This window comes from Dactylosporangium sp. NPDC049140, from assembly GCF_040648435.1.
Genome location: NZ_JBEZDS010000001.1, coordinates 1 through 42516 on the forward strand (window position 1 = coordinate 1; position 42516 = coordinate 42516).

A 42516-nucleotide genomic window follows, 5' to 3' on the forward strand; every position below is an offset into this window, starting at 1 on the left:
TCGACGATGAGGATGTAGGGGTCGTCGAGGACGGCCTCCATCCGGTCGCTGTCGGTGGCGAAGTACGGGGAGATGTACCCCTTGTCGAAGCGCATACCCTCGGTGAGCTCGAGCTCGAGGCCGAAGGTGTTGCTCTCCTCGACGGTGATGACGCCTTCCTTGCCGACCTTGTCCATCGCCTCGGCGATGATCTCGCCGACGGTGTTGTCACCCGCGGAGATGGAGGCGGTGGAGGCGATCTGCTCCTTGGTCTCCACGTCCTTGGCGAGGTTGGCCAGCTCGTCGGCGACGGCGGCGACAGCCGCCTCGATGCCGCGCTTGAGGGCCATCGGGTTCGCGCCGGCCGCGACGTTGCGCAGGCCCTCACGGACCAGCGCCTGCGCGAGCACGGTGGCCGTCGTCGTGCCGTCACCGGCAACGTCGTCGGTCTTCTTCGCGACCTCCTTGACCAGCTCGGCGCCGATCTTCTCGTAGGGGTCCTCGAGCTCGATCTCCTTGGCGATGCTCACACCATCGTTGGTGATGGTGGGCGCGCCCCACTTCTTCTCGAGCACGACATTGCGGCCCTTGGGCCCGAGAGTCACCTTGACGGCGTCGGCGAGCTGGTTCATGCCCCGCTCGAGACCGCGGCGGGCCTCTTCGTCGAACGCGATAATCTTGGCCATTCGGCGTTGTCCTCCTGGACACTCACGATTCGCCACGACCCACGCGGGGCCGGCGGCGCACCGCCTGCTTGCGCACCTTCGAGGACCCAGTCGGGATCCCCGGCGGTCGGGCCGGATAGCCCGCGACGACCAGCCTCTCGATGGTTGCCCACCGGAGGACTGCACCGTCCCGACCTTGGCACTCACCGGTTGCGAGTGCCAAGTCCTTGTTTAGCACTCTGGCCCGGCGAGTGCAAGCAATCAGGCAACCTCGGGAGGTGAATCCGAAGGCGACGCCCGCCGTGCGCTGCGCCGCACCTCATCGACCAGTTCGGCGGTGTGCAGCACGGCCGGATCGGGCTCGTGGCGGCCCTCGCGCACCTGCGCCGCGAAGGCCGCGCAGGCCTGCCGGAACTGGTCGTCGGCGGGCAGGCGCTCCTCGTGCTCGCCGAGGGCGTCGGTGATGCGCACCACGGGCTCCAGCGTGGCTGGGGCCGTGAACGCCCGGTCGAGCAGCAGCCGGCCGGTGGAGCCCCAGGCCGAGTACCACGACCCGTAGGCGTGCTCCATGCCGAACCGGACCGTCACCATCACCCCGCCGCCGGCGAGCAGCAGCGCACTGCCCGCCACGTCGACGCCGGTCCGCGGGTCCTCCCGCAGGGTGGCCCCGACGAGGGTGAGCTCGCCGAAAAGGTCCTGGGCGGCCCGGATCAGGTACACCCCGAGATCCAGCAGCGCCCCGCCGCCGAGCCGCGGCGAGTAGCGGATGTCGGTCGCGGGCAGCGGCGGGATGCAGAACACGGCGTCGAACGAGCGCGGTGACCCGATCCGCCCGCCGGCCAGCAGTTCCCGGACCGCGCGGTGCTGGGCGTGGTACGGGAAGACGAAGTTCTCCCGCAGCACGAGCCCGCGCCGCTCGGCCAGCTCGAGCAGGTCGCGGGTGTCCGCGGCCGAGGCGGTCAGCGGCTTCTCCGCGAGCACGTGCTTGCCGGCCTCCAACGCGGCCCGCGTCCACTCGTGGTGCAGGCCGGTCGGCAGGGCAAGGTAGATCGCGTCCACGCCCGGGTGGGTGAGCAGATCCTCGTAGCCCACCGGTTCGCCGCCGAACTCGGAGGCGTACCGCGCCGCCTTGTCCTTGTCCCGGCTGGCGATCGCCGCCACGACCGTGTCGGGGCCGGCGACCAGGGCCGGCAGCGCCTTGCGTTGAGCGATGCTGCCGCAGCCCAGCACGCCGACCCGCAGCGGGGCGCTCACCAGGCCCCCCGCAGGCCGGTCACGAGCGTGCGGGCCTGCACGTTGACGTAGTGGCTGTGGCGCAGCAGGTCGGCGAGCTGGTCCAGGGTCATCCAGCGGTGGTCCGGGGTCTCCTCGAGCTCGATGTCGTCGGCCGGCTCGACCACGACGTAGCGGCTCTCCGCGCGATGGAAGCGGCCGCCCTCCTCCGACAGGACGGTGTCGTACCGGATGCTCTCCGGCGGCGCGCCGAGCACCACGTCGAGGTAGGCCGGGCGCTCCTGCGCGGGGCGGTGCCCGTAGCTGTCCGGGGTGCACTGCACCGTCGGGGCGAGCTCGACCACGTCCAGGTAGCCGGGCTCGACGCGGGCGTTGACCAGCACGTGGAGCACGTCGTCGATCCGGCGCGCCAGGAACGCGGCCAGGCCGTGCCCGTGCGGCTCCAGCAATGGCTGGCGCCACGCGGCGATCTCGCGGCCGCGGGCCTCGACGTCGACCGCGATGACGCTGAAGTACCGCCCCTCCTCGTGCGAGATCGCGTCGTCGGTGCGGTGCCACTGCTCGACCTGGTTGAGCGGGACCAGCCGGGTGACGACCTCGTGCCGGCTCTGGCAGTCGGTGATCCAGCTCATGATCTCGCCGGTGGTGTGGCGGGCCCGCTCGCCGGTCAGCGAGTGCACGATGGCCGCGGCCCAGTCGTCGTCGGCGTGCGAGAACACGCCCTCCAGGCCGGGCCCGGAGAAGGGCAGGCAGGACAGTACCGTGCGGGAGTCCATATTGATCATGTTGTCCACGGCGAGCAGCCGGTGCAGCTGGCCGATCGTGACCCAGCGGAAGTCGTCGCCGAGCGGCACGTCCTCGTCGACCTCGACGATCATGTTGCGGTTGCGCTTGCGGAAGAACCACGAGCCCTGCTCGGACTGCAGCACGTCGGCGACGACCTGCTCCGGGCGGGCCTCGCGGAAGTACTGCAGGTAGGGCACCGCCCGCCCGCCGTGGACCTGCATGTAGTTGCTCCGGGTGGCCTGCACCGTCGGCGAGAGCTGCAGATCGTTGCAGTTGCCCGGCTCGGTCTTGGCCTGCATCAGGCAATGCAGCACCCCGTCGAACTCGCGCACCAGGATGCCCAGGATGCCGATCTCGGGCTGGTGGATGATCGGCTGGCTCCACTGCCCGACCGGGCCGTAGTCGCTGCGCACGTGCAGGCCCTCGATGAGGAAGTACTTGCCGCTGGCGTGGCCGAGGTTGCCGGTGGTCGCGTCGAAGGACCACTGCCCGAGCTCGGCGAAGGGAATCCGGCGTACCTCCTGGCGCAGGGCGGCCGAACGGCCGGCCCACCAGGCGTGGAACTCGTCGTTGGGGGTGACGCGGCTGTCCAGGGCGATCGCCGAGCGGGCGATGCGCTCGGCGAGCGAGACCCGCAGGTCCCGGACGCCGGTTGCGGTGTTCATGGTTGGTCTCCGATCCGTTGACTGGTCAGCGCCTCGATGCGGCGCAGGACTTCGGTCGGGTCAGGGGCGGCCGCGGACTCGTCGCGCAACACCGCGGCGCGGGCGGCGAAGCCGGGGCCGGCGAGCAGGTGCTCCACGGCGTCGCGCAGCTCCTGGTCGCCGGGGTCGGGGCCGCCGAGGTCGAGCCCGGCACCGGCCTTCGCGAGCTGGGCGGCGTTGAGCCGCTGGTCGGGTACACCCGGGCAGATCACCTGCGGCACGCCCAGCACCACGGCGGTCATGAAGGTGCCGCCGCCGCCCGGCGAGACGATCGCCGCGCACCCGGGCAGGAGCTGGGCCAGCGGCGCGTGCTCCAGCAGCACGACATTGTCGGGTACGGCGCCGAAGCCGGCCCGGTCCCGCTCGGCCACCGTGACGACCACGTCGGCGTCGAGCTTGGCGAGCGCGCCGACCACCCGGGCCGCGTCGCTGCCGCCGCCGCCGTAGCGGCCGAGGACCGAGCCCCACGTCACGCAGACCCGCGGCCGGTCCGTGGCGCGCGGCAGCGGTCCCGGCCAGATGGCGTCGCGGTTGTACGGCACGTGCCGCACCGCCTGCCGCGGGCCGTCCGGGTCCAGCTGCAGGCCGGGCGGGCAGGGGTCGACGGTGAACGCGCCGCGCGGGTCCGGCACCGCGACCCCGGCCTTCGCGGCCAGCGGGGCCAGGGCCTCGGCCTCCCAGCCGCGCAGGGTCTGCGGGAAGTCGATGCCCCACAGGTGGCGCACGTGCGGCAGGCCGAAGCGGGCGGCCACGATCGGGGCGGCGTACGTGGTCGGCTCGTGCACGATGACGTCCGGCCGCCACGCCTCGACCAGCTCGGTCAGGCCGGGCAGCATCGCCCCGGCCATCGCCGTGAAGATCGACAGCGGGTGTCCGGCCGGGCGCCCGGCGGCGCGCGCCCGCGCCGGCCCGCCGGGCATGTTCGGGATGAGGGCCGCCAGGTCCACGTCGGTGCCGATGCGCGCGGCCGGCAGCCCCGCCGCGCAGATCTCGGGCACGATGGCGGGCTGGCCGGCGACCAGGACGTCGTGCCCGGCGAGCCGGGCCGCCCAGGCCAGCGGGATCATCGGGTGCAGGTGGGACGGCCACGCCCAGCTGGTGAAGAGGATGCGCATCAGCGGGCGCCCGCCCGGCCGAGGACCCGCCCGGGGTGCACGGGCAGCGCGAGCGGGGCCCGCACGATGGGGCTGTGCTGCCAGCGAACCTCCCGCGGCGGTACCGCCAGCGTCAGCTCCGGGCACCGGGCGGCCAGCGCGGCCAGGCCGGCGCTCGCCTCGACCCGGGCCAGCGGCGCGCCGAGGCAGTAGTGGGGCCCGTGCCCGAAGGCCAGGTGCCGCGCGTCGGAGCGGCCCAGCAGCAGCCGGTCGGGCTCGGCGTTGGCGGCCGGGTCCCGGTTGGCGGCGGCGAAGGAGACCATCACCGGGTCACCCGGGAGCAGCTCCACGCCGGCGATCCGCACCGGCTCGGTGGGGAACATCCAGAACGACGTCTTGACCGATCCGTCGTACCGCAGCAGTTCCTCGACGGCGTCCCCGCAGCGCCCGGGCTCGGCGTGCAGCGCGCGCCAGCGGCCCGGGTCGGCCAGCAGGTGCAGCACGCTGGTGGCCAGGAACCCCAGCGTGGTCTCGTAGCCGCCGATGAGCAGCACGAACAGCATCGAGCGCAGCTCGGGCTCGCTGAGCCGGTCGCCATCGGCCGCCTCGGCCGCGAGGGTCGAGACGAGCCCCTCCCCCGGCGCCCGGCGGGCCTCGGCGATGAGCCGGTCGAAGTACGCGAACAGGTTGCCGACCGCGGCCTGGCGCCGCCGGGCCGACTCCTCGGGGCCGGCCCGGGTGTCGTCGGCGACGACGGCCCGGATCCAGCCGCGGAACTGCTCGCGGTCGCCCTCGGGCACGCCCAGCAGCTCGCAGATAACCATCGCCGGCAGCGGCTCGGCGAACGCGGTCACCAGGTCGGTCTCGTCCCGCCCGGCGAGGGCGTCGACGAGGCCGTGGGCGAGCCGGTCGACGTGGGCGCGCATCGCCCGGACCGGCCCGGGCGCGAAGACGCCGGACACCAGCCGGCGCAGCCGCGCGTGGTCGGCGCCGTCGGTGATGCCGACGTGGGGCGCCATGACCCCCGGGTCCGCGGTCGGGTTGGCCCGGTTGGCGGCGAGCCAGTCGGCGCCGGCGTTGCGCGGGTCGCGGCTCATGCGCGGGTCGGCGAGCAGGGCCCGGGCCTCCGCATACCGGGTGACGAACCAGACCCACCGCCCGTCGCCGGTGCGGGCACGGTGCACCGGCGCGGCTTCGCGCAGCCCGGCGAGGTACGCGTACGGGTCGGCATCGTGCTCATTCGCAAACGGATCGGGCAACAGGTCGACGGCGGTCATGCCGGCACCCCCGCGAAAGCCGCAAACGGACCGGGCCGCAGGTCGACGACGGTCATGCCGGCACCCCCGCGAGCGCCCGCGCCTCCAGTGCCGGCACCAGGGCCGGAGGCGCCGGGGCGGCGGCGTTGTCCGCCGCGAGGCGGGCCGCGGCCGGCCGCGCGGCGGGATCGTCGAGCAGCTCCCGCACCGCGGCCCGCACCGCAGCCGGCTCGGCCTCGGCGCCGGGCAGGCAGCGCCCCGCGCCGGCCGCGGCCACCCGCTCGCCGTGGTCGAAGTTGTCGTTGACGAACGGCAGCGCCAGCTGCGGCACGCCGTGCGCGGCGCAGGTCATCGTGGTGCCGGCCCCGCCGTGGTGGACCGCCACCGCGGCGCGCGGCAGCACCTGGTCGAGCGAGAGCCAGCCGGCCGCGACGACGTGCGCCGGTAGCGGCCCCAGCTGCTCGCGCACGGCCGGGTCGACGGCGAGGGCGACCGCGAGGCCGAGGCCGCCGAGGTCCGCGACGATCCCGCGCAGCAGCTCCTGCACCGCGGGCGCGCGGCCGAGGAAGGACCCGGCGGTCACCACGGCGAGCGGGCGGCCCGGATCGGGGATGTCCGCGGTGACGTCGGCGGCGCCGTTGTAGGGCACGTAGCGCATCCGGACGCCGGCCGGCTGGTCGGGCAGCTGCAGCTGCGCGGGGCAGACGTCGAGGTACAGCGACTCGCGGGGCCGTCCGGCGAGGCCGAAGCGGGCGTACACCGGCGCCAGCTCCGCGTGCGCGGCCTCGTGCAGTTCGCGGCGGCTGGCGATGCCGTAGGTCTGGATCGCGTACGGCACCCCGTGCGCGGCCGCGGCGATCGGCCCGGCGTACTCCGTCGGCTCGGTCAGCAGCAGGTCCGGCCGCCAGCGTCCGACCAGCCCGGCGAGGCCGTCGACGGTCCGGGCGGCGAGCCGGCCGAAACCGCGGCCGGTGCCGGTCAGCAGCTCCAGCCGGTCCGTCGCCGGCTCCGGGCGCATGACGGCCCGCGGGTCGAAGGGGTCGGTCGCGGCCACGACCGGCAGGCCGGCGGTGGCGGCGTAGGCGACGAACGGCTCCGGCGTGGCCACCAGCACGTCGTGGCCGGCCGCGCGCAACGACCAGCACAGGGGGACGAGGGGCAGGAAGTGTCCGTGCGCCGGACACGTGGTCACGAGCACTCGCATGCGAAAACTCCAATGCGAACCGGGGGTGCGGGCCCGCGGCCCCGTCGGGGGACCGGCCGCGGGCCCGGAGCGGGGCGGGTCGGGTCAGGCCCGCTCGGCGACCAGCACGTGGAACGGCAGCCCGGGCACCTGCCGCTGGACGATGTTCGTGAAGCCCGCGGCGGTGATCATGTCGTGGTGGGCCTGCTGCGAGTGCACCTCGCCGGCGGCCGTCCACGACAGCATGAGGATCGAGAAGAGGTACGGCTCCGGGTCCTCGGCCGGCGAGCCGTCGCGCACGAAGCTCACCACGCCGAGCCGGCCGCCGGGCCGGAGCGCCTGCGCGGCCCGGGTCAGCAGCTCGGTGCAGCGCTGCTCGTCGAAGTGGTGCAGCACGTTGGTGACCAGCACCAGGTCGTGCGGGCCCTGATAGTCCACCTCGAACATGTCGCCGGCGATGAACCCGGCCCGGTCGTGCACCCCGAGCTCGACCGCGTGCTTCTCGGTGATCGGCAGGACGTTGTCCCAGTCCAGGCCGGTCACCCGGGCCTGCTGGAAGCGCCGGGCCAGGGTGAAGCCGTAGAGGCCGTGCCCGCAGGCCACGTCGAGGATCGACAGCGGGTCGTACCCGGCCGCCCACGGCTCGAGCAGGTCGCCCATGACCGCCGCGGTCGGCAGGGTGACGGCGGAGGCGAACTCCGCAAACGTCTCCCAGTAGGCGAAGCCCGGCGTCTCGGCGTTCTGCTCCTCGACGGTGCCGCCGTTGCGCACGGCATCGGCGAGCCGGCCCAGCGAGTCCCACTCGAAGCGGCTGACCACCACCCGGGTCATGTCGCCGAGGTAGCCGGGGGCGGAGCTGACCAGCACGTCGGCCGCGCCCTCGGCCAGGGCGTAGCGCTCCCCGTCCGCGGTGAGCAGCCCGACCGCGGCCAGCGCGTCGAGCAGGATGCGCATGCCGCGCGGGTCGGCCCCGGCGCGTTCGGCCACCGCCGCGGCGGTGCCGGCGCCCTCGTGCACGGCGTCGAAGACCCCGAGCTCGACGGCGGTACGCAGCAGGCTGGTCCTCTTGTAGGCGCGCATCATCTCGTTGACGCTCGCGCGAGTCACGGTCATGGCTACTCCGCCGACCATTCGTAGAACGGCTTCGCCTCGGCGTCGCGCATCGTCGGCCACTGCGGGTCGTACGGCGTGATGAGCGTCGACATCTGCCGGTTCACCTCCTGGAACAAGGGGTGTTCACGGTTCTCGTACAGCCGCTGCCGGAACTCGCCGTCGGCCTCGACCAGGTGCAGGTAGAGGCCGCGGAAGCCGTACAGGGTCCGGCGTTGCGCGCCGATCTGGCGGGGCAGGTCGGTGCCGTCGTGCGCCCCGAACACCTCGGCGATCTTGGGCTCGTTGCCGTCCGGCAGGCGGCCGATCATCAGAATCTTGTGCTTCACGCCGCCATCGTGGCAGCGGCGCATGGAGCATCGATTGACTCCGACCGGACCGGGCGGCTCAAGGACGGCTCCAGAGTCGTCAAGGAATACTCCAGGGCCGCCATTTACGTTCCGCACATGGCCATTACCGCTTTCGATCGGCCCGGTTCCGGCCGGGCCGGGTCGCGTCCACCCGATGTCCCGGACGGCTGCGGAGCCCTGCGCGCGGCGGCCCGGGAGCCGGTGGCCGCCGTGCTCGCCGCCGCCCTGCTGGAGCCCCTCGCCGAGTCGGCCCGGCGGCGCTGCGACGCGGCCCTGGACGGCATCGTCGCGGCCGGTCCCCCGGCCGACCTCCGGGACCGGCTGGGCCTGCCGCTGGCCGCCGGCACCGTCGCCGACCTGCTCGGTGCCCCGGCCCACCGGCAGGCCCCGCTGCTCGCCTGGGTCCGCGGCGACCTGTCCGGCGAGGAGCTGCTGGCCGCGCTGCGCCACCTGATCGCCTCGCCCGACGTGCTCGACAACGGCCTGCTCATCCACTGCATCCGCGGCATCCGGGCCGGCGCCCTCGACGCCGAGGAGCTCGTGCGGGCCGCGACGGCCCTGCTGGCCACCGCGCCCGCGCTGGCGGACCGGCTCATCGCCGCCCTGACCGAGGCCGCACCGACCAGGACGGGCGGCCCCGAGGAGCTGCTCGGCGCGGCGCCGGTGCGGCTGGTCACGGAGATCGCCGGGCGGGCCACCGCGCGGCGCCTGCCCGGGCTCGCGCCGGTCCCCGGCGACGGGCGGCTGGTGACGTGGGCGGAGGCGCGGCGATGACCCCGGAGACCGACTGCTGCGTGGTCGGCGGCGGACCGGCGGGCCTGTTCCTCGGCCTGCTGCTGGCCCGCTGCGGCGTGCGGGTCACGGTGCTGGAGAAGCACGGCGACTTCCTGCGCGACTTCCGCGGCGACACCGTGCACGCCTCGACGCTGCGCCTGCTCGACGAGCTGGGCCTCGGCGAGCGGTTCCAGAAGATCCCGCACCAGCGGCTGGACCGGGTGCGGGTCCAGCTCGACGGGGGCACGTTCGTGATGCCCGACTTCACGCGCCTGCCGCCGCCGTACTCGTACCTGGCCATGGCCCCGCAGTGGGACCTGCTGAACCTGCTCGCCGAGGCGGGCGCGGCCGAGCCCACGTTCCGGCTGGTCATGCGGGCCTCGGTGACCGGGCTGTGGGAGGACGGCGGGCGGGTGGCCGGCGTCGAGTACACCGACGCGGACGGGCAGACGCACCGGCTCGCGGCCGCGCTGACCGTGGCCTGCGACGGGCGCTCGTCGACCGTGCGGCGGCTGGCCGGGCTCGACGGGTACCGGCAGAACTTCGGCGCCCCCGAGGACACCCTGTGGTTCCGGCTGCCCCGCTTCCCGGACGACCCGACCGGGCTGGTGATCCGCTTCTCCAACGGCCGGGGCATGGTGCTCGTCGACCGGGGCGACTACTGGCAGGTCGCGTACCTGATCCAGAAGGGCTCCTACGAGCGGCTGCGCACCCAGGACGTCGACGTGGTGCGGCGCACGGCCGTGGCCCTGCTGCCGTGGCTGGCGGGCCGGATGGGCGAGCTGGCCTCGTGGGACGACGTGCGCGTGCTCGACGTGCGCATCGACCGCCTGCGCCGGTGGTACACCCCGGGCGTGCTCTGCATCGGCGACGCCGCGCACGCCATGTCGCCGATCGCCGGCGTCGGCATCAACCTCGCCGTGCAGGACGCGGTGGCCACGGCCCGCATGCTCAGCGGGCCGCTCGCCGCCGGCCGGGTCCCGACCGTGCGGCAGCTCGCCGCGGTCCAGCGCCGCCGCTGGTGGCCGACGGTCGTCGTGCAGGGCCTGCAGCGGGTGATCCAGCGCGACGTGTACCCGGCCGACACCCCCGACGCCGAGCAGAACATCGGGCGCACCAATGCCCGGCCCGCGCCGCCGATGCGGCTCATGCAGCGCTTCCCGGCGCTGGGCGGCCCGCCGGCCCGGCTGGTCGGGCTCGGCCTGGTGCGCGAACGCCCGCCGCAGTCGGCACTGCGGACGCCATGAACCAACCAGCCGCCATGAACCAACCAGCAGCAGAAGGAGATCGCATGACGGAACAGGAGACGGTCGAGGCGTTGATCCTCGCCGTGGGCGGCCGCCCGGACGACGTGCGCGCCGCCGTCGACCGCCTCGGGGCCGGGCCGGTCGCCGAGGCGGTCGTGGCGGAGCTCCGCTTCCGCGCCGCGCCCCCGGCGGACCTGCCCGAGGTCAACGTCCAGCTCGACCTGGTGCACGGCGACCGCACGCTCGGGTTCGTCGTCACCCTGTCCGGCAAGGGCGCCACCGCCGACGCCGGGCAGGACCCGGACGCGCCGATGTGGGTGTCGTACGAGCTGGCCGACCTCGTGCGCGCGGTCTACGGCCCGTCCGGCGGCCGGGCCGGGCACACGCGGCGGGTGGAGCTGCGGCTCGGGCGCGACGAGTCCGGGCCGCCGAACCCGAAGGCGTACCTCGTGAAGCTCGAGCCGGTCTCGCGGGCCGTGCACGCGCTCTTCGGCGCCGTCGACCCGGCCGAGCCCGACCTCGGCGACCTGGCGGTGCGTTACGCCACCGACAAGTGGGGCGGCCTGCACTGGTTCACCCCGCACTACCAGCGCCACTTCAGCGAGCTGCGGGACGAGCCGGTCCGGCTGCTCGAGATCGGCATCGGCGGCTACGAGCAGCCCCACCTGGGCGGCGGCTCGCTGCGCACGTGGAAGCGGTACTTCCGCCGGGGCCTGATCTACGGGCTGGACATCTTCGACAAGTCCGCGCACGACGAGCCCCGCATCACCACGCTGCGCGGCGACCAGAGCGACCCGGCGTACCTTCGGGAGATGGCCGAGCGCTACGGGCCCTTCGACATCATCGTCGACGACGGCAGCCACATCTCCGGGCACGTCCTGGTGTCGCTGCGCACGCTGCTGCCGTACGTGCGCCCCGGCGGCTACTACGTGGTCGAGGACCTGATGTTCTCGTACTTCCAGGGCTTCGGCGGCAGCCCGACCGACCTGAACTCGCCGGACACGTCGGTCGGCTTCCTCAAGACGCTCGCCGACGGCCTGCACTACGAGGACCGGCCCGGCCTCGACCCGGCGCAGGCACGGTACTTCGACCGCCACATCGGCGCCGTGCACTTCTACCGCGGCGTGGCGGTCATCGAGAAGTCGGCCAACGCCGAGGGCTCCCTGCCGCCGTGGATCCCGCGCTCGGGGATGCCGCCGCGCCCCGCGCAGTAGCCCGGACGACACGAAGGGGGCCCGCCGCTCGGCGGGCCCCCTCTCGTGCGTTCAGCGTGCGGCGGCCGCCTCGACGAGCGACTTGATCCGGCCCAGCTGCACCACGCTGTTCTTGTTGATCCGCGCGGTCATGCCGGCGTCGTCGACGGGCGCGGACGGCTTCATCGCGAAGTCCTGCACCCAGCGCATCCGGACCCCGCCGGGCACCTCGGCGTAGTCCCAGTGGATGCGCATGTACTCGAACGGGCCGGTCTCCACCCGGTGCGCGCTGACCGTGCGGGCCGCCGGGTCCGGGGTGCGCTCCGACACCCAGCTCCAGACCCGGCCCTCCTCGTCGGGGTGCATGGTGAGGCGGAAGCGGATCGTCTCGCCCTCCCGCGCCAGCACCTCGGCCCCGGCGTACTCGCTGAACAGCTCCGGCCAGCCCGGCACGTCGTTTGTCATCTTCCACACCAGGTCCATCGGCGCGTCGATGACGATCTCGTTCTCGGTGTGTCCGGCCACGGCTCAGGCCGCCAATCGGCCGGAGTGCAGCAGGTCGACCGTGGCCTGCAGGCTGGTCTCCTTCTCGACCAGGCCCTCGGGGATCTCCCGGCCGGTGCGCTGGGTCAGCCGGGCGGTGATCTCCAGCACCGCCAGCGAGTCCAGGCCGATCTCCTCGTACGTGGCGCTCGGCGCGGCGCCCTCCACGTCGACGCCCGCATCGGCGCCGGCCACTTCCCGGACGACCTGGCGCAGGTCATCGACGGTGAATTCGGACATGGTCCGTCTCCCTTCCTCGAAATCAGACTGCGAAATCCCGTGACAGCACCAGCGCCGCGTTGAACCCGCCGAAGCCGCGGGCCACCACGAGGGCGTGGCGCAGCGGGGCCGGCCGGGCCGCGCCGAGGACGAGGTCGAGCTCGTAGTCCCCGGCCGGCGCGGAGGTGCCGGTCGTCGGCGGGATCACCCCGTCGCGCAGGGCCAGCAGGGCCGTGGCGGTGTCCAGGGCCGAGCCGCCCGCGTAGAGCCGCCCGGTCATGGACTTGGGCGCCGTCACCGGCACCCCGCGCGGGCCGAAGACCGCGCGCAGCGCCTCCGCCTCGCGCCGGTCGGGCTCGGGCGCGCCGTGCGCGTCGGCGAAGACCACGCCGATGTCGCCCGGGTCGAGGCCGGCGTCAGCCAGGGCCAGCTCGATCGCCCGCCGCAGGCCCGGCGGGCGGGCGGAGCCGGGCGCCGGGTCGAAGGTGGCGCCGTAGCCGGCGAGCCGGCCGTAGACGCGCGCGCCCCTCTCGGCGGCGGCCGCGGCGGACTCGAGGACCAGGATCGCGCCGCCCTCGCCCGGCACGTACCCGGCCGCCGCGGGGTCGAAGGGCCGGTACCGGCCGTCGCCGCTGAGCAGCCCGCTCGCGCCCTGGCAGACCAGCGCGTACGGCGACAGCGGGGCCTCAGTGCCGCCGGTGAGCACGAGCCGCGAGCCGGTGCGCAGGGCCCGGCGGGCGTCGGCGATCGCGTCGAGGCCGCCCGCCTGCTCGGTCACCCGCACCCCGCAGGGGCCGCGCAGCCCGTGCCGGATCGACAGCTGGCCGGTGGTGGCGGCGTAGAACCAGGCGATCGACTGGTACACGCCGACGAACTGCGGCCCCTGCCCCCACAGCTTCTGGATCTCCTGCTGGCCGAACTCGTTGCCGCCGGACGAGCTGGCGGTGATGACGGCCAGCTCGTAGTCGGGCAGCTCGGCGAGGTCGGCCCCGGCGTCGCGCAGCGCCAGCTCGGCACCGCCGAAGGCCAGGTGCGTCCAGCGGTCGGTCTGCACCGCCAGCCGCCCCGGCACCCCCTCCTCCGCGGTGAACGCGGCGACCTGCCCGGCGACGCCCACCGGGAAGCCGCCGGGGTCGAAGCGGGTGATGGGCGCGATCCCGTCGCGTCCCTCCAGCGTCGCCGCCCAGTACCGCTCGTGCCCGACCCCGGTCGGCGCGACGATCCCCAGCCCGGTGAAGACCGCGTCCGCGCTCATGCCGCCACCGCCCGGTCGGCGGTGAGCACCACGGCGCTCTGGAAGCCGCCGAAGCCGCTGCCGACGCTCAGCACCGCGTCGACCCGCCGCTCGCGCGCGGTGAGCGGCACGTAGTCCAGGTCGCACTCGGGGTCGGCGTGGTGCAGGTTTGCGGTCGGCGGCACGACGTTGCGGTCGATCGCCAGCGCGCACGCGGCCAGCTCGATGGAGCCGATCGCGCCGAGGGAGTGCCCGACCATCGACTTGATCGAGCTGACCGGGGTGCGGTACGCGTGCCCGCCCAGGCTGTCCTTGAAGGCCGCGGTCTCGTGGCGGTCGTTCTGCTTGGTGCCCGAGCCGTGCGCGTTGATGTAGTCCACCGCCTCCGGGGCGAGGCGCGCCTCGTCGAGGGCCCGCCGGATCGCCTCGGCCATCTCGCGGCCGTCGGGCTTGAGGCCGGTCATGTGGTAGGCGTTGCTGCGGCTGGCGAAGCCCGCGATCCGCCCGTACACGTGCGCGCCCCGCCGCCGGGCCGCCCCGGCCTCCTCGAGCACCAGCACGGCCGCGCCCTCGCCGAGCACGAACCCGTTGCGGGTGCGGTCGAACGGCCGCGAGGCGTGCGCCGGGTCGCCGTTGTCCGGCGAGGTGGCGCGGATGGCGTCGAAGCAGGCCACGGTGATCGGGGAGATCGGCGCGTCGGTCGCGCCGGCCAGGACGATGTCGGCCGCGCCCTCCTGGACCAGCCGGAAGCCGTGCCCGACCGCGTCGAGGCCGGAGGTGCACCCGGTGGAGGTGAGCGAGACCGGGCCCTCGGCCCCGGCCAGCCACGCCACCTCGCGCGCGAGCGAGCTCGGCACCAGGTAGTCGTAAAGCTGCTCGACCGCCCGCGCGGGGTCCACCACCCAGTTGCGGCCGCCGGCGCTGACCTCGACGTAGTGGTCCTCGAGCTTGATCGTGCAGCCGACCGCGCTGCCGATGCTCACCCCGACGCGCTCGGGCCGCACCTGGTCGAACTCCACCCCGCTGTCGCCGAGCGCCTCCCGCGCGGCGACCAGGGCGAACTGGGCGGCCCGGTCGAGCGTGCGCGCCTGCTCCGCGCTGAGCCCGTGCGCCGCCGGGTCGAAGTCGACCTCGGCGGCGATGCGCGAGCGGAAGCCCGCCGCGTCGAACAGCGAGATCGCGCGGGTCGCGGTGCGGCCGGCGGTGAGCAGGTCCCAGAAGGCCTTGCGGCCCACGCCGCCGGGGGCGACCACGCCGATGCCGGTGACGACCACCTCGCGCCCGCTCATTCGGCCGGCGCCAGCCGCAAGGGAGCCTCGCCGGGGTTGGGCTGGGGCTCGGTGTCGACGTGGCCCAGCTCGGGGCGCGGCGCCAGCGGGCCGAGGTGGAAGACCACGAAGGCCTCCGTGGTGCCGCGGTTCTCGACCCGGTGCCGTGCCTCCCGGGCCACGAAGACGGACTCCTCCGGCCCGAGCTCGACCGGCTCGCCGTTGAGCCGCACGGTCACCTCGCCCCGCACGACGAAGAGGAACTCCTCCGAGTACGGGTGGTAGTGCTCCGAGACGAACTCGCCGGGCTGGAGCGTCAGCGCGCCCATGAAGCCCGAGGTGGCCCCGACGGTGGCCGGGCCGAGCAGGACCCGCAGGTCGCCGCCGCGGCGGCGGTTCGGGGTCGCGTCGGACAGGCGGACGGCCGGTGATGTGTTGTTCACGATCGATCTCCCCTTGCCGGGTCTCAGCTCGCGGGTGGCCGGTGCCATGCCTGCACCGGCGCCCGGCCTCGAACACGAGCGATCGTTCCAGCGGCCTCTGGACCAGCCCTCGCGGCGAACTTGAACGCGGGCCGCGCGGCCCCGGCCGGCCGCGCCGGGCGAGGGGCGGCGGCGCTGCTGGACCGGCCTGTTCCGAGGCAGTCCCCAGCCTGGACGTGGCGTTCGTCACGCGTCCGTCATAAGTCCGGGAGGGCGTCGCGCCGCTCCAGTTCGGCTCCAGTGCGGTTCTGCATATTCACAGGGACGAACGTATCGGGGAGGTATCAGTGCGAGTCCTTTTCACATTGGCGGCCGCGGAGGCCCATCTGTATCCGCTCGTGCCGCTGGGCTGGGCCCTGCGGGCCGCCGGGCACTCGGTGCTCATGGCGACGAGCGCGGACTTCGTGCCGGCCGTGACCGCGACCGGGCTGCCGGTCGCGGCGGTGGCGGAGGAGGTCGACCTCGTCGGCTGGCTCCGTCCGCCGGGGCCGCCCGCGGGCGCCGCCCCGGCCGGGCCGCCCTCACCGCCCTCGCCGGGTGAGATGGCCGCGCGCACCGGGCGGCGCTTCGGCGAGCTGGCGGTGCGGGCGCTGCCGGGCACGCGGGAGCTGGTCGGGCGGTGGCGGCCGGACCTGGTCGTCGCCGAGCCGGCCGAGTTCGCCGGCCCGGCGGCCGCGACCGAGGCCGGGCTCCCCTGGGTCCGGCACCAGTGGGGGCTGCCGCTGCGCCCGGAGCTGGCCGCGAACGGGGCCGAGGCGGTGGTCGCCGGGGGCGGCGCGTGGGCCGGGCCCGCGCGGACGCTTGACGTGTGCCCGGACAGCGTGCAGTACCCGGGCGTGGACGGCGGCCTGCGGATGCGCTACGTGCCGTTCAACGGCACCGCGGTCCTGGAGCCGTGGCTGCTGGAGGCCCCGACCCGCCCCCGCGTGCTGCTCACCCTGGGTACGATCCTGCCGCGCGACGAGCGCGCGGAGCCGCTGTGGCGCCGGCTGCTCGACCGGCTGACCGGGCTCGGGGCCGAGGTGCTCATCGCGGTGCCTGACCGGCACCGCGAGTCGCTCGGCCCGCTGCCGGACGGGGTGCGGGCGGGGCGGGTGCCGCTGTTCCAGGCCCTCGCCGGGTGCTCGATGATCGTGCACCACGGCGGCTCGGGCACGGCGATGACGGCGATGGCGGCCGGGGTGCCGCAGGTCATCCTGCCCCACTTCGCCGACCAGTTCGGCAACGCCGAGCGCTTCGCGGCCGTGGGCGCGGCCCGGGCGCTGGCGCCGCACGAGGCCACCGACGCCGAGCTGCGGGAGGCGTGCGAGGCGGTGCTGACCGACCCGCGCCACCGGCAGGCGGCCCGGGCCGTGGCGGACGAGAACGCGGCCGCGCCCGACCCGCACGAAATTGCCGGGCGACTGCCGGCGGAGTTTGTGGCGGTACCGAACTGAGGTTTCGAAGAATATACGCACGGCAGTGTCTTGCAATGCAAATTCATAGTACGCAACTTTGGCGGAAGTCCCCTGACCTGGCAATACATCACCAGGGCCGCCGAACCCACATAAAGACCCGCGGAGGTGTAATCTCGGTCTACGATAGAGAGATGTCAATCTTGTGACATTGTTGAACGCGCACTAACTGCGGGGAGTTTTCGTGCATTTTCGCGTCCTGGGCCCTCTGGAGGTCGAGCACAACGGGAAAGACCTGACACCGCGGGCGGCGAAACAACGCAAGGTCCTGGCGGCACTGTTGCTGCAGGGCAACCGCCCGGTCAAGATCTCCGAGCTCATCCGAGAGCTCTGGGACGACGATCCGCCGGCGAGCGCGGTGAACACGCTGCAGACCTACGTCCTGCGCATCCGGCGCATGCTCGACGCCGCGGCGGCCGACGGCACCCGCCCTTCGGGCAAGAACGTCCTGCTCACCGCGCCGGTCGGATATCAGTTCCGGCTCGGGCACGGACAGCTGGACCTGCACGACTTCGAGCGGCTCTCGGAGGCCGGCATCGAGGCCATGCAGCACGACCAGTTCCACATCGCGGCCATGCAGTTCCGGGCCGCGCTCGAGCGCTCGCGCGGGCCGGCGCTCGCCGACGTGCAGACCGGACCGCTGCTCGGCGTCCACGTGGCCCGCCTGGCCGAGCAGGTGCTGCGGGTGCGCGAGCTGCGGATCGAGGCCAACCTGCGCCTCGGGCGGCACGCCATGCTGATCAGCGAGCTGACCGGCCTGGTGGCGGAGCACCCGACCCACGAACGGTTCCACGGCCAGCTCATGGTCGCCCTCTACACGGCGGGCCGGCGCGCTGAGGCGCTGGACCTCTTCCGCCGGCTGCGCGCCTCGATGGTGCGCGAGCTCGGCCTCGAACCGGCCGACTGGCTCACTCGGCTGCAGCACGCGATCCTCACCGGGGATTCGGGCCCCCTGAACCCGGTGGCGACGCCTGCCTATCAGGCCGCCTCGTCCTGGTGACCGCGGATCATCGCAGATCCGTCGTAGTCCGCAATTCCCGCCCGGGGTCGTGAAGCGCGCGATTACCAATAAATCGGGCACCGGAGAAAGGACTCAGGGCACCGTTCCTCATCAATGAGGACGGTGCCCCGGCGGGTTTACGGGAGTAGCGGGTCAGGCCATCAGCAACTTGACCTGCTCGGCCTGCGGACCCTTCTGACCCTGCGCGATCTCGAACTCGACCCGCTGTCCGTCCTCCAGCGACTTGTAGCCGTCCATCTGAATCGCGGAGAAGTGGACGAACACGTCCTGCCCCCCGTCGACCGCGATGAACCCGTAGCCCTTCTCGCTGTTGAACCACTTGACGGTGCCCTGTGCCACGGTGCACTTCCTCTACTTCGGTCCTACTGCCTTCCGGCTGGCTGTGGGGACCAGCCCGGGCCTGCCGACCCACAGCCGCCGGGTCCGGGGGTGGAACCGACGAAGGAACGACGACCGAACCGCACGGTACAGGAGTGACCCGACCGCCGACAGGCCCAAATCGGACAGCAAGGTCACGAATCAAACAGTACGAAAAGGTCGCCGAGCATGCCTTCTCGGCGACCTTTCCTTGCCGGGTCAAGCATCGCCCGGCGACTACGTGTTAGTAACTTTCGGCGCTACACGTGACGGCGTGACTGAACCACGCGGAAGCGGCTCGCGACGTAGGCCGCGTCGGTCAGCGCGGCATTGGCCGCCGGATTGGCACCGCTGGCGTGGAAGTCGGAAAACGCCGCCGACTGGTTCACGAAGACGCCGCCCGTAAGGTTGACTGACAGATGCACACCAGCAAGTAGAGCGGCATCTTCCATGGCGTCGAGGACCTCCGGCGATGTCGAATACACCGAAGCGGTCAATGCGCCCTTCTTGCCGACGGTGTCGGCAAAGATCCGCAGACTGCCCGCCGTGGAATCGGTGGCGACAACGAAGGAAATGGGCCCGAACCACTCCGATCCATAGGTTTGCTCATCGCCCGCGCCGAGTTTCCGGATGAGCGGAGTGCGGACCGTCGCCGACGCATATGCGGGGTGTGAAACGTCTGAGGATTCGAGCACTCCGTCGCCGATCGCCGCGGCTTTCTGGAGCCTTTCCAGAACGCCCTCGTTCACGATTGCGCCGGTGAGTTCCACGCCCTTGGCGGGGTCGGCGGTGAGCGCCGAGACGGCCCCGGCAATGCCCTGGGCGACGTCGTCGAGGCTCTTGTGCCCCTCGTTCGTGGCGATGCCCCCGGCGGGCACGAGAATGTTCTGCGGAGTGGTGCACATCTGCCCGGAGTACAACACCAACGAGAACCCGATGTTGCGGCACATTCCGGCGAAGTCGTCGGTCGAGTCGACCACCACGGTGTTGACGCCGGCCTTCTCGGTGTAGACCACGGCCTGGCGGGCGTTGTCCTCCAGCCAGTCGCCGAACTCGGTCGAGCCGGTGAAGTCGATGATGCGCACCTCGGGGCGCAGGGCCAGCGTCTTGGCCAGCCCCTCGCCGGGCGCCTCGGCGGCCAGCAGCACGAGGTTGGGGTCGAAGCCGGCGTCGGCGAGCGTCTCGCGGACGATCTTCACGGTGATGGCCAGGGGCAGGACGGCCCGGGGGTGCGGCTTGACGATCACGGGGTTGCCCGTGACCAGCGACGCGAAGAAGCCCGGGTACGAGTTCCAGGTCGGGAACGTGTTGCAGCCGACGACCAGGGCGGTCCCGCGCGGTACGACATGGAAGGTCTTGGCCATGTGCAGCGTCTGACCCTTGCCGGCGGGCTTCTGCCAGTCGGCGGTGGCCGGGGTGCGCGTCATCTCGCGGTAGGCGTAGGCGACCGCCTCGAGCGCCCGGTCGAACGCGTGCGGCGCGCCGGCCTGGAACGCCATGACGAAGGCCTGGCCGGTGGTGGCGTGCACGGCGTTGGCGAGCTCGAACGCGGCCTTGTGCAGCCGCGCCAGGATCTCCAGGGCGACGCCGGCACGGGCCCGGGGGCCGGCCGCGCGCCACGCGGGCATGCCCTCGGCGAGCGCGGCGAACGCGGTGTCGAGGTCGAGGTGGGGGTAGCGCACGTCGAGCGCGATGCCGAAGGGCGAAGTCTCGGTCGCGACCCAGTCGGTGATGCCGGGCTGGTCCTTGAGCGGGAAGTCGGTGCCGAGGTAGGCCCGGAACGCGGCCTCGCCGTCGGCGGCCGCGTGCTCGCCGTAGATGCGGGGGCTGGGCGACTCGGGATAGTTGGACCAGTACGCACGCTCGGCGATCGCGGTCAGCGCCCGCTCCAGCGTGTCGGCGTGGCTGGCGAACATGGGGTGTGAGTTCTCCATGGCGCCATCCTGCCACCGCGGAGCGGGCCCGCCGACCATCTGACGAGTTCCCGCGGCCGGGCAACCCCGGGTGATCTCAGGGTGCGATCGCACCCTGCCAGTTCGCCCAGTGATCGGCGAAGCGGAAGCCCATCGCCTCGTTGATGGCGATCATGTATGAGTTGTCGGCCGCGTTGAAGGTGTCGATCGTGGTCACCGCCGGCTCGGCCGCGCGCATCGCCCGCAGGTTGGCGACCTTGGCCACGAGCCCGAGGCGGTGGCCGCGGTGCGCCGGGTGCACGAGGGTGATCAGCTGCCAGGCGTGCCAGCCGACGGTGCGGGTGACCCGGATCGCCGTCCACGCCACCAGCCGGCCGGTCGCCTCGTGCACCAGGCCGGCCTCGTAGCGCCGCGCCCCCCACGCGACGTACGCCGCCTGCTGGGTGCGGAGCCGCTCCGCGTCGACCCGCTCCGGCTGGTAGTCCAGCTCGCCCATCGGGGTCTCCTCCAGGAAGGAGCTGTCCAGCGCGGCGAGGTCCTCCACGTACTCCTCCGGCAGGGTGGCGCCCCAGTGCACGAGGGCGTACCCGGCGGACTTGGCGACGCCCTCGGCGTACAGCCGGTCGAGCGTTCCCTCGTCGACGTCGGCGAGCAGCAGCCGGCGCCGCGCGTCGAGCAGGCGATTGGTCACCCCGGCGGCCTCGGCGAACCCGCTGGAGCCGGCCGCGACCGGGCTGAAGCCGAGCACGCCGGTGCGGCCGTCGGCGCGGGCGGCGGCGGTCGCGTGGGCGAAGAGGGCCCGGCCGATGCCCTGGCGGCGGTGGGCCGGGTGCACCTGGACGTCGACGTGGGCCTTGTCGAGGTTGTCGTGGCGGGGCAGGTCGAGCTCGGCGACGCCGACCGGCTCGTCGCCGTGCCGGGCGAGGAAGCGGCGGCGGACCGCGCGCGGCGGCGGTATCAGCCACTGCATGTCGTACTGGTAGCGGCAGTTCGGCGGCAGGTCCGGCAGGTCAGCCCGGACGGACTCGTTGACGATCTCGAACACCGCGTCGACGGCCGCCGGGTCGTCGGCGCGCACTTCGTCGATCTCGAGTGTTGATTGGGCCATGCCCGCCAGGGTGGCTCCGGGCGAGCGGCCACGGCAAACCATTTATGCCCGGAAATTGGTCGAGAGGACGCTCGCCAACACCTCCGGTGTTGTGGTCGCGGACCCAGGGGTCCGAGGCGACGCGTCCTCCCGCACCGAGCATCCTGAACCCCGGGCCCTGGGGCGTCAAGTCACCCATCCGACGATCCGCGCACCGCCGGTCACGCTCGGTGTCGACCGCCTCCCCAACTCGGACGAGGTGGTCCTCGTCCGAGCGTGGAAGCGCTCTCCGCAGTTCAACGCTCGGTGATCGCCGCAGTTAAAAAATCATCCGAGGAGGCCGGCCTCGCGGGCCGCCTTCAGCGACGGCTTGACCCGGTGCGTGGGGCCGACCAGGCCGGCGACCGCGTCGAGGGTCTTGAGGCCGTCGCCGGTGTTGAAGATGACCGTCTCGGCGTTCGGGTCGAGCCGGCCCGACTCGACGAGCTTCTTGAGCACCGCGGCGGTGACCCCGCCGGCCGTCTCGGCGAAGACGCCGGCGGTGCGGGCCAGCAGCTGGATGCCGGCGCGGATCTCGTCGTCGCCGACGTACTCCATCCAGCCGCCGGTGCGCCGCACGGACTCCAGCGCATAGACCCCGGCCGCCGGGTCGCCGATGTTGAGCGACTTGGCGATGCCGGTCGGCTTGACCGGGATGATTTCGTCGGTACCGTCGTGCAGCGCCTTGGCGATCGGGTTGCACCCGGCCGACTGGGCGCCGAACACCTTCCACTCGGTCGCCGGGACGAGCCCGATCTCGACCAGCTCGGTGAACGCCTTGTCAATCTTGGTGAGCAGCTCGCCGCTGGCCATCGGGATGACCACCTGGGCCGGGATGCGCCAGCCGAGCTGCTCGGCCACCTCGTACCCGAGGGTCTTGGAGCCCTCGGCGTAGAACGGCCGCACGTTCACATTGACGAACGCGGTGTCCTCGAACTCGTCGGTCTCGGTGAGCTCCGAGCACAGGCGGTTGACCTCGTCGTAGGAGCCCTCGATGGCGACCAGCTCGCCGCCGTACACGGCGGTCATGACGACCTTGCCGGGCTCCAGGTCGGCCGGGATGAACACGGTCGAGGGCACGCCGGCCCGCGCGGCGTGCGCGGCGACGCTGTTGGCGAGGTTGCCGGTGGAGGCGCAGGAGTACCGCGTGAAGCCCAGCGCCTTGGCCGCGGTCAGCGCCACGGAGACGACGCGGTCCTTGAACGAGTGGGTCGGGTTGGCCGAGTCGTCCTTGACGTACAGCGGCGCGGTGAACCCGAGCTCCTTGCCCAGCCCGTCGGCGCGCACCAGCGGGGTGAGGCCCGGGTCGAGGGTCACCCGGCTCTCCGGGTCGATCCCGACGGGCAGCAGCGGCGCGTAACGCCAGATGTTCTGGGGGCCCGCCTCGATCTGCTCCCGGGTCACCTTGGCCAGCGCCTCGGCGTCGTAGCCGACCTCCAGCGGGCCGAAACACTCGTAACACGCGTGCTGCGCGGCGAGCGGGAAGGTGGCTCCACATCCGCGGCAGACGAGGTTGCGGGCGGGTGAGCCGGTGAAGACGCTGAGCGTCGAGGTCATGGCGGAGGCCTTCCTCTCATCTTTCCCAGGCCGCACGGGCGTGCGCCGGGACGGATTTGGCACCTACCGCGACGAGCCTCGTCTTCGAGCAGCGCGTCGCAGGGGTTGCCGGGGCTTCATCGGGCCGTATCCCTCTGCCCCTCTGGATGAGGTATTGAGTTGTGATGTGGTGCTCAGACGAGTGTAAGGGGCACCACCGCCCGCCGGGTATGAGTCATCTCACGAGGTGGGCGCGGCTAGCGTTCACTCATGCACCCGATCGCGGCGGACTGGTTCGCGCGGCGCACCTCCCGCTGGTCCGACTGGCCGGCCGACGAGGTGCTCGCGGCGAAGGGCGACACCCGGGTCAGCGTGGTGCTGCCCGCCCTCGACGAGGAGCCGACGGTCGGGGAGATCGTCACCGGAGTGCGCTCCCTGGGCCCCATCGTCGACGAGCTGATCGTGGTCGACTCCGGCTCGGTGGACCGCACCGCCGAGGTCGCCGCGGCCGCGGGCGCCACCGTGCACCACCGCGACGACATCCTCCCGGCGACCGGCTCCCGGCCGGGCAAGGGCGAGGTGCTGTGGAAGGCTCTCGCGGTCACCAAGGGCGACATCCTGGTGTACGTCGACGCCGACCTCACCGACTTCCGCCCCCACTTCGTGACGGGCCTGCTGGGCCCACTGCTGGCCGACCCGGCCACGCTGATGGTGAAGGCGTTCTACGACCGGCCCCTGCTCGACGTCTCCGCGGCCGGCGGCGGCCGGGTGACCGAGCTGGCCGCCCGCCCGCTGCTCAACGCGCACTTCCCGGAGCTCGCGGGCGTGGTCCAGCCGCTGGCCGGCGAGTACGCGGCCCGGCGGACGCTGCTCGAGTCGCTGCCGTTCGCGGCCGGCTACGGCGTGGAGACGGGCCTGCTCGTCGACGCCTGGCGCGCGCACGGCCTCGACGCGGTCGCCCAGGTCGACCTGGGCCAGCGCACCCACGGCCACCAGGACACGGCCGCCCTGGGCCGCATGGCCGCCACGATCCTGCAGACGATCAACGCCCGCATCTCCCCGAGCCACGCCCTCTGGCCGACGCTGACGCAGTTCGAGCGCCGGAACTCCGCGGTGGTACCCCACGAGACGCCGGTCGCCCATCCGGACCGCCCCCCGATGCGGACCGTCCCGGGCTACGCCGCGTCGGCCTGATCCGCGGGGACGAAGCGCCACAGCTGGGCCGTCGCGGTACCGGCGCCCAGAATCGCCATGATCAGCGCGCCCCACTCGGCGCTCAGCAGCCACCACGGCGTGTCGATTATCGCGACCGGGGCCTCGCCGGTCAGAGAGCCCACCACGAGGACCACGGTGACGAGCAGCATGAGGACCAGCAGCAGGACCGACGTCAGCCGCAGGACCCAGGCACCCGTGCGGCCGCCGAGCCGGGCCAGGGCCGCGCTGCCCGCCGCCACTGTCGCGCCGAACGCGCTCGCGATCGCGCCGATCAGGGTGAAGATCTTCGCGGTCTGCGCTTCCACCGGGCCCTCGGTGAGGTTCGAGCTCTCGGCGAAGTGCGTCCACTGGAAGATGTGGTCCTGGTCGTAGTACAGCCCGGCCGCGAGGGCGGCGAGCCCGGCGGCGAGGACGCACGCGCCGGCTAAGGCGGAGATCCGCATGGACGGGCACCCTACCCGCCGGTAGGGGCCCGTCCAACGCGGGTCAGCTGACGACGTCCTTGCGCAGGAAACGCCACCAGGCCAGGGAGAAGAAGACGGTGGCGTAGACCAGGGACGCGATCGCGCCCTTGACCAGGTCGTCGGTCTGCATCGGGCTGGACAGCAGGCCCAGCCAGGCGTCGGCGTAGTGCGTCGGCAGGACCGTGCGCAAGTTTCCGAGCGCGGTGATCTGGTCGAGGATGTTCGACAGGATCTGCAGGAGCACGGCGCCGCCGACCGCGCCGAGCGGGGCGTCGGTCGACACCGACAGCAGGAACGCCAGCGAGGCCACGACCAGCAGCGTGATGCAGAGGTACGCCACGATCTCCAGCAGCCGCACCACGCTCGTCCCGGCCGCGATCTCCCCGCCGACCGGCGCGCTCAGCGGCGCCCAGCCGTAGCGCAGGGTCCCCGCGGCCAGCGCCGTCGCGACCAGGATCAGGATCGCGGCCAGGCTGTAGAGCAGCGACACGGCGAGCTTGATGCCCAGCAGGCGGGAGCGCGGGACCGGCATCGCCAGCAGGTACCGCAGGCTCCCCCAGCTCGCCTCCGACGCCACGGTGTCGCCGTGGAAGAGCGCGACCACGACGACGAGCAGGAAGCCGGCCGAGACCAGCAGGGTGAACAGCGTGAAGTTCGGGCCGCCGCTCGTGGCCAGGTCGGAGAGGCGGGAGAACTCGCCGTTGCCGCCGCCGTTGTCATCGCCGCCGCCGCTGTCGAGCTGGAACGCGGTCAGGATGATCAGCGGCAGCAGGACCATGAAGCCCAGCGCGAACTGGTTGCGCCGCCGGGCGCCCTGCCGCTTGATCTCCGTCCACAGCGAGAGGGTCGCGCCCGGCCGGTAGCCGACCGCACCGCCGATGACACTCATTCCCGCTCTCCGCTCGCCTTGGTGTCCCCGCCCACCAGGGACAGGAACGCATCCTCCAGCCGCCGCCGCGGCGTGACCCGGTCGATGCCGACCCCGGCGCGCACCAGCGCCGCGACCACCTCGGCCCGGGGTGTGCCGTCGATGTCGACGACCAGGCCCTGCCCGCCGGACCAGGCCACCGAGCGCACCCCGGCCAGCTCCTCGAGGACCTTCTCGGCCGCGTCCACGTCGGACACGTCCAGCTGCACCGTCGGCGAGTCGCCCACGATGTCGTCGACCGGCCCGGCCGCGACCACCTCGCCGCGGTGCATGACCACCACGTCGGTGCAGGTCTGCTCCACCTCGGCGAGCAGGTGGCTGGAGACGAGCACGGCCCGGCCGCCGGTGGCGTAGCGGCGCAGCACCTTGCGCATCTCGGCGATCTGCGGCGGGTCGAGCCCGTCCGTCGGCTCGTCGAGCACCAGCAGCTCCGGCAGGCCGAGCATCGCCTGGGCGATCGCGAGGCGCTGGCGCATGCCGTGGCTGTACGTCTTCACGCGCCGGTGCACCGCGTTGCCGAGCCCCGCGATGTCGTACGCCTCCTCGAGGTGCGCGTCCTCGGCCGGGCGCCCGGTGGCCTGCCAGTACAGCTCCAGGTTCTGCTTGCCGGTCAGGTGGGGCAGGAAGCCCGGCCCCTCGACCAGCGCGCCGACCCGCGACAGCACCGGCGAGCCGGGCAGCAGCCGGTGGCCGAAGACCAGGATCTCGCCGGCCGTCGGCCGGGTCAGCCCCATCAGGACCCGCAGCGAGGTCGTCTTGCCGGCCCCGTTCGGCCCCAGCAGCCCGACCACTTGCCCGCGCCGGACGGTGAAGTCCACCTTGGCCACCGCGACGAAGTTCTTGTACTCCTTGCGCAGCCCCCGCACCACCAGCGGCGTGTCCACGTGCTCGGCGGCGACGCTGCGGTCGATGCGCCGGGCCCGCCGGCGGGCTAGCAGCACGGCGGCGACGAGCGCCAGGGCGATCGCGGCGACGAGTGCGGCCAGGACGTAGCGCCAGATGACGTCCGGGTTCGCGATCGGCGTGCCGGCGACCGCGGGCAGGGTGAGCGCCCCGGCGACCGCGACGGTGTACACGGCCGGCTCGGACGGCGACCAGTAGGCGCTGTCGGCGGTCGCCACGGTGACGCCGATCCGGCTGCCGGCCTCGAAGCGGTGCACGACGGCGGGCAGGATGACGGTCATCGGTACCGCATCCGCGATGTCCTTCGGCAGCCCCGTGAGCCTGATCGGGGCGATCAGCCCATCCGGGATCGTCGGGGCACCCTTGGCCGGGATGTCGTACAGCTTCACGAACAGCGTCGCCTCGCCGGTCGGCGACGCCGCGCGGATCTGCACCCGCGGGGCGCCGGTGGTGTCGAGCGCGGCGCCCAGCGGGGCCGAGACGAAGTCGGCGTGCTGGCCGGGTATCTCCTGGGAGATGCCGTCGGCCAGGCCGCTGGAGCCCAGCAGGCTCGACAGTCCGGCGAACGGCAGCGACGAGATCGCGGCCGGGTTGCCGTCGGGCGGGTTGGCGATCGGCTGGGCGGCCCCGCTCAGGTCGACCGCGGTGCCGCCGCTGTTGATGCCCGGGTAGGTGTCCACCTTGGAGGCGGCGGTGACCAGGCCGCGGCCCTGGGCGTTGAGGCCGGAGACGCGGGAGTAGGTGAAGCTGTTCGCGGGCGCCGGGCCGTTGCCCTTGAGGTAGTGGTCCAGCCACTGGCCGCTCAGCAGGCGCAGCCGGTCGACCTCGGACTGGGGGCCGGTGCCGCCGTCGTGGCCGCCGGTGAACCACGCGACCCGCACCGGAGTGCCGGTGGCGGCGATCCCGCGCGCGTTCGCGTCGCCCTCGCTGAGCGGGAACAGCGTGTCGACCTGCCCCTGGATCAGCAGCGTCGGCGCCTTGACCTTGTCGAGCACCGACGACGGCGAGGACTTGCGCAGCAGGGCCTCCGCGGCCGGCGTGGCCTTGCCGGTCGTGGCGATGTCGAGGTAGGCCCGGCACAGGTCCGCGGCGAAGCGCCCGCACTGCGGGTTCGTCGGGTCCTCGGTGGCGCCGAAGAACTGCCCGGCCCACTGCTTCTTGAACACCCCGCCCGGCAGGAACACGTTCACCAGGTCGTTCCAGGTGATCATCGGCACGATGGCGTCGACCCGGGCGTCCTGGGCGGCCAGCAGCAGCGACAGCGCCCCGCCGTAGGAGCCGCCGACCGCGGCCACCTTTGGATCGTTGCCCGACTTGGCGATCTCCGGCTGCGCCGAGAGCCAGTCGATGAGCCGCTGGGCGTCCTTGACCTCCCAGTCGGGGCTGTCGAGGTGGATCTCGCCGGTCGAGCGGCCGAAGCCCTGGGCCGTCCACGCGAGCACGGCGTAGCCCTGCTCGGCGTACAGCTCGGCATCGCTCTTCACGCTCTGCTTCGTGCCGCCGAAGCCGTGCGCGAGCAGGATCGCCGGCGCCGGATGGTCCGCGCTCGCGGACTTGGGCAGGTAGAGCGTCGTGTCGAGGGTCACCTCGGCGGCGTCGCCGGGGCCGGTGTGAACCGTGAGCATCCGGTCGCTCGTGCGGTAGCTCTTGGGCGCGGGGGCCGCGGCCCACGCCACCAGCCCCGCGACGAGCACGATCCCGACGGCGCCGGCGATGACCTGGCGCCGGCTGAGGCCCGGGAGACGAAATCGCATTGGCCAAACGTACGCACCCGATGTTGCGGGCGGCCGAAAGACTCAGGCCCTTCTCAGCAACGGCTACGCTCGAACTCGTGTCGGCGACCTTGACGCTCACTGCCAGCCTGCGCCCGGCCGCGCTCGACGCCCGCCGCGGCGTCGTGCGCCTGCACCCGGAGGTGCTCACCGCGCTCGGCCTGCGCCCGGGCGATCCGATCTCGCTCACCGGGCGGCGTACCTCGGCCGGAATCGTCGCGGTGGCCGAGCCCGGGGCCAGCCGCGCCCTGCTCTACGCCGACGACCTGCTACTGGGCAACCTCGGGCTGCGCGACGGCGGCCAGGTCACCGTCGCGGCCGCCCCGCTGCGCGCGGCCTCGACGGTCACGCTGTCGGGCCCGGCCGAGATCACGGCGGTCGTGTCGCCGGAGATGCTGCGCCTGGCGCTGCTGGGCAAGGTCGTCACGGTCGGCGACAATGTGTCGCTGCTGCCTCAGGACGTCTCGCTGGGCACGCTGTCGGTGTCGGCGCCGGCGGTACACATGGTGGATCGCGGTCTCGTGGAGGCGGCCCGGCGCAGCCTGTCCAACACCGTCGGCTACGCGTTCACCAGCGCGCTGCTCAACGTCTCGGCGGCCGAGCCCGACGCCGGCGCGCTGGTCACCATGGACACCGCGGTCGGCTGGCTGTACGGCCAGGCGACCCACGCGCCCGGCGGCGTGATGGCCACGCCCGCCTCCGCGCCGGCCCCGGCCACGCCGAGCGTGACCCCGACCGGCCCGGTGCCCACCCTGGACGACCTGCCCGGCCTGCGCGCCCAGGGCGAGCAGCTCATCGAGCTGCTGGACCTCGGCTTCCACCACGGCGAGGTGCTGGCCAAGCTCGGCACCACGGTCTCGCTGGGCGTGCTCGTCACCGGCCCGGCCGGCTCGGGCAAGTCGGCGCTCGTGCACGCGGTCGCGGCCCAGGTCGACGCCCAGGTGGTGCCGCTGTGGGCGCCCGAGATCGCGGCCCTGACCAACAACGACGCGGCCGCGCGCCTGCGCAAGGCGGCCGACGAGATGCGCGCCCCGGGCCCGGCGATCCTGCTGATCTCCGACGTCGACGCCCTCGCCCCGCGCGACCAGCCCGGCCCGCTCTCCACCGTCTTCCGCCAGCTGCTCGGCGAGCTGATCCGCGAGGGCGAGGCGGTGGTGTGCACCACCAGCCGCCCCGAGTCGGTCGATCCCGCCCTGCACTCCCCCGGCCTGCTCGCCCACGAGATCTCGCTGCCGCTGCCCGACGCGGCGCTGCGCCGCGAGCAGCTCACGGTGCTCACCCGGGGCATGCCGCTGGCCGAGGACGTCAAGCTCGACGACGTCGCCTCCCGCACGCCCGGCTTCGTGGCCGCGGACCTCGCCGCGCTGGCCCGGGAGGCGGGGGTACGCGCCGCGCTGCGCCACCGCCGCGAGGCCGAGACGCCGCAGGTCGTGATGGCCGACTTCGAGGCCGCGCTGGAGGTGGTCCGGCCGACGTCGATGGCGGAGAGCTCGCTCGAGCTGGCCAAGGTGACCCTGGACGACGTCGGCGACATGGTCGACGTGAAGCAGACGCTTACCGAGTCGGTGCTGTGGCCGCTGTCCTACCCGGACGCCTTCTCCCGCCTCGGCGTCGAGCCCCCGCGCGGCGTGCTGCTCTACGGCCCGCCCGGCTGCGGCAAGACGTTCCTGGTCAAGGCGATCGCGGGCACCGGCAAGGCCAACGTGCTCTCGGTCAAGGGCGCCGAGCTGCTGTCGAAGTGGGTCGGCGAGTCCGAGCGTGCGGTCCGCGAGCTGTTCCGCCGCGCCCGCGAGGCCGCCCCGACCCTCGTCTTCCTCGACGAGGTGGACGCCCTGGCCCCGACCCGCGGCCAGGCCACCGACGGCGGCACGACCGACCGCGTGGTGGCGGCCCTGCTGACCGAGCTCGACGGCGTGGAGTCGCTGCGCAACGTGGTGGTCATCGGCGCGACGAACCGGCCCGACCTTGTCGACCCGGCCCTGTTGCGCCCGGGCCGGCTGGAGCGGCTGGTCTTCGTACCGCCGCCGGACGCCGACGCCCGGGCCGAGATCCTGCGCGCGGCGGCGAAGTCGGTTCCGCTGGCCCCGGACGTCGACCTGGCGTCCCTGGCCGCGTCGCTGGACCGCTTCTCGGCCGCGGACTGCGCGGCCCTGGTGCGGGAGTCGGCGCTGGCCGCGATGCGCGAGTCCCTCGACGCGACGGAGGTGACCGCGGAGCACGTGGAGCTGGCGCGCTCGCGGGTGCGCCCGTCGCTGGACCCGACCCAGGTGGAGTGGCTGGCCAACTACGCCGAGCAGCAGAAGGTCCGCTGACACGCAAAGGGCCGGCCCGGAAGTCCGGACCGGCCCTGCGCGGAGGAAATCAGCCCACGATGCCGCTGAAGAACGGCAGCGCGCCCTGGGCCAGGCCGCCCACCACCGGGAGACCGGTGATCACGGGCAGGGCCTCGGTCTGGGCGTGCTGCGGCGTGTAGGAGGACTCCGCGTGCCGCGGCGAGTACGCCGCGGACTCCGCGACCAGCGGCAGGTTGCTCGCCGCCGGCGGCAGGGCGCCGGTCGGCACGAGGCGGTTCGCCACCGCGGAGGTGCTCACGCCCGGCGTGGGCCGACGCCGCCGATCACCGGCACGCCCGTCACCGCGTCGTTCTTGAGCACATCGCTGCCGACCAGCGGCAGGTCGCCCACCACGTGCCACCCGCGATTCCGACCGTCCCAACCGTCCGGCGAAGCCACGTGTTCATTCTCGAATACCCATCTGGTCGACAATGCGATTCGCCGGGACCAACGAGATCGCGGGTCTTCGGAAACTGGTGATCTTCGCTAGGATCGGCCCGTGACGTCCGAGTCGTGGCTGATGAGGCGGCTGCGGGGCAACCTTCCACGCGTTCAGGCGATCACCCGTCCGTGGTCGATCGAGCCGGTCGGCGCCACCGAGCGCCACGTCGTGCACGCCCCGGCCAAGCGGGTCGTGGTGTGCGGCGACGACCCGCTGGCGCACCGGCTCGTGGCCGAGCTCGTCCAGCAGTACGGCGTGCACGTCACCGTCATCCTGCCCAGCGCCAAGCGCCGGCACGGCCCCGACATCGTCCGGCTGCTCGCCGAGCACGGGCCCGGCGGCCGCGTGATCGAGGCCGAGCGGCCCGACACCGAGGCGTTCGAGCGGGCCGACCTGGCCGGGGCCGACGCGCTCGCGCTGGTCAAGCAGGACGACATCGGCAACCTCGACGCGGCCCTGCAGGCGCAGGAGCTCAACCCGCGCATCCGCCTGGTGATCCGGATGTTCAACCTGCGCCTCGGCCACAGCGTGCGGCGCAACTTCGCCGACGTGCGCGTGCTCTCCGACGCCCAGATGGCCGCGCCCGCGTTCGTTTCCGAGGCGCTGGGCGAGGTCGCGCCGGTGCACGTGCGGGTCGCGCAGCGCACCCTCTTCGTGGCCCGCCGCGCCGAGGTGCGCCCGGAGGACGTCGTCTGCGGGCTGGCCCGCACCGATGCCGAGCTCCTGCCCAAAGACAACGCCGATCTTGTACTGGCCGTCGCCAACGGCGAGCGCGCGGCCACGGTCATCGAGCGGGGTGAGCGCCCGGACCGGCCGCCCGCGGTGCGCGAGAGCCGGCTGCGCCGCTGGTGGCGCCGTCAGCTGCGCAGTCCCCTGCACACGCTGCGCGGCCTGGTCGGGCGCAAGCTGTGGCTGACCGCACTGGTCCTGGTGGCCATGCTCGCGGCCGGCACCGCGATCATCGCCCACTACAAGCACATCAGCTGGTGGAACGCCGCCTACGTGACCCTGCTGGCCGAGCTGACCGGGGCGAGCCCCGACCTCGAGTCGCACTGGCCGGAGAAGCTGGTCACCACGCTGCTCGGCCTGGTGAACGTGGCGCTGATCCCGGTGATCACGGCCGCGGTGGTGGAGGCGGTGGTCAACGCGCGGCTCGCCCTCGCGCTCGGCCGGTTGCGCGAGCCGGTCTCCGGGCACGTGGTCGTGGTCGGGCTGGGCAACGTCGGCACCCGCGTCATGCACTCCTTCGTCGACCTCGGCGTGCCGGTCGTGGTGATCGACCGCAACGAGAACGCGCGCGGCGCGCAGGCGGCCCGCAGCCGCGGGGTGCCGTTCATCGTCGGCGACGCCAGCAACGTCGAGACGCTGCGCGCCGCGTCGGTGGACACCTGCCGGGCGCTGGTGGTCGTCTCCACCGACGACCAGGCCAACCTGGAGGCGGCGCTGGAGAGCCGGGCGCTCAAGCCCGACCTGCGGGTCATCCTGCGGCTCTTCGACGGCCGGTTCGCCGACCGCGTGCAGCGCGCCTTCGGCATCACCGCCTCGCGCAGCGTGTCGTACCTCGCCGCCCCCGCCTTCGCCGCCGCGCTGCTCGAGCGGGAGGTCATCGGCACCATCCCGGTCGGCCGCCGGGTGCTGCTGCTGGCCGAGGTGCCGATCGTCGCCGGCTCGCGGCTGGACGGGCGCCCGGTTGCCACGGCCCAGGACGTCGGGGAGGTACGGGTGCTCGCGGTCGCCACCGACGGGCAGCGCCGGACGGTCTGGGCCCCGCCGGACTCCTACGTGCTGCGCGCCGACGACCTGCTCACCGTGGTGACGACGCGGCTGGGACTGGGCGGCCTTCTGGCTCATACCGGCGGGACGGTCGACGCTTCTTCCTGACCAGACGGGGCTGGCGCGCGGCTGCCCGAACTCGGGCGTGCGCATCGACCGGATCGCCGAGCAGCTGCGGAGCCTTTTGTAGTTGACGAAGTGTAGAGATGCTGTGCACAAAGGGCCCGGGCGACCGGGCCCTTTCCGCATGTTCGGGTACCGTTTGCGCTCGTGCGCCTCGAGCTTCGTCCTGTCCGCCCCGCCGGCTGGTGGTTCGACGCGCTCCTGGTCGCGGGCTTCGCCCTCGTCACGTTCCTGCTGGCCGCGAAGACGCCGCTGCTGAGCGCGGACCTGGCCGTGCGCGACTTCGCCGACGCGCACCGGCCCCACTGGTTCTACATCGCGCTGCGGATCGGCAACCTGCTCGGCCAGGGCGGTGCCGTGCTCACCCCGCTGGTCGCGATCGCCGCCTTCTTCCTGAGCCGGTCCCGGCACACGATCCGCCCGTTCCTGCCGTTCATCGGCGCGGAGCTGATCACCTACGTGACAATCGGCCCGCTGAAGCTGTGGACGGACCGCACCGCGCCGAGCAACCACGTGCTCAGCCACCCCGAGTGGCTCTTCCGGATCGACTCCGGCCTGTCCTACCCGTCGGGTCACGTCGTCAACACCGTCGTGTTCTACGGCGTGCTGGCCACGATGCTCACGGGCGTCGTGCGGCCCGGCGTCGTGGTCGCGCTCCGCTACACGGTCCCGTTGGTGGTGCTGTTCACCACGACCTTCCTGAGCTTCCACTGGCTCACCGACGGGATCGCCGGGCTCATGGTCGGCCTGTTCCTCGACCGGGTGCTGGGGCGGGTGCCGTGGGACGCGATCCCGCTCGGCTCCCGCCTCACGCGCAGCGGCTGGGCGGGACCCTTCTACGACACCCAGGAGCCGGCGCGCATCACGCGCTGAACGTTGAGGTCCTCGTCGAGCAGCACCAGGTCGGCCCGCGCGCCCGCGCGCAGCTCCCCGGTGTCGCCGAGCCCGATCGCCCGGGCCGGCGTGCCGGAGGCCATCCGCGACGCGTTCACCAGCGACAGGCCCGCGCCCACGGCCCGGCGGAAGGCCCGGTCCATGGTGAGCGTGCTGCCGGCGATCGCGCCGTCGCGGGTCAGCCGGGCCACGCCCGCGGCGACGTCGACGCTCTGCCCGCCCAGGTCGTAGGTGCCGTCGGGCATGCCGGCGGCGGCCATGGCGTCGGTGATGAGGGCGGCGCGGGCCGGGCCGGTGACCGAGGCGGCGAAGGCCAGGGTGCCGTCGTGCAGGTGGATGCCGTCGGCGACGAACTCGCAGACCACGCCGGCCGCGCCGAGCAGGGCGAAGACCGGGCCCGGCTGGCGGTGGTGGGGCGGGCGCATGCCGTTGAACACGTGCGTGCCGACCGTCGCGCCGGCCTCGACGCCGGCGAGCGTCTCCTCGTAGGTGGCGTCGGTGTGCCCGATGGCGGCGACCACCCCGCGCTCGACCAGCAGCCGGATGGCGTCCAGGGCGCCGGGCAGTTCGGGGGCGACCGTCACCAGGCGTACCGCGCCCTCGCCCGCCTCGATGAGCGCGTTGAGCTCGTCGAGGGAGGGGTGGCGCAGGTGGGCCGGGTTCTGGGCGCCGCAGCGGGCCTGGGACAGGTACGGGCCCTCGAAGTGGATGCCGGCCAGCACACCTTCGGCCGCGAGCGGGGCGAACGCCTTGGTGGCGCTCATCATCAGCTCCGGCGGCGAGGTGACGAGGCTGGCCAGCATCGTGGTGGTGCCGTGGCTCAGGTGGTACGCGGCCGCCTTGCGCGCCTCCTCGGCGTCGCCGGTGGTGAAGGTCGCGCCGCCGCCGCCGTGCACGTGGATGTCGACGAACCCGGGCACGACCACGGCGGCCTTCGGTGATTCGTAGGACTCCCCGACCTCGGCGATCAGCTCGCCCTCCACGCGGACGAAGCCGTTGTCGATGACGCGATCGCCCGCGACGACCCGGACTCCGGACACCACCGTCATGCGTTGTGCTCCTTCAGATTGTCCAGCGCGATCAGTGCCGCTCCCAGGCAGCCGGCCTCATCGCCGAGGGCCGCGCGGGTAATTTCGGGTTCGCGGTGGAAGGTCACCCGCGCGTGTACGCCCTCCCGCAGCGGCGCGAGCAGGGCCTCGCCGGCCTCGGCCAGCCCGCCGCCGAGCACGATCACCGCGGGGTCGAACAGCGCGATGCCGGTCATGAGCCCGTCGGCGAGCGCGTCGATCGTCTCGCGCCACACCTCGACCGCGGTCGGCTCGCCCTCGGCGGCCAGGCGCGCGACCTCCTCGGCGGTGGCGGGGCGGCCGGCCTGCTCGGAGTACCGCTTGCCGACGGCCGACGCCGAGGCGATCGCCTCCAGGCAGCCGCGCTGGCCGCAGCCGCACTCCCGGCCGCCCGGGCGCACCACGATGTGGCCGATCTCGCCGCCGGCGCCGTGCGCGCCCGTGTAGACCTGGCCGTGCACCACGTTGGCCGCGGCGATCCCGGTGCCGATCGGAATGACGAGCACATAGTCCTCGCCCCGCCCGGCGCCCAGCCGCGCCTCGGCCAGGCCGCCGGCGCGCACGTCGTGGCCGAGGGCCGCGGGCAGCCCGAGGCGGGCTTCCAGAAGAGCCTTCAGCGGTACGTCCCGGAAGCCGACGTTCGCCGCCCACACGGCGACGCCGTTCACCTCGTCGATGACCCCGGGCACGACCAGCCCGGCGCCGATCGGCTCCAGGTCCTTGGCCCGCGCGGTCGCGGCGAGGCCCTCGGCGATGTCCAGGATCGTCGCGATGACGGCCGCACCGCCCCGCTCGGCCCCGGTGGGGTGGCGCTCGGCGTGCAGGACCGTGTGCCGCGCGTCGCCGTCGGCCCCCACCAGTGCGCACTTGATCCCGGTGCCCCCGACGTCGAGGGCGATCACGGTCTGCGTCATGTGCGGCTCTACCCTCGCCCGTTCGTTACTGGCAACAAACCTTCCGGTTTGCGCATCATCGCGCACCGTCGGCCGGGCTGGCAACCGTAACGCGTGCGTTCGTTCGCGCAGTTGCCTTTGCGTTTACCGGCCGTTTCGCGCATCATTGTGCACACATCTCGCACCGTACGCGCAGAGGAGGGGGCCGCGTGGACCGTTACGCGCGCTGGAACGCACTCCTCGAGGTCCTCACGGCCAGCGGCCGGATCAGCGTGGAGGACGCGGCCGAGCGCCTCGACGTGTCCCAGGCCACGATCCGCCGCGACTTCGACCAGCTCGCGCAGCAGCAGATGATCACGCGGACCCGCGGCGGGGCCGTCGCCAACGGGGTGTCCTACGACCTGCCCCTGCGGTACAAGACCGCCAAGCACGCCCCGGAGAAGCAGCGCATCGGCGCGGCCGCGGCCGCCCTGGTCTCGCCGGGCATGGTGGTCGCGCTCAACGGCGGCACCACCACGACCGAGGTCGCCCGCGCCCTCGCGGTGCGCCCCGAGCTGACCGGCGGCGTCGACGACGCCCAGCTGACCGTTGTCACAAACGCGCTGAACATCGCCAACGAGCTGCTCGTGCGCTCCCGGATGAAGATCGTCGTGACCGGCGGCGTGGTGCGCCCGCAGTCCTTCGAGCTCGTCGGCCCGCTCGGCGGCAACATCCTGCGCGACGTCACGCTCGACATCGCCCTGCTCGGCGTCGACGCGCTCGACGTGACCCTCGGCGCCGCCGCCCACCACGAGGGCGAGGCCGCGATGAACAGCCTCATGGTCGCCCGCGCCCGCCGGGTCGTGATCATCGCCGACAGCTCCAAGCTGGGCGGGCACGCGTTCGCCCGCATCTGCCCGATCGACCGCATCGACACGCTGGTCACCGACTCCAACGCGACCCCGCCGACCCTCGACGCGTTCCGCGAGGCCGGCGTGAAGATCGTCACCGCCTGAGCTGTACCTCTGGCTCGCTTCGCTCGCGGTGGAGGAGCTTCGCTCCACCCACACCCCCTCAAGATCTCCGCCTGCGCCTCCCGGCCGGCCGGGGTCGCCCGGCCGCTTCTCGCTCGCCACCGAGCGGCGGCGGGAAATTGTCGCCGGGAGGCGCTGCACAAACGGCGGGGCGTGTGCGTCTCTAGGGGCGATGGAGTTCGAAGAGTTTCTCAGCGCGCGGCTGGCGGCCCTGCTGCGGTACGCCACCGTGCTCGCCTGCGACCCGCACCTCGCCGAGGACATCGTGCAGGAGGTGCTCGCCCGGGCACAGACGCGGTGGGCGCGCATCTCCGCGGCGGACGTGCCGGAGGCGTACGTCAAACGCATGATCGTCAACGAGCTCGCCTCGTGGCGCCGCCGCCGGGCGGCCCGGGTCGTGCCCATGTCACTGATGGCGCTCGACGCGGTCGGCGCCCCGCTGGCCGACCCGGCCACCGCCGTCGACGAGCGCGACGCCATGATCCGCCGGCTCGCCGGGCTGCCGGTGCGCCAGCGGATCGTGATCGCGCTGCGGTACTACGAGGGCCTGTCCGACCCGGAGATCGCCGACCTGCTCGGCTGCCGCCCGGCGACGGTGCGCAGCCACGCCGCGCGCGGCCTCGCGACGCTGCGCCAACTTTCGAGGAGTTCCGCATGACCGACCCGCTCATCCGCGCGGCCTTCGAAGCCATCGCCGCGACCGCGCCGCCGCCCGAGCGCATCCGGGCCCGCATCGCGGCCCGGGCCCGCGTCCACCGCCAGCGCCGCCTGGTCCTGGCCGGCGTGGGCGCCCTGGGCGGCGCGGCCGCCGCGACCGCGATCGGCGCGCCGCTGCTGGCCCGCTCCGGCTCCGGCGGCACCGCCGGAGTGGCCGCGCCGTCCGCCTCGGGAGCGCCCTCGGCCTCGCGCGCGCCGTCGCCCGCCCCCACGGTGTTCCGGCCGGACGGCATCCCGTTCCTGTTCGGGCCCGGCTGGCTGCCCGACGGGCTCACCGAGCAGTACCGCGAGGTCAGCTGCACCCCCGCGCCCGCCGGCTCCGGCGCCGAGCCGGCCGGCTTCGCCTCGCGGCGCAGCTGGCTGCCGGCCGGCGCCGCGTACCCCGAGGACCACTCGCCCCCGCCCGGCATCACCTGGGTCATCGGCGAGCACTTCGACAACGACGGCGAGGGCGATCCGGTCCCCGTCGGCACGGAGCAGGGCCGCCTGCTGGTGACGGCGGACATGGCGATGGTGTCGTGGCGGCACGACGAGCGGCCGATGCGCGTGACGGCGTACCAGCTGCCCAACCAGGCCGATCTCGTGCTGCGGGTGGCCCGCTCGATGGCGCCGACCCTGGCCGGCCTCCCGCTGACCATGCACCTGGCCGACGTACCCCAGCGCTTCGCCGGCAACCTGGTGGCCGGCGTGCACCCGCGGCCCGGCGGCTGGCTGTACTCGCTCACCTCGATGACGACCGACCGCACCCACAGCTGCACGGTGATCGCCTCGACCGGGGCGGCCCCCGCGCACACGTTCGCCCGCGCCGGGCGGCCCGGCGGTGTGACCCTGTGGGTCCCGGACGAGCAGGAGGCGAGCGCCAACTTCACCCGCGACGAGGCGGACAAGGCCCTGCGCGACCTGTTCTGGTCCGCCCCCGACCTGAGCTGGGTGGGCAAGCGCGTTGCGTAGTGGGTGATCAAGGCCCTCACCCGATAGGGTGGGCGGCGTGGGTGAGGACCTGGCCGCGGCCCGCATCCCGGCCCAGCAGTCCACTGAGGACGATCTGCAGGACGACTTCCTCGACGGGGACGAGCCGGCGCCGCGCCCGGACATCGCGGTGGCCGAGGAGCCGGCCGAGCTCGACGAGCGCGGCAAGAAGATCCTGGCCTTCGAGAAGCAGTGGTGGCGCCAGGCGGGCGCGAAGGAACAGGCCGTCCGCGACACCTTCGGGCTGAGCACGACGCGCTACTACCAGCTGCTCAACGCCCTGCTGGACAATCCGCTGGCGCTGGCCCACGACCCGCTCGTGGTCCAGCGCCTGCGCCGCCTGCGCGCGTCGCGGGCCCGGCGCCGCTAGGGCTGCTGTTCATAGGAGAGCTCGCCGGCGCGGATCGGGGCCGTCAGGCGGTTCTCGAAGGGCGCGAGCGGGCAGGCCCAGGCGTCGTCGTAGGCGCACGACGGGTTGTACGCGTAGTTGAAGTCCAGCCGCACCCGGCCGTCGGCCAGGGGTATCACCCCGCGGCCGAACGTGCCCTTCACCGTGTCGGTGAGGTAGCGGCCCGCGCCGTAGGTCTCCCGGCCGCTCGTACCGTCGCGGAAGGGCAGGAACAGCCCGCCGCCGTACGCCGCCAGCCAGAACAGGGTCAGCGGCCCCCACGGCGTGTCGAGGATGCCGGCGCGCTCGTAGCGCAGCACGCCGTCCGGGCCGCCGGTGGCGATCTCGAGACTGCCCTCGGCGGGCGTCACCGGGACGGTGGCGACGAACTCGTCGGACGGCGGGAAGTACCGCAGCGGCCCGGGCGCCGCCGACTGGGAGTGGGTGGCGAAGAGGTCGTCGCGACGGACCCGGAACGCCGCCAGGTCCTCGTCGGCGAGGTACATGGCGGCGACCCGGGCCCGGTAGTCGGCAAGGGCGAGATGATCCACGCCCCCGACGCTACCGCCGCAGCGGCGCGCCGGCCTCGTGCAGGTGGCGCAGGGCCTGGGCGTAGGAGCCCACGAACGTCGCCGAGTGGTACGGCACGCCGATCTCCTCGCAGTACTCCTGCACGATCGGCTGGGCCTTGCGCAGGTTCGGCGTGGGCATGTTCGGGAACAGGTGGTGCTCGATCTGGTAGTTCAGGCCGCCGAGCACGACGTCCAGCCACACGCCGCCACGCACGTTACGCGACGTGAGCACCTGCTTGCGCAGGAAGTCGAGCTCGTCCTCGGCGGTGAGCATCGGCATGCCCTTGTGGTTCGGGGCGAAGGTCATCCCGAGGTACAGGCCGAACAGCGCCTGGTGGATCAGGATGAACGCGATCGCCATGCCCGGGGAGAACACCAGGAAGGCGACGGCGAGGTAGACGGCGAAGTGGCCGTACAGCAGGAAGCTCTCCAGCCGGCGCCGCTTCACGGTGCCCAGGGCCCGCGCGCTGGCCACGTGCAGGCTGAAGCCCTCCAGGAGCAGCAGCGGGAAGAACAGCAGCGCCTGGTGCCCGCCGATGAACTTCGCGGGCCCGGTCGCACGCTCGGCCTGCCGCGTCGACCACACGAGGATGTCCGGCGCCACGTCCGGGTCCTCGTCCTCGTGGTTGGGGTTCGCGTGGTGGCGGGTGTGCTTGTTCATCCACCAGCCGTAGCTCATCCCGATGCCGAAGTTGCCCACGGCGATGCCCAGCCCCTCCGACCAGCGCCGGCCGCGGAAGATCTGCTTGTGGGCGAGATCGTGGGCGACCAGGGCGAGCTGGGCGTACGCGACGGCGAGGACGACCGCGAACCACAGGCTGTGGCTGAGCGCGAGCCCGGCCCAGCCCCCGGCGTAGAGGGCGCCGACCAGCGAGAGCCGCAGGGCGTAGTAGCCGGGCCGCCGGTCGAGCAGTCCGGCCGTGCGGATCCGCTGGGACAGGGCGGTGAAGTCGCTCGTGCGTTCCGCAGAAGCCAGAACTGTCATGCACCTCAGCGTTGCGGGTCCGGGCGCCGTGATCGAACCAGGCAGCACCTGAATCAATGGTAGTGCTAGCCCCACCCCCGGAAGAGGGTCGGCGTCCGGGCGAACCGGGCCTCCTCGAGCGCGAAGATCTCGCTGGGCGCCACGCGCACGATCGCGCTGCCCGGCACTTCCATCCCCGAGCCGTACTTCTCGTGGTACGCGTCGAGCACGGCCGGAACGGCGTCGGCGACCTCCGCCCGGCCGTCGACGACCACCGGCTCGGCGCCACTCTCGGTCGTGACGGTGCACGCCGGGTTGACCTGCAGATTTCGGATTTTCCGCGAGTGCCGCCCGCTGGAGAACCACACGGCGTCGTCGACCCAGACGGCCCAGACGGGCATCGCGTGGGGGCGTCCGTCCGGGCGGACCGTCGACACCCAGTAGTTGTGCGACTCCCGCAGCCGCCCGAGCACCGTCTCCCAGTCGAGCAGGCCGTCGTCGCTCTCCTCGATGCCATATCCGGGCATCAGGGGCCGTCCGCGCTGCACACCCATGGCACGGAGCCTAGGCTTGGTCGGGTGCCATTGCTCATCGGCTCCTACGCAGATCTGTACTCCACCTACGACGACGACTTCAAGCCGCTCGCCCCGCCGGTGCGGACGCCCGCGCCGAGCTACCTCGCCGTGGGCCCGGGCGGCGTGCGGTACGCCGTCGGCGAGCTCGACGGCGGCCAGGTCTCGGCCTTCACCCCGGGCGGCGAGCTGATCAACACGCTGCCGTCCGGCGGCGGCTCCCCGTGCCACGCCGCGGTCGCCGACGGCCGGCTGTTCGTGGCCAACTACGCCACCGGCAGCGTCGCGGTGTTCGCGCTGCGGCCGGACGGCGGGCTCGACGGCCCGACCGACGTGGCCCAGCACGCGGGCGCGAGCATCAACGCGAACCGGCAGGAAGGCCCGCACGCCCATCAGGTGACCATCCGCGGCACTACGCTGCACGCGGTCGACCTCGGCATGGACGCGATCGTGCACTACCGGGTGACGCCCGACGGCCGCCTGGAGCACCTGCGCACCACGACGGTCCAGCCGCTGGGCAGCGGCCCGAGGCACCTCGTGTTCCACCCCGACGGCCGCGTGTTCGTCGCCAACGAGCTGTCGTCGACCGTCGCGACGTACACCTCCGGCTTCGAACTGCTGGACGTGAAGCCCTCCTGCCTCGTGCAGCCGGTCGGCGACAACCTGCCGAGCGAGATCGCACTCTCCCGCGACGGCCGGCACCTCTACGTGGCCAACCGCGGCAACGACACGATCACGACCTTCTCCGTCGAGGGCGGCGGCCTCCTGCCCGTGGACGAGGTGAGCACCGGCGGCACCTACCCGCGCCACTTCGCGGTGCTGGACGGCGCCCTGTGCGTGGCGAACCAGCACTCCAACACCGTGGCGCTGCTCGAGTTGGATCGCGATTCGGGTGTACCGCACCCCGCCCGCGTCGTCATCGAGCACCCGTCGCCGAGCGCAGTGATACCGGTCGCTGACTGAGGGTCCGGGCGATCTCGTGGATGAGGCGGCACCGAACGCTTGCTGAACCGGCGTTAGGTGCCGCACCATCGATGCATGGGTGAGCTGGTGGCGCTGCCCAAATCGGGCGACGTATTCGAGGACCGACGCGGCGGCGACCGCACCATGCGCGTGACGTGCCATCCCGCGCGGGGCACGGTGGTCGTGTCACTGTGGGTGGACAAGATCTGCCGAGCGTCGTTCCAACTCGCCGACGACGACTTGCCACGGTTGCAGGCCGCGCTGGCCGACATGCACTTCGACGGGCCCGTGGCCCCGCCGGACGCCTTGTCGGACACCGCCTGACCCGGCCGGCTCCGCTCCTTCCGCGCGCGGAGATTACCCGCCGCGGCGCTTATCCACCGCCGGCCGCCTATCTGGTCGCACGCCGGTTCTTTATCGCATCTCGACGTGCGGGTCTCACCCGCGGACGACACCGAATCCGAGCATGCCCGCCAGGGCAGCGGCGCGCTCTGGACGGCGGATCTCCACCGCCGGCCGTCTCTTGGCCGCGCTTCGGCTTCTTCATCGCAGCTCGACCACCCGCAGCCGAATCAGAGCATCCCGACCGCTCGAAACCACGGCAACGAAGCTCGCCCCTGGGCGCCCCGAATCTGACCATTTCGACCACTCGAAGTCCCCGGCCTGGCGTCGCGCCTTCGAATGCCACCAAATCGCATTTATGGCCCGTCAGGCGATAAGTCCGATAAGTCGCGGCGCGGAGCGCCCGACTTATCGCGTCAATGCCGTGCCGTCAGGCGGCTTCGCCGGCGGAGAGCGTCGCCTTGTCCACCGTGTCCGAGCGC

Annotated in this window: 39 protein-coding genes, 1 pseudogene and 1 riboswitch; of the genes and pseudogenes, 15 read left to right on the forward strand and 25 right to left on the reverse strand. The window is 73.2% G+C overall.

The genetic code is table 11. The features are described from left to right. From groEL to AB0B76_RS00040, 8 genes are all read right to left on the reverse strand, one after another. Positions 1-665, reverse strand: a 665-nt coding sequence (groEL, locus tag AB0B76_RS00005) for a chaperonin GroEL (protein WP_360366702.1), incomplete at its 3' end; no start/stop codon positions are given. Positions 666-905: 240 nt separating this feature from the next. Beyond that, a complete protein-coding gene (locus AB0B76_RS00010; protein WP_360366705.1) occupies positions 906-1898 on the reverse strand; it encodes a Gfo/Idh/MocA family oxidoreductase in 993 nt (330 codons plus the stop codon). Continuing rightward, positions 1895-3328: an NDP-hexose 2,3-dehydratase family protein gene (locus AB0B76_RS00015; RefSeq protein ID WP_360366708.1), complete on the reverse strand. Its 1434-nt coding sequence runs from the start codon at positions 3326-3328 to the stop codon at positions 1895-1897. The genes AB0B76_RS00010 and AB0B76_RS00015 overlap by 4 nt, the downstream gene beginning before the upstream one ends. Next, positions 3325-4482 (reverse strand): nucleotide disphospho-sugar-binding domain-containing protein, encoded by a 1158-nt coding sequence (locus AB0B76_RS00020; protein ID WP_360366711.1) that lies wholly within the window; start codon positions 4480-4482, stop codon positions 3325-3327. Before AB0B76_RS00020 ends, AB0B76_RS00015 begins: the two co-directional genes overlap by 4 nt. Beyond that, on the reverse strand, positions 4482-5738 hold the full coding sequence (locus AB0B76_RS00025) for a cytochrome P450 (protein WP_360366714.1): 1257 nt from the start codon (positions 5736-5738) through the stop codon (positions 4482-4484). Before AB0B76_RS00025 ends, AB0B76_RS00020 begins: the two co-directional genes overlap by 1 nt. A gap of 52 nt (positions 5739-5790) precedes the next feature. Continuing rightward, positions 5791-6921 (reverse strand): nucleotide disphospho-sugar-binding domain-containing protein, encoded by a 1131-nt coding sequence (locus AB0B76_RS00030; protein WP_360366717.1) that lies wholly within the window; start codon positions 6919-6921, stop codon positions 5791-5793. Between the two features lie 84 nt (positions 6922-7005). Beyond that, positions 7006-8013, reverse strand: coding sequence for a class I SAM-dependent methyltransferase (locus AB0B76_RS00035; protein ID WP_360366720.1), 1008 nt, complete (start codon positions 8011-8013; stop codon positions 7006-7008). A 2-nt stretch (positions 8014-8015) separates the two neighbouring features. Then, entirely contained in the window at positions 8016-8339 is a 324-nt protein-coding gene (locus AB0B76_RS00040; protein WP_360366723.1) for a TcmI family type II polyketide cyclase, read from the reverse strand. Positions 8340-8456: 117 nt separating this feature from the next. Here AB0B76_RS00040 and AB0B76_RS00045 point away from each other — a divergent pair, with 117 nt between their 5' ends. Genes AB0B76_RS00045 through AB0B76_RS00055 form a run of 3 tightly spaced genes read left to right on the forward strand, consistent with a single transcriptional unit; the run spans position 8457 to position 11595 of the window. Further along, a complete protein-coding gene (locus tag AB0B76_RS00045; protein WP_360366726.1) occupies positions 8457-9134 on the forward strand; it encodes a hypothetical protein in 678 nt (225 codons plus the stop codon). Next, entirely contained in the window at positions 9131-10381 is a 1251-nt protein-coding gene (locus tag AB0B76_RS00050; RefSeq protein ID WP_360366729.1) for an FAD-dependent oxidoreductase, read from the forward strand. The genes AB0B76_RS00045 and AB0B76_RS00050 overlap by 4 nt, the downstream gene beginning before the upstream one ends. A 44-nt stretch (positions 10382-10425) precedes the next feature. Next, positions 10426-11595: a class I SAM-dependent methyltransferase gene (locus AB0B76_RS00055; RefSeq protein WP_360366731.1), complete on the forward strand. Its 1170-nt coding sequence runs from the start codon at positions 10426-10428 to the stop codon at positions 11593-11595. Positions 11596-11646: 51 nt separating this feature from the next. Here the strand turns inward: AB0B76_RS00055 and AB0B76_RS00060 are convergent. The 4 genes and pseudogenes from AB0B76_RS00060 to AB0B76_RS00075 form a co-directional block, all read right to left on the reverse strand. Then, positions 11647-12357 (reverse strand): annotated as a pseudogene (locus tag AB0B76_RS00060) (SRPBCC family protein). Between the two features lie 22 nt (positions 12358-12379). Then, positions 12380-13591 (reverse strand): ketosynthase chain-length factor, encoded by a 1212-nt coding sequence (locus AB0B76_RS00065; protein WP_360366734.1) that lies wholly within the window; start codon positions 13589-13591, stop codon positions 12380-12382. Beyond that, on the reverse strand, positions 13588-14859 hold the full coding sequence (locus tag AB0B76_RS00070) for a beta-ketoacyl-[acyl-carrier-protein] synthase family protein (RefSeq protein ID WP_360366737.1): 1272 nt from the start codon (positions 14857-14859) through the stop codon (positions 13588-13590). The genes AB0B76_RS00065 and AB0B76_RS00070 overlap by 4 nt, the downstream gene beginning before the upstream one ends. Beyond that, positions 14856-15281 (reverse strand): cupin domain-containing protein, encoded by a 426-nt coding sequence (locus AB0B76_RS00075; protein ID WP_360366740.1) that lies wholly within the window; start codon positions 15279-15281, stop codon positions 14856-14858. Before AB0B76_RS00075 ends, AB0B76_RS00070 begins: the two co-directional genes overlap by 4 nt. Positions 15282-15607: 326 nt before the next feature. Between AB0B76_RS00075 and AB0B76_RS00080 the strand changes: the two genes are divergently transcribed. Then, positions 15608-16756 carry a nucleotide disphospho-sugar-binding domain-containing protein gene (locus AB0B76_RS00080; protein ID WP_360366742.1) on the forward strand — a complete coding sequence of 383 codons (1149 nt, stop codon included), beginning with the start codon at positions 15608-15610 and terminating at the stop codon, positions 16754-16756. 202 nt (positions 16757-16958) lie between these two features. Continuing rightward, positions 16959-17774, forward strand: a complete 816-nt coding sequence (locus AB0B76_RS00085) for an AfsR/SARP family transcriptional regulator (RefSeq protein ID WP_360366745.1) — start codon at positions 16959-16961, stop codon at positions 17772-17774. A 153-nt stretch (positions 17775-17927) separates the two neighbouring features. Here AB0B76_RS00085 and AB0B76_RS00090 read toward each other — a convergent pair whose 3' ends face one another. The 4 genes from AB0B76_RS00090 to thrC form a co-directional block, all read right to left on the reverse strand. Beyond that, entirely contained in the window at positions 17928-18134 is a 207-nt protein-coding gene (locus tag AB0B76_RS00090) for a cold-shock protein (protein WP_360366748.1), read from the reverse strand. A gap of 278 nt (positions 18135-18412) precedes the next feature. Beyond that, complete coding sequence (gene paaN / locus AB0B76_RS00095) at positions 18413-20086, reverse strand: phenylacetic acid degradation protein PaaN (RefSeq protein WP_360366751.1); 1674 nt, start codon at positions 20084-20086, stop codon at positions 18413-18415. A 76-nt stretch (positions 20087-20162) separates the two neighbouring features. Beyond that, a complete protein-coding gene (locus AB0B76_RS00100) occupies positions 20163-21173 on the reverse strand; it encodes a GNAT family N-acetyltransferase (RefSeq protein WP_360366754.1) in 1011 nt (336 codons plus the stop codon). 306 nt (positions 21174-21479) lie between these two features. Continuing rightward, positions 21480-22748 carry a threonine synthase gene (gene thrC, locus AB0B76_RS00105; protein ID WP_360366757.1) on the reverse strand — a complete coding sequence of 423 codons (1269 nt, stop codon included), beginning with the start codon at positions 22746-22748 and terminating at the stop codon, positions 21480-21482. 13 nt (positions 22749-22761) lie between these two features. Further along, positions 22762-22901: riboswitch (SAM riboswitch) on the reverse strand. 96 nt (positions 22902-22997) lie between these two features. On the opposite strand from thrC, the gene AB0B76_RS00110 reads away from it, so the two are divergent. Beyond that, positions 22998-23921, forward strand: coding sequence for a glucosyl-3-phosphoglycerate synthase (locus AB0B76_RS00110; protein WP_360366760.1), 924 nt, complete (start codon positions 22998-23000; stop codon positions 23919-23921). On the opposite strand, the gene AB0B76_RS00115 is transcribed toward AB0B76_RS00110, so the two are convergent. The 3 genes from AB0B76_RS00115 to AB0B76_RS00125 are packed head-to-tail and all read right to left on the reverse strand — an operon-like array spanning position 23903 to position 27991. Then, on the reverse strand, positions 23903-24385 hold the full coding sequence (locus AB0B76_RS00115; protein ID WP_360366763.1) for a hypothetical protein: 483 nt from the start codon (positions 24383-24385) through the stop codon (positions 23903-23905). The genes AB0B76_RS00110 and AB0B76_RS00115 overlap by 19 nt on opposite strands. A 43-nt stretch (positions 24386-24428) precedes the next feature. Then, positions 24429-25295 (reverse strand): ABC transporter permease subunit, encoded by an 867-nt coding sequence (locus AB0B76_RS00120; RefSeq protein ID WP_360366766.1) that lies wholly within the window; start codon positions 25293-25295, stop codon positions 24429-24431. Further along, on the reverse strand, positions 25292-27991 hold the full coding sequence (locus AB0B76_RS00125) for an alpha/beta fold hydrolase (RefSeq protein WP_360366769.1): 2700 nt from the start codon (positions 27989-27991) through the stop codon (positions 25292-25294). Before AB0B76_RS00125 ends, AB0B76_RS00120 begins: the two co-directional genes overlap by 4 nt. 77 nt (positions 27992-28068) lie before the next feature. Between AB0B76_RS00125 and AB0B76_RS00130 the strand changes: the two genes are divergently transcribed. Further along, positions 28069-30321: an AAA family ATPase gene (locus tag AB0B76_RS00130; RefSeq protein ID WP_360366772.1), complete on the forward strand. Its 2253-nt coding sequence runs from the start codon at positions 28069-28071 to the stop codon at positions 30319-30321. A gap of 49 nt (positions 30322-30370) precedes the next feature. Here the strand turns inward: AB0B76_RS00130 and AB0B76_RS00135 are convergent, their stop codons facing one another. Further along, positions 30371-30601 (reverse strand): hypothetical protein, encoded by a 231-nt coding sequence (locus AB0B76_RS00135; protein ID WP_360366775.1) that lies wholly within the window; start codon positions 30599-30601, stop codon positions 30371-30373. Between the two features lie 240 nt (positions 30602-30841). Here AB0B76_RS00135 and AB0B76_RS00140 point away from each other — a divergent pair, with 240 nt between their 5' ends. Both AB0B76_RS00140 and AB0B76_RS00145 read left to right on the forward strand, forming a co-directional pair. Beyond that, positions 30842-32665 (forward strand): NAD-binding protein, encoded by a 1824-nt coding sequence (locus AB0B76_RS00140; RefSeq protein WP_360366778.1) that lies wholly within the window; start codon positions 30842-30844, stop codon positions 32663-32665. Between the two features lie 162 nt (positions 32666-32827). Next, positions 32828-33553, forward strand: a complete 726-nt coding sequence (locus AB0B76_RS00145; RefSeq protein WP_360366781.1) for a phosphatase PAP2 family protein — start codon at positions 32828-32830, stop codon at positions 33551-33553. On the opposite strand, the gene nagA is transcribed toward AB0B76_RS00145, so the two are convergent. After that, complete coding sequence (gene nagA, locus AB0B76_RS00150) at positions 33517-34623, reverse strand: N-acetylglucosamine-6-phosphate deacetylase (RefSeq protein WP_360366784.1); 1107 nt, start codon at positions 34621-34623, stop codon at positions 33517-33519. The two genes, AB0B76_RS00145 and nagA, sit on opposite strands and share 37 nt — an antisense overlap. Further along, positions 34620-35555, reverse strand: coding sequence for an ROK family protein (locus AB0B76_RS00155; RefSeq protein ID WP_360366787.1), 936 nt, complete (start codon positions 35553-35555; stop codon positions 34620-34622). The genes nagA and AB0B76_RS00155 overlap by 4 nt, the downstream gene beginning before the upstream one ends. Before the next feature lie 188 nt (positions 35556-35743). Between AB0B76_RS00155 and AB0B76_RS00160 the strand changes: the two genes are divergently transcribed. The 4 genes from AB0B76_RS00160 (at position 35744) to AB0B76_RS00175 (ending at position 38603) form a co-directional block, all read left to right on the forward strand. After that, entirely contained in the window at positions 35744-36529 is a 786-nt protein-coding gene (locus tag AB0B76_RS00160; RefSeq protein WP_360366790.1) for a DeoR/GlpR family DNA-binding transcription regulator, read from the forward strand. Between the two features lie 190 nt (positions 36530-36719). Continuing rightward, positions 36720-37205, forward strand: a complete 486-nt coding sequence (locus AB0B76_RS00165; protein ID WP_360366793.1) for a SigE family RNA polymerase sigma factor — start codon at positions 36720-36722, stop codon at positions 37203-37205. Then, positions 37202-38215: a hypothetical protein gene (locus AB0B76_RS00170; protein WP_360366796.1), complete on the forward strand. Its 1014-nt coding sequence runs from the start codon at positions 37202-37204 to the stop codon at positions 38213-38215. The genes AB0B76_RS00165 and AB0B76_RS00170 overlap by 4 nt, the downstream gene beginning before the upstream one ends. Positions 38216-38252: 37 nt before the next feature. After that, positions 38253-38603 carry a DUF3263 domain-containing protein gene (locus tag AB0B76_RS00175; protein WP_360366798.1) on the forward strand — a complete coding sequence of 117 codons (351 nt, stop codon included), beginning with the start codon at positions 38253-38255 and terminating at the stop codon, positions 38601-38603. Here AB0B76_RS00175 and AB0B76_RS00180 read toward each other — a convergent pair. The 3 genes from AB0B76_RS00180 to AB0B76_RS00190 form a co-directional block, all read right to left on the reverse strand. Then, entirely contained in the window at positions 38600-39172 is a 573-nt protein-coding gene (locus AB0B76_RS00180) for a DUF1684 domain-containing protein (RefSeq protein WP_360366801.1), read from the reverse strand. The two genes, AB0B76_RS00175 and AB0B76_RS00180, sit on opposite strands and share 4 nt — an antisense overlap. 10 nt (positions 39173-39182) lie before the next feature. Further along, on the reverse strand, positions 39183-40178 hold the full coding sequence (locus AB0B76_RS00185; RefSeq protein WP_360366804.1) for an acyl-CoA desaturase: 996 nt from the start codon (positions 40176-40178) through the stop codon (positions 39183-39185). Between the two features lie 65 nt (positions 40179-40243). Further along, the gene (locus AB0B76_RS00190) at positions 40244-40711 is read right to left on the reverse strand and encodes a pyridoxamine 5'-phosphate oxidase family protein (protein WP_360366807.1); all 468 of its coding nucleotides are present in this window, start codon (positions 40709-40711) and stop codon (positions 40244-40246) included. Between the two features lie 24 nt (positions 40712-40735). Between AB0B76_RS00190 and AB0B76_RS00195 the strand changes: the two genes are divergently transcribed. Together AB0B76_RS00195 and AB0B76_RS00200 are read left to right on the forward strand one after the other, a co-directional pair. Next, positions 40736-41692 (forward strand): lactonase family protein, encoded by a 957-nt coding sequence (locus AB0B76_RS00195; RefSeq protein WP_360366810.1) that lies wholly within the window; start codon positions 40736-40738, stop codon positions 41690-41692. A 75-nt stretch (positions 41693-41767) separates the two neighbouring features. Beyond that, positions 41768-42016, forward strand: coding sequence for a hypothetical protein (locus AB0B76_RS00200; RefSeq protein WP_360366813.1), 249 nt, complete (start codon positions 41768-41770; stop codon positions 42014-42016). The last annotated feature ends 500 nt before the right edge of the window (positions 42017-42516 follow it).

Excerpts from the sequence above, each read along its gene's own strand:
- AB0B76_RS00110 (WP_360366760.1), top strand. The coding sequence starts at position 22,998 with ATGCACCCGATCGCGGCGGACTGGTTCGCGCGGCGCACCTCCCGCTGG.
- AB0B76_RS00030 (WP_360366717.1), bottom strand. The coding sequence starts at position 6,921 with ATGCGAGTGCTCGTGACCACGTGTCCGGCGCACGGACACTTCCTGCCC.
- AB0B76_RS00015 (WP_360366708.1), bottom strand. The coding sequence starts at position 3,328 with ATGAACACCGCAACCGGCGTCCGGGACCTGCGGGTCTCGCTCGCCGAG.
- AB0B76_RS00170 (WP_360366796.1), top strand. The coding sequence starts at position 37,202 with ATGACCGACCCGCTCATCCGCGCGGCCTTCGAAGCCATCGCCGCGACC.
- AB0B76_RS00050 (WP_360366729.1), top strand. The coding sequence starts at position 9,131 with ATGACCCCGGAGACCGACTGCTGCGTGGTCGGCGGCGGACCGGCGGGC.
- AB0B76_RS00035 (WP_360366720.1), bottom strand. The coding sequence starts at position 8,013 with ATGACCGTGACTCGCGCGAGCGTCAACGAGATGATGCGCGCCTACAAG.
- thrC (WP_360366757.1), bottom strand. The coding sequence starts at position 22,748 with ATGACCTCGACGCTCAGCGTCTTCACCGGCTCACCCGCCCGCAACCTC.
- AB0B76_RS00125 (WP_360366769.1), bottom strand. The coding sequence starts at position 27,991 with ATGCGATTTCGTCTCCCGGGCCTCAGCCGGCGCCAGGTCATCGCCGGC.
- AB0B76_RS00100 (WP_360366754.1), bottom strand. The coding sequence starts at position 21,173 with ATGGCCCAATCAACACTCGAGATCGACGAAGTGCGCGCCGACGACCCG.
- AB0B76_RS00120 (WP_360366766.1), bottom strand. The coding sequence starts at position 25,295 with ATGAGTGTCATCGGCGGTGCGGTCGGCTACCGGCCGGGCGCGACCCTC.
- AB0B76_RS00020 (WP_360366711.1), bottom strand. The coding sequence starts at position 4,482 with ATGCGCATCCTCTTCACCAGCTGGGCGTGGCCGTCCCACCTGCACCCG.
- AB0B76_RS00165 (WP_360366793.1), top strand. The coding sequence starts at position 36,720 with ATGGAGTTCGAAGAGTTTCTCAGCGCGCGGCTGGCGGCCCTGCTGCGG.
- AB0B76_RS00025 (WP_360366714.1), bottom strand. The coding sequence starts at position 5,738 with ATGACCGCCGTCGACCTGTTGCCCGATCCGTTTGCGAATGAGCACGAT.
- AB0B76_RS00055 (WP_360366731.1), top strand. The coding sequence starts at position 10,426 with ATGACGGAACAGGAGACGGTCGAGGCGTTGATCCTCGCCGTGGGCGGC.
- AB0B76_RS00045 (WP_360366726.1), top strand. The coding sequence starts at position 8,457 with ATGGCCATTACCGCTTTCGATCGGCCCGGTTCCGGCCGGGCCGGGTCG.
- AB0B76_RS00185 (WP_360366804.1), bottom strand. The coding sequence starts at position 40,178 with ATGACAGTTCTGGCTTCTGCGGAACGCACGAGCGACTTCACCGCCCTG.
- AB0B76_RS00190 (WP_360366807.1), bottom strand. The coding sequence starts at position 40,711 with ATGGGTGTGCAGCGCGGACGGCCCCTGATGCCCGGATATGGCATCGAG.
- AB0B76_RS00070 (WP_360366737.1), bottom strand. The coding sequence starts at position 14,859 with ATGAGCGGGCGCGAGGTGGTCGTCACCGGCATCGGCGTGGTCGCCCCC.
- AB0B76_RS00155 (WP_360366787.1), bottom strand. The coding sequence starts at position 35,555 with ATGACGCAGACCGTGATCGCCCTCGACGTCGGGGGCACCGGGATCAAG.
- AB0B76_RS00115 (WP_360366763.1), bottom strand. The coding sequence starts at position 24,385 with ATGCGGATCTCCGCCTTAGCCGGCGCGTGCGTCCTCGCCGCCGGGCTC.
- nagA (WP_360366784.1), bottom strand. The coding sequence starts at position 34,623 with ATGACGGTGGTGTCCGGAGTCCGGGTCGTCGCGGGCGATCGCGTCATC.
- AB0B76_RS00200 (WP_360366813.1), top strand. The coding sequence starts at position 41,768 with ATGGGTGAGCTGGTGGCGCTGCCCAAATCGGGCGACGTATTCGAGGAC.
- paaN (WP_360366751.1), bottom strand. The coding sequence starts at position 20,086 with ATGGAGAACTCACACCCCATGTTCGCCAGCCACGCCGACACGCTGGAG.
- AB0B76_RS00065 (WP_360366734.1), bottom strand. The coding sequence starts at position 13,591 with ATGAGCGCGGACGCGGTCTTCACCGGGCTGGGGATCGTCGCGCCGACC.